Here is a 55867-nt window from a genome sequence, read left to right on the forward strand (position 1 = left end):
CTGCCGCAACTGGGCTGGGAGCAGCGCTGCGCGGTGCTGATCGGCGGTGACACCCTGGCCGTGCGCAAGCCGCATCCCTTGCCGCTGGAGGTTGCCGCGCAACAGATCAATACCGCAGCCAGTGCCTGCGTCTATGTTGGCGACGACGAGCGCGACATCATCGCAGCACGCGCCGCCGGCATGCCGTCGGTGGCGGTGTTGTGGGGTTACCGTCTGCACGGTGATGACCCGAAGGCCTGGCAGGCCGACAGTATTTGTGAGCTACCGCAGGAACTTTGGCAGCCAGCCGCCTGGCCAGCTACCCAACCGGCTTCGGCCTGATTCAACAACGAGGTTTGATGTGAGCAGTGCGCTGGACAGCTTCCTGGACAAGTGGCGTGAGCGTTGGCCGGAATGGGCCTTCGTGGAGCGTTTTGTCGACGAGGCCGATCGTGAGCGCAGCGTGGCCTGGTTCGCGCTGCTGCAGGAATTTGATGACATCTTGAACGCCAGCGGTGACACCACGCCGCAGGACGCCAAGCTGGCCTGGTGGGGCGAGGAGCTGCGCAGCTGGGAAGTGCAGCGCTCGCGCCATCCGCTGGGCCGTTTGCTGGAGCCGGTGCGCGCGCCGTGGGCACAGCTGGCCGATGCCTTGCCGGGCTTGATCGATGCGCGTGATCGCGTGGCCGATGCCGCGCAGGCGCGCAAGGTGTTGGCGCAGTACGCGGCAGCGGCGGTGGCGGTGGAAGCGGCGGTGTTCGGCAGCAAGCCGTCGCCGGCGGCTGCCGAGGCGCTGACCACGCAGATGCTGGCGCTGCGCCTGCAGGAGCAGGCGGCTTCGGTGCCGCAGGCCTTCAGCAATGAAATGGAATGGGACAAGGTCCTGCAGGCAGCCTGGCCGTCACGCGTTGCCGGCCCACGCCCACGTCGCATCTATGCCGTGCTGGCGCGTGGCCGGCAGCAGGCGCGCATTCGCGGCGGTGAGTACCGGCCGAGCCCGGCGGGGTTGCTGTGGCGTAGTTGGTGGGCTGCGCGGGGGTAAACCTCGCGGAACTCAATGGAGCTGCTCCCTTCTCCCGTTTACGGGAGAAGGTGCCCGAAGGGCGGATGAGGGGGCTCTGCGCTGTTGGTTTGCCAGCTTCGCGGCTGACGCCGCTCCCACAAACGCTGATGGATTTGCTAGCAGGCTTCTGCCGAGCATGGCTCGGCACTACAGATCTTCGGCTTTATTTGCCGCGTTCCAGCACCAGCAGCGGGTCGATGCGGGTGTCGAACCAGTTCATGCCCCAGTGCAGGTGAGGGCCGGTCGCTCGACCGGTTGCGCCAACCGCGGCGATGTTCTGTCCTTGCTCGATCCTGTCGCCGACCTTCACGTCGATCCGCGACAGGTGCAGGAAGTTGGAGCTGATGCCGAAGCCGTGGTCCAGCACCAAAGTCCCGCCAGTCAGGTACAGGTCCGGGCCCACAAATGTCACCACGCCGGCCGCTGGCGCCTTCACCGGCGTACCCGTGGGCACGGCGATGTCCATGCCCGAATGGCCGCTACCCGGCTGCCCGTTGTAGACGCGGGCATTGCCGAAGCGGCCGCTGATGCGGCCCTGCACCGGCCAGATGAAGGTCTGGGTGAAGTCGGTGCGGTTGTCGTCGCGCTTGCGCGATTCGGTTACCTGCGCCTGCTCACGGGCAATGCGCTCGGCGATTGCCGGCGGCGGATTCACCGTCTTTGGCGGTACGCCGTTGACCCGTTCCACCGGCCAGTCGCGCGCAGTCACCGCAATCGAAATGGTCTCGCTGCCGCCATCCGGGCGCTGCACCTGTACCTGCAGCGGGCCTTTCTCGTCGCGACCGATGCCGAACACCACGCTGCCGTAGCTGCTGACCCGCAGTTCACGGCCGGCATAGCGGACCGTACTACCGGCCGGTACCTTGCCGATCACCATCGCGCCCTGCGAGGCGCTGACCGGGAACACAACCCGGTTGTCGAGCAGGTTGCCGATGCCATCCTGGGCCTGCGCGGGAAGGGCGGTGAGCAGAGGCGCGGCAAGCAGCGCGCCCATCATCAGGACCGAACGCATCAACGGTCGTAGGTCATGCGCTGGCCGGCCGGTGCGCCCACCAGCTTGCTGCCATCCCATACCTGCTGGCCATTGACCCAGGTGGAGGCGATGCGCGAGCGGAAGGTGGTGCCCTCGAACGGCGACCAGCCACACTTGGACAGCACGTCCTCGCGCTTGACCGTGAACGGCACGTCCTCGACCAGGACCAGATCGGCGAAGTAGCCTTCGCGCAGGAAGCCACGTTCTTCCACGTCGAACAGCTGCGCCGGGGCATGGGCGAACTTCTGCACCACCTGCTCGCGGCTCAACTTGCCTTCGTGCACGCGCTCCAGTGCGGCGACGAGGGCGTACTGGACCAGCGGCAGGCCGGACGGTGCCTGTGCGTAGGGCTTCTGCTTCTCTTCCCAGGTGTGTGGGGCGTGGTCGGTGGCCAGTACGTCGAGCACGTCATCGGCCAGCGCGGCGGTGATCGCCTCGCGGTCGGCCACTTCCTTGATCGCCGGGTTGCACTTGATCAGGTTGCCCTTGGTGGCATAGTCCGGGCGCGCGAAATGCAGGAAATGCACGCAGGTCTCGGCAGTGATCTGTTTGCGGCTGCCGTCGGCACGGATCAGCGGGCCCTTTTCGAACAGTGCCAATTCATCAGCGGTGGAGATATGCAGCACGTGCAGGCGGGTACCGTGCTTGCGGGCCAGCGACATCGCCAGCCGGGTGGACTTGATGCAGGCCTCGCGCGAGCGGATATCCGGGTGCATGTCCGGGGTCAGTGCATCGCCGTATTTTTCCTGGAACGCCTTCATGTTGGCATCGATCATCGGCGTGTCTTCACAGTGCGTGATGATCGGGGTCGGGCACTCGCGGAAGATCGCGTCCAGGGTCTCCGGGTTGTCGACCAGCATGTTGCCGGTGGAGGCCCCCATGAACACCTTCACGCCCGGTGCCTTCTTCGGGTCGAGTACGCGGATCGCTTCCAGGTTGTCGTTGCTGGCGCCGTGGTAGAAGCCGTAATTGGCCCAGGCGCGGCCCTTGGCCAGCTCGTACTTGGCTTCGAGGATGGTCGAATCCAGGGTCGGCGGGTTGGTGTTGGGCATGTCCATGAAGCTGGTCAGGCCGCCGGCCACCGCGGCAGCCGATTCGCTGGCGATGTCGCCCTTGTGGGTCAGGCCGGGCTCGCGGAAGTGGACCTGGTCATCGATCATGCCGGGCAGCAGCCAGCGCCCTCCCGCGTCCACCACCTGCTCGCCATCGCGCGGAGTCAGGCCGCTGCCGATCTGCGCGATACGGTCGTTCTCGATGCGCAGGTCGCCGTCGAAGGTACGGCCTTCGTTGACCATGCGGGCATTGCGGATAAGCGTGGAGGACATGTCAGTGTTTTCCTGTGCAGCGGCAAGAGGGGGAATCGGCGCGCTCCGGGACCGGATCCAGTCCGCCCGGGTGGAACGGATGGCAGCGCCCCAGCCGGCGCAGGGTAAGCCAACACCCCCGTAGCGGACCGTGTATACGGATCGCGTCCATGGAGTATTCCGAGCAGCTGGGATAGAAACGACAGCGCGGCCCGAGCAGGGGGCTGATGAAGCGCTTGTAGGAGCGCAGTACGGCAATGAGGAGTCGGCCGATCACGGTTAAATGATAAGCCACTTGGCAAGCGAGCAGTATTTGTCGCAGGATGCGGGATGGCGCCGGTAAACACTACGTGCTTTCCGCTGCCAGCCAGGGGCGATGGCGCACCTGGTTACGTTCCGAACTGCGCGAAACGGTCCGGTGACGCCACCGGACCTGTACTGCACGGGTCGGGCATCCGTTCACATACGGTGCCCGGCGCGGTTGCTGCTGCTGGTCGGGTAGGCTATAAAGGCCCGCTTTCCCGGGCCCCGGGGGAAACAAGGAAGAGCGTTTCGTGGCTGCTAAAAAACCTGCAAAAAAGGCCGTCAAGGTCGCCAAGAAAACCGCCAAACCTGTAGTCAAGAAGGCGGCGTCCAAGCCGGTTGCAAGCAAGCCGGTGGCCAAGGCTGCCAAGCCGGCCGCGAAGAAAGCGCCCGCCACCAAGGCGGTTGCAAAGAAAACGCCGGTCAAGCCCGCAGCTCCTGCCAGCAAGCCCGCCGCCAAGAAGGCTGCGGTTAAGACGGTAGTCGCTAAAAAGGCGGCCCCTGCCAAGAAGGCAGCGGTCAAAAAGGTGACCACGCCGGTTGCCGCGCCAGTTGCCAAGAAAGCAGCTGCGCCGGTTGCCAAGGCCACCAAGCCCGTTGCCAAACCCGTAGTCAAGAAGGTGGCCGAACCAGTGGCCGCCAAAACGCTCAAGACTCCTGTCAAACCCGTGGTCAAGTCCGTACCGAAGCCAGCTGCAAAGCCGGCGGCGGCCAAGTCTGTCCCGGTCGAAGTCGCCAAGACGGCCCCAGCTCCGGCACCTGCGCCGGTCGCTGCCAAGCCGGCTCCAGCGGCCAAGACCCCGCAATCCAAGAATCCCGTGCCTGTTTCGAAATCCAACGTCAAAACTCCCGTCAAATCCACCGCTCCTGTTGCTGTCCGTCCGGTCGGCAAGGTAGCAGTCGCTGTCACCGCGCGTTCGACCGCTCCGGCACCGCGCAGCAAGTACAAGGTTGTCGAATACAACATCGACGAGACCACTGGCCGTCCGATCCTGCCGGCTGGCTACAAGCCGTCCGCAGATGAGGAGTACATGAGCACGCTGCAGCAGGAGTACTTCCGCCAGCGCCTGTTGAACTGGCGTGCGGACCTGGTCGAGGAATCGAAGCAGACCATCGAGAACCTGCGCGAGGAAGTGCGTGACATCGGCGATGAAGCCGAGCGTGCAACCCGCGAAACGGAAAATTCGCTGGAACTGCGTACCCGCGACCGCTACCGCAAGCTGATCGGCAAGATCGACAGCACGCTGAAGCGTCTGGAAGCCGGTGACTATGGTTTCTGCGTCGACACCGGCGAAGACATCGGTCTGGATCGCCTGGAAGCCCGTCTCACCGCCGAGCGCACGATTGATGCGCAGGAGCGTTGGGAGCACCTGCAGAAGCAGCAGGGCGACTGATCCTGGCGTAGCGTTTGCTATACGAAGACCCCGCTATGGCGGGGTTTTCCTTTTCTGGAGGGCTGCATGTCCACGCAAGAAGAATTCATGCGCCGCGCTGTTGCGCTGGCGCGGGCCAATATTGCCAATGGCGGACGCCCATTCGGCGCGGTGCTGGTCAAGGATGGCAAGGTGTTGGCGGAGGCGGCCAACAGCATCCACGCGAGTCATGACCCTACCGACCATGCGGAGATGCGCGCCATCCGTCAGGCCAGCGCGCTGCTGGCGTCGCCGCGCCTGGATGGGTGCGAGGTCTACGCCAGCGGCCATCCCTGCCCGATGTGCCTGGCTGCGATGTATCTGTGCGGCATCGAGCAGGCCTGGTTCGCCTATTCGAACGACGATGGAGCGGTATTCGGCTTGTCAACGGCAGCAATCTACGCGCGCCTGGCATCTGGGCCGCAGGCGCCTGGTTCGGGTCTTCAACGGTTGCTGCCGGAAGGTGAGCAGGGCTTGTATGCCGAGTGGCAAGCGGCGCGCTGAAGACCGTACAGCTCGGCCGATCAGCTGAGCTGTACGGTCTGCTGCAGGCGTTGCAGATAGTTCTCAAAGCAGCTGCCGAGCTCGACCTTGTCGGGATGGCGCAGCCATAGCAATTGCAAGCCATCCATCATTGCGATCAGTTCGGCAGCGACCTGGTCCGGATCAATCGCTGCATTTATTTCCCCGGCTTCCTGGCCATGGCGCAGGCTGTGCGCGATGTATTGGAGCATGAGTCCTGAGCGCTGGTGAAACCATTCCTGCGCAGGGTGATCCTTGCCAAGGCTTTCGGCGTTGAGCAGCGAAAAAGCCCGGATTACGCCGGGAATCTCGGCATTGGCCCGATTGACCAGACGCAGTTGTTCCACCACCTGCGACCACGGAAGCGGTGGTCCTGCGGCAGCGTCTTCAAGCGTGTAGTCCCGCGGATAGTCCGGCAGGCGCGGACTGCGCTGATCGCGAACTTCCAGAACCGCCAACAACATGTCGGTCTTGCTGGGAAAGTAATGCAGCAGGCCGGGTAGGGTGAGGCCAACATTGCTTGCAACCTCGGCGATGGAGGCATTGCTGTAACCGTCGCGTGCGAACACGCGCATTGCCGCATCCAGAATCTGTTGGCGCCGCTTGTCGCCCTTGGGAGAGCGTCTGCGTGTGCGGGTGATGGGCGAGGTCTGTGTTGAGGTTGGCAACGTTCGGCCCGATGCGGGAGGAGTGCGCAGTGTATCGGTATAGCCCGCGTGCGCTATCGGCCCAAAAACTGTACCCATATCACAGTTTTTGACAAACCTACTTGCAGGTAGGTTTACTGCCGCGGCGTCGGCGTGACGGACAACAGACGTATCGCCGCAACAACATCCCGGACGGGGATTGCACTCAACTGGTCCGCGCCATCGCAGTGACTGCTGCTGCGACGGCATGACCAGTCCCGCCTGATGAGGAGCGTGCCGAGAGGCCGACGCCGGAACGCCAGGGTTGGACGGACGCGTCCGCTCAGTGCTCGCCGAGCTGCTGTATCTGCGCGGGCGGTCGACGTTGTGGCACAGGCCGCTCTTGATCAATCTGGGAGAGAAGTAATGAGCACGTACTGTTGTAACCGGAACGGCAGCATCTTCAACAGAATGATGTTGGCCGTTTTCCTTGGGCTTTGCGCGACGATGGCCCATGCGCAACCCGGCGCCGATTCCGCCGCGGCACAACAGCTGGACGCGTTGTCTTCAACCGAACAGCAAGCTGATTCTTCAACTGCATCGGTATCAACGCCAACTTGTCGCGACTACGACAGCTTCGTCAGTCGCGGTTCGGAAGCACCCATCATCACCACCTGCGAGACGCTGTCACCTGACCTGTTGGGCCTGCGGCCGAAGCTGTACGAAAACGGTTGGATGTTCATGGGCTTCTACAGCGCAGCAGAAACCTATGATCTGCGCGGCCAGGAAGCCCGCCCGCAGACCTACAACGGGCAGCGGCCGAGTTTCAGCGGCACCTTGTCGACCATCACCACCTACGACCTGTCGCGGCTGGGTTGGTGGGGCAAGCGATCCCAACTGACTTTTGAAGCCAATAGCTGGCGGACCGTGTATCGCGATGCGGGGCTGAATGATGATGCAGCGGTGGCCCAGCTGTCGGTGCAGCAGGAGTTCGCTGATGGCCGTGTACGTATCCAATACGGCTACTACGGAATGCTGGGTCAGTTCATTGGTTTGTTCCTGGGGGCCAGCACCGCTTCCTCCGCACTCGGTCCGACCAGCATCATTCCCAACATGGTTGGCATGGCGGGCTTCAAGCCCGTGCCCGGCATGGATATCCGCCTGTACTCGAAGAGCGGCCGCTTCTATGACCACTTTGGTGTGGCGCGCTCACAGAGCCCCGACGGTTTCCTTGCTGACAGCAAGGCCAATCCCACTGGCCTGAAGTGGAGCGTGGAGAACACCAAGCCCATTTACGTCAACGAAATCGGCTATCGGGTCGCGTCCAGTGCGAATACCCGGATGACATGGATCCGCCAGGGCACGATCTACAACCGCACGCTTTACACCGACTACCGCAATCCGGAGCGCAAGGGCACCAACCGTGGATTCTACCTGGTGGCCGACCATCAGTTCACCCAGCCGGATGCGTCGGTTCCCTACCGTGGTTGGTACGTCAATCTGAAAGGAAACTATGCGCCGGCCGAGCACAATATCTTCAGTTCCGATTACGCGTTCACGCTCTATAGCCTGGCGCCGTTCGCCACGCGCCCCGGTGACATGGTGTCGTTCGGTTACACCCGCACGGAGGTGAGTGATGATGCGCGTCGCTATCTTGAGGCGGGCGGCATGGATCCGGTGCGTTTCAGCTCCACTGGCTCGGTTTCGTATGCCTTGCGCGCGTTCCGCGGCATCTACTGGGTCAATACGCTGAGCTATACGCGTAACCCGGTGGTCACTACCCAGCATCCGGACGCGGTGAATCTGCAGAGTCAGTTGACGTTCTCGTTCTGAACCATGCCCGGCCAGTTCCGCTGGACGGACCTTCGTACCGCAACAGGGCAGGCGGCGCAAAGAGGGCGCTGACGGTGAGGTGTTGCCTGTGGTTTCAGTTGAATGATCGCGCGCTGCCTGTTTGTTGGCGCGTCACTTCCATAACTCAGCACCCGGCACAAAGGGCCGGGTGAGAACCGGAGCAGGTGAAATGACAACAATGCAGAAAAAACCTGGATTCAAGCCGCTGCTGATCAGCATCGCGGCAACCGCCTTGGTGATGGGCACTGCACAGGCCAAGGATGTTCCGCAATTGGGCAAAGCGCCGTTGGCGCAGGTGATAGCGGCATTGACCTTGCAGGAGAAAGTCGAGCTGGTAACCGGGCAGGGGATGAACTTCCCAGGCCTGCCTGAGGATATGCAGGCGCCGGTAGTGGGGGCGATCGAGGACAAGGTGGCGGGGGCTGCGGGTGCGACCGTGGCGGTGCCGCGGCTTGGCATTCCTTCGTTGGTGCTGGCCGATGGTCCGGCGGGGGTGCGTATCGAGCCTAGCCGCAAGGACGCGCCCGGCAGAACCTTCCATGCCACCGCGTTCCCGATCGGCAGCGCGCTGGCCAGTTCCTGGGACCCGGCTCTGGTGCGTAGTGTAGGTGCAGCTATTGGTGATGAAGCAGCGGCCTATGGCATCGACGTGATGCTGACGCCGGCGCAGAACATCCATCGCTTCCCCTTGGGGGGGCGCAATTTCGAGTACTACTCCGAAGACCCGGTAGTCAGCGGCGAGACGGCGGCGGCCTTGGTGAAAGGATTGCAGGATCGCGGCGTGGGCGCATCGGTGAAGCACTTCGCGGTCAATAACCATGAGTGGAATCGCAATACCATCAATGCAAAGGTGGATGAGCGCACATTGCGCGAGATCTACCTGAAAGGCTTCGAGATCTCCACGCGCAAAGGCCAGCCATGGACGGTGATGTCCAGCTATAACAAGCTCAACGGCACCTATACCTCGGAGAGCCCCTGGCTGCTGACTGATGTGTTGCGCGCGCAATGGGGTTACCAGGGTGTGGTGATGACCGATTGGTTTGGCGGGACGAATGCGGTCGCGCAGATGCAGGCGGGCAACGAGATGCTGATGCCAGGTACCGGCAAGCAGCGTGAGGCGATCCTGGCAGCGGTGGGCAGCGGTGCGCTGGATGAAGCGGTGCTGGATCGCAATGTGCAGCGTGTGTTGGAGCTGGTATTGCGCAGTCGGGCATTCAAGCAGTTGCCGCATTCGGATCAACCCGACCTGCTCGGCAATGCGCGGATTTCGCGCAGCGCAGCCACGCAAGGCATGGTGCTGCTGAAGAACGAAGCGGGGGCGTTGCCGTTGCCTGTCAACGCCAGCGTGGCGTTGTTGGGCCATGGCAGCTACGAAGTGAACATCGGCGGAACCGGGAGTGGTGACGTCAACGAGGCATATGCCATCACTCTGGTCCGTGGATTGGAAAACGCGGGTTTCAGCAATGCGGACGGGCTGGAGCAGGTCTATACACGCTACATCGGTGAAGAGACCGCCAAGCAGCCGAAGACCGAGTGGTACCTGAGCAAGCCGCGTATCGCGGAGCGGATGATGAGTGACGACGAGCTGCAAGACCTGGCGCGGCGTCAGGATGTGGCAGTGGTGACCATCGGTCGTGGCTCGGGCGAGTTCGTTGATCGCAAGGCAGAGGGTGATTTCAACCTGACCGCGGCCGAGCTCAGGCTGCTGGAGCGTACCGCCACGGCCTTCCATGCCCAAGGCAAGAAGTTGGTGGTGGTGCTCAACATCGGCGGTGTGATCGAGACGGCCAGTTGGCGCCGCTTCGCCGACGCTATCCTGTTGGCCTGGCAACCGGGACAGGAGGCGGGCAATGCCATTGCCGATGTGCTGTCTGGCGCGGTGAATCCTTCCGGCAAGCTTGTCGATACGTTTGCGGTGCAGTTGGGTGATTATCCTGCCAGCAAGGGCTTTCCGGGCAAGGAACTACTGGGCCCGGATCCGAATGCACGTTCGATTTTCGGCCAGACCGCACGTGCTGCCGAAGTAGAGTACAGCGACGGCATCTGGGTCGGCTATCGCCACTTCAATACGCACAAGGTGGAGGTGGCCTATCCATTTGGTTTCGGCCTGTCCTACACCACGTTTGGCTATAGCGACCTGAAAGTCGACGCCAGCGACACCGGTCCGGTGCGGGCCAGCGTGAGAGTCACCAACACCGGCAAGGTGGCAGGCAGCGAAGTGGCGCAGGTTTATGTAAGTGCACCGAAGGGAGCGCTGGAGAAGCCCAGCCAGGAGCTGCGTGCCTTCGGCAAGACCGGCGTACTGCAGCCAGGTCAATCGCAGGTGCTGCAGTTTGAGATCGAAGGCAAGGATCTGGCCTCGTTCGACACCGAGCGGGGCCGTTGGGTGGCTGATGCGGGGACCTATAGTCTGCGTGTAGGCGCTTCATCGCGCGATATCCGTGCGCAGCAGGCGTTCGAGAAGCGCCAAGCCAGCGACTACGCGCCGTGATGGGTGTTGTTGCTTGAGATGGACGCGCCGGGGCAAGCGTGTTGCTTGCCCCGGCATTGATCTGGCTAGAGATCCTGCAGGTTGTCCAGCTTGCGCAGCTGCGGCGCTTTCCATGCGGTGACCGCGGCCACGCCGAGTACCGCGCAACCGCCGATCACCACTGCCGTCACCAGACCCAGCAGGCGCGCCATGCTGCCGCCGTAGAACGCACCAAGTTCATTCGACGAACTGATGAAAATGCCGTTGATCGACGATACCCGGCCGCGCATTTCATCCGGTGTCACCAACTGCATGATGGTCGAGCGCACCACCACCGACACGCCATCGCAGGCGCCGTAGAGCACGAGAATCGCCGCCGACAACCAGAAGCTCCTGGACAGGCCGAAGGCGATCACGCACAGGCCGAAACCTGCCACTGCAAACAGCAGTACGCGGCCGGCATTGCGTCGCAGTGGATGCCGGGCAAGCCACAGGCCGACTGCGATCGAGCCCAGTGCCGGTGCCGCGCGCAGGATGCCCAGGCCTTCAGGGCCGTAATGCAGGATGTCCTGGATGAAGGCTGGCAGCATCGCGACCACGCCGCCAAGCAGCACCGAGAACATGTCCAGCGCCATCGCACCAAGCATGATCTGATTGGACAGGACGAAGCGTGCGCCTTCGGCGATGCTGGCGAAGATCGGTGCGCGGGTCTGCGGCGGTGCGGGTTCGCTGACTTTGAGCGAGGCCAGTGCAATCAGCGCCAGCACTGCCATCGTCGCTGCCACGCCATAGGACAGGCCCTTGCCGCCGACGGCGACCAGTACGCCGCCCAGCGCAGGACCAATCACCATGCCCATCTGGAACACCACCGTTCCGAAACCGGCACCACGCGCGAACTGCTCACGCTTTAGCACGCGTGCGAACAGTGCGTTGTAGACCGGCGACAGGAAGGCGCGGACCATGCCGGTCAATGCCACCGCCAGATAGATCGGCCACACGCCTTTGACCGGCAGCCAGCCGGTGGCGACTGCGACCAGCATCAAGGCGGTGGCTATCAATCCTAGGCAGGCGGTCATGCCCAGCTTGCGGCGTGGCAGGTGATCGACCAGGTAGCCGGCGAACGGTGCCACGCAGAAGTAGGGCAGCACTTCCGCCAGGCCGATCAGGCCCAGCGAGAATGGATTGCGGGTGACTTCATAGATATGCCAGCCAACCGTGACCGCGACGATCTGGTAGGACAGCATGCCTGCGATGCGGTACAGCAGCAGTTGGGTGAAGCCGGGCTGGCGCAGCAGTTCGGAGATGGAGCCGGTGTTGTTCACTGCTTGGCTTGGGCGGTGTCGCGGATGAAAGCGAGCATCGCGGCCAGGCCATTGCTGCGGGTCGGCGACAGGTGCTTGGCCAGGCCAATGGCGGACACGTAGTCCGGATCGGTGGCGAGAATCTCAGCGGCCGAGCGGCCCGAGTACACGCGCAGCGCCAGATAGATCAGGCCCGAGACGATCGCTGAATCGCTGATCGCATGGAACACCAGCTTGTCGGCATCGCCTTCGGGCACGATCCAGACCATGGACTGGCAGCCGAGCAGGCGGTGTTCTTCGGTCTTCCATTCTTCGGGGAAGGTGGGCAGCTTGCGGCCGAGGTCGATCAGGTACTGGTAGCGCTCGGACCAGTCACCGAAGAAGGAGAACTCTTCGGCAATGGCGGCCTGGGCTTCGGCGGGGCTGGGTTCGAGCGGGAAGGGGGAGTTGATCATTGTTGGTCCTGTGCTTGGCCGGTCGCCTTGGCGGCGAGAGGCTTTGGAGTGGGCTGGGGCGCTGCTGCCCTCACCCCAACCCCTCTCCCGCACGCGGGAGAGGGGCTCAGTGCGCCGCGAGCCGGCGCTATATGTGCAATTGCAGCTTTCGCTCAAGCCCCTCTCCCGCCTGCGGGAGAGGGGTTGGGGTGAGGGCAAGCCTTACCCGCGCTTCCAGCGCACACCCTGCGGCGTGTCTTCCAGCACGATGTTCTCCGCAGCCAGCTGGTCGCGAATGGCATCGGCACGGGCAAAGTCGCGCGCCTGCTTGGCGGCGATGCGTTCGTCGATCAGGGCCTGGATACGTGCATCGTCGCCGGCTTCAGCACCACGCCCGAACCATTCGGCCGGCGCCTGCTGCAGCAGGCCCAGGGCCAGGCCTGCGCCGAGCAACTCGCGCTTCAGGCTCAGCTTGTCTTCGGCGGACTCGGCTTTGCGCGCTTCGCTGGCGATACGGGCCACTTCGGCCAGTGCCAGCGGCGTGTTGAGGTCATCGTCCAGCGCTGCCTCGACGGCGGTCGGAATCGCGCCCTCAATACTGACATCAGCCAGATCACGCAAGGTGCCGTACAAACGGTCCAGGGTGCGCACCGATTGCTCGATCAGCGCATCAGACCACTCCAGCGGCTGCCGGTAATGGGCCGACAGCAGCGCATAGCGCAGCGCTTCCGGCGGGTGCTGGCGCACCAGGTCGTGCACGCGCTCGATATTGCCGATCGACTTGCTCATCTTGGTGCCGCCGAAGTTGAGCATGCCGTTGTGCAGCCAGAAGCGGGCGAAGGTCTGCCCGCCGTGCGCGCAGACGCTCTGCGCGATCTCGTTCTCGTGGTGCGGGAACTGCAGGTCGACGCCGCCGGCATGGATGTCGATGGTCGGGCCAAGATGCGCGGCAGCCATCGCCGAGCACTCGATATGCCAGCCAGGGCGGCCGCGGCCCCAGGGTGATTCCCAGCCCGGCAGGTCGTTGCTGGAGGGCTTCCATAGCACGAAGTCACCGGCATCACGCTTGTACGGGGCCACTTCAACGCGGGCGCCGGCCAGCATTTCGTCCGGGTCGCGGCGCGAGAGCTTGCCGTAATCGGCGAAGCTGCTGACCGAGAACAGCACATGGCCTTCGGCGGCATAGGCATGATCGGTGCTGATCAGCTGCTCGATCATGGCGATGATCTGCGGGATATGTGCGGTGGCCTCCGGCTCGATCTCCGGCGGGACCACGCCGAGTGCGGCCATGTCCTCGCGGTAGGCGGCGGCAAAACGGTCGGTGATGGCCGAAATCGGCACGCCCTGGTCCTTGGCCGCGGCGTTGATCTTGTCGTCAACGTCGGTGATGTTGCGCGCGTAGCGCAGTTTTCCGTAACGGCGGCGCAGCAGGTCGGCCAGCACCCCGAATACCACCGGGCCGCGCGCATTGCCGATATGTACATAGTTGTAGACCGTGGGGCCGCACACATACATGGTGGGGGCGGCGGGGTCGAGCGGAGCAAACGGCTCCAGCTGCCGCGTCAGGTTGTTGTGCAGGCGCAGGGTCATGGCAATCCGGGGGTAAGCGAACCTGCCAATTCTAGCGGTCCGGGCCGGGTCGGGCATCCCCGGGCTGGGCAATACGCGTACGGATGGGTAATGTTCAGGCCCGGGGCAGCTGTGCTGCCTACACTAGTACCCGTCACCCGCGCCCAGCTCAAAGCCCAACCTTTTGATGAAACCTGCTCCATTGCTGTCGATGATCTGCCTGTTGGCTGGTGCCGCCGTGCCCGCGTTCGCGCAGGAACCGGAGCAGCGCAATCGCGTGGTGATCATGGAAAACGTGCGCTACGACTATGCGCAGGTGCTCAATGTCGAGCCGGTCTTCCAGACCCTGCGCGCAAGCCGTACCGAGGAGCACTGCGAGCCGGTGTCGACCCGCACGCTGGCGCCGGTGCAGGTCAAGGGCGAGGAAGACAAGGGCGGTTTCCGCCGTTTCTGGGACTCGGTGCGTGGCATGTTCAGCCAGCACGAAGGGCAGGCGCAGGAAGAAGAAATGGCGCTTGCTCCGCAGGGTGCTGGCAGTTCTCCGGCGCTGTTGACCCCGGAATGCAAGATCGTCGAGGTTGGGCGTGAGTTCCGCCGGCCCATCGCCTATGACGTGGATTACGTCTACAAGGGCATCAAGTTCCGCTCGCGGCTGCCGGAAGACCCCGGTAACCGGCTCAAGCTGCGGGTGTCGATCACCCCGGATATCGGCCAGGCGCCGCCGGCCGCGAACAGCGTTCCGTGATGTTGCAGCGCGCCACTTGCGCCGGCCTGACCTGCGTGCGAGTATGCTCGACGATGAAAGCCACCAGCTTCCAGCACGAAACCAGCACCGCCCGGATGGCCACCGGCATGACGTCGCGTGCCCGCCGACCGGAATCCCACATATTCGCTGGGTGACCGGAGCTTCGTGCTGTCTGTTCGGAAAACCCAGCCCAGGCTGGGTTTTTTCGTTTCTGGTTCGGCAAAAGTTACAAACGCAATGAGCCGCGCGCATGCGCATCCGCCCACCGGCGACGGTGGATCTCCGCAATAAAGGATGGATCGATGTCTCTGAAGCACTTTTTGAACACCCAGGACTGGAGCCGCGCCGAGTTGGATGCGCTGCTCACCCAAGCGTCGTTGTTCAAACAGAACAAGCTGGGTGATGACCTGAAGGGCAAGTCGATCGCCCTGGTGTTCTTCAACCCGTCCATGCGTACCCGCACCAGTTTCGAGCTGGGCGCGTTCCAGCTGGGCGGCCACGCGGTGGTGCTGCAGCCGGGGAAGGATGCATGGCCGATCGAGTTCAATCTCGGCACGGTGATGGACGGCGATACCGAAGAACACATTGCCGAAGTGGCCAAGGTGCTGGGCCGTTACGTCGATCTGATCGGCGTGCGTGCCTTCCCGAAGTTCGTGGACTGGAGCAAGGACCGCGAGGACCAGGTGCTCAAGAGCTTCGCCAAGTACTCGCCGGTGCCGGTCATCAACATGGAGACCATCACCCATCCGTGCCAGGAGCTGGCGCACATCCTGGCGCTGCAGGAGCACTTCGGCACCAGTGACCTGCGCGGCAAGAAGTACGTGCTGACCTGGACCTACCATCCCATGCCGCTGAACACCGCCGTGGCCAACTCGGCGCTGACCATCGCAACCCGCATGGGCATGGACGTGACCCTGCTGTGCCCGACTCCGGATTACATCCTGGACGAGCGCTACATGGGCTGGGCCGAGCAGAATGTCATCGAAAGCGGTGGCTCGCTGCAGGTCAGCCACGACATCCAGAGCGCCTATGCCGGCGCCGATGTCGTCTACGCCAAGAGCTGGGGCGCGCTGCCGTTCTTCGGCAACTGGGAACCGGAAAAGCCGATCCGCGACCAGTACCAGCACTTCATCGTCGACGAAGCCAAGATGGCGCTGACCAACAATGGTGTGTTCAGCCACTGCCTGCCGCTGCGCCGCAACGTCAAGGCCACCGACGGCGTGATGGATTCGCCGCAATGTATTGCAATCAACGAAGCCGAGAATCGCCTGCACGTGCAGAAGGCGATCATGGCAGCAGTGATCGGCAAGTAATGCTCGAAGCCCCTCTCCCGCGTGCGGGAGAGGGGTTGGGGTGAGGGCAACGCTCCTCGCTCCAGGCAACACCTCCATTTCATTACCCCCTCCCCAACCCCTCCTTCGGCGGGCGAGGGGCTCAAAGATCAAAAGCAGAGATTCCTTCCCCATGAGCAAAGACATCGTCCTCGCCTTCTCCGGCGGCCTCGACACCAGCTTCTGCGTGCCTTACCTGCAGGAGCGCGGTTACAACGTGCACACCGTGTTCGCCGACACCGGCGGCGTGGATGCCGACGAGCGTGATTTCATCGAAAAGCGTGCGGCCGAGCTGGGCGTCACCAGCCACGTCACCGTCGATGGCGGCCCGGCCATCTGGAATGGCTTCGTCAAGCCTTTCGTGTGGGCTGGCGAGGGCTACCAGGGCCAGTACCCGCTGCTGGTCTCGGACCGTTATCTGATCGTCGATGCCGCGCTCAAGCGCGCCGCCGAGCTGGGCACCAACATCATCGCCCACGGCTGCACCGGCATGGGCAACGACCAGGTGCGTTTCGACCTGGCGGTGAAGGCGCTTGGCGACTACCAGATCGTCGCGCCGATCCGTGAAATCCAGAAGGAACACACCCAGACCCGCGCTTATGAGCAGAAGTACCTGGAAGCGCGTGGCTTCGGCGTGCGCGCCAAGCAGCAGGCCTACACCATCAACGAGAATCTGTTGGGCCTGACCATGTCCGGCGGCGAGATCGACAAGTGGGAAGCCCCGGGTGAAGGCGCACGTGGCTGGTGCGCACCGCGCAGCGCTTGGCCGATCGAGCCGCTGACCGTGACCCTGAAGTTCGTCGAAGGCGAAGCGGTCGCGCTGGACGGCAAGGAACTGCCGGGTGAGCAGATCCTGGCCAAGCTCAACAAGCTGTTCGCGCAGTACGGCGTCGGCCGTGGCGTTTACACCGGCGACACCGTGATCGGCCTGAAGGGCCGCATCGTGTTCGAAGCCCCGGGCCTGGTCTCGCTGCTGGCCGCGCACCGCGCGCTGGAAGACACCGTGCTGACCAAGCAGCAGAACCGCTTCAAGCCGGAAGTCGCGCGCAAGTGGGTGGAGCTGGTGTACGAAGGCTTCTACCACGACCCGCTCAAGACCGATATCGAAGCCTTCCTGAAGGCTTCGCAGGCCAAGGTGACCGGCGAAGTGGTGCTGGAAACCCGCGGCGGCCGCGTGGATGCGGTGGCGGTGCGTTCGGAGCACATCCTCAATGCCAAGGGCGCGACCTATGCGCAGTCGGCCGATTGGGGTGTGGAAGAAGCCGAAGGCTTCATCAAGCTGTTCGGCATGAGCTCCACGCTGTATGCGCAGGTAAATCGCTAAGGCGAGATGCGTGATGCTCAAAGCCCCTCTCCCGCCTGCGGGAGAGGGGTTGGGGTGAGGGGAGCTTCTGCTTCTGTCGTTGTTCGCTCTCAAGGCTGACAAGGCAAATCAAAAGCGCCCCCATCCGCCCCCCGCCTCCGCGGGGGCAAGCTCTTCGGGCCCCTTCCCCCGCACGCGGGAGAAGGGGCGCCTTTCGATCATTGATCTGCCGACCTGCCGCCCACCATGACCAACCTGCTCCAATCCACCCTCGATCATCTGGAAAAGCTGGTGTCCTACGACACCCGCAATCCGCCGCGTGCCATCACCACTGGTGGCATCTTTGATTACCTGCGCGACAACCTGCCGGGCTTCAATGTCGAGGTGATCGACCACGGTGCCGGTGCGGTCAGCTTCTACGCGGTGCGTGGCACGCCGAAATACCTGTTCAACGTGCATCTGGACACCGTGCCGGATTCGCCGCACTGGTCGGCCGATCCGCACGTGATGCGCCGTCTCGATGACCGCGTTGTCGGCCTTGGCGTCTGCGACATCAAGGGCGCCGCCGCAGCGCTGGTGGCCGCCGCCAACCTGAGCGATGGCGATGCTGCCTTCCTGTTCTCCAGTGATGAAGAAGCCAATGATCCGCGTTGCATCGCTGCCTTCCTGGCGCGTGGCATCGCCTATGAAGCGGTGATCGTCGCCGAGCCGACCATGAGTGAAGCGGTGCTCGCGCACCGTGGCATCAGCTCGGTGCTGATGAAGTTCCAGGGCCGCGCCGGCCACGCCTCGGGCAAGCAGGACCCGTCCGCCAGTGCCTTGCACCAGGCGATGCGCTGGGGCGGCAAGGCGCTGGAGCATGTCGAGTCGCTGGCGCATGCGCGCTTTGGCGGCCTGACCGGCCTACGCTTCAACATTGGCCGCGTCGAAGGCGGCATCAAGGCCAACATGATCGCGCCCGAAGCCGAGCTGCGTTTTGGCTTCCGGCCGCTGCCGTCGATGGACATCGACGCGCTGCTGGGCACCTTCGCCGGCTTTGCCGAGCCGCAGGCCGCGCATTTCGAAGAAACCTTCCGTGGCCCCAGCCTGCCATCCGGTGATATCGCCCGTGCCGAGGAACGTCGCCTGGCCGCGCGTGACATCGCTGATGAACTTGGCCTGCCAATCGGCAATGCGGTGGATTTCTGGACCGAGGCTTCGCTGTTCTCGGCCGGTGGCTACACAACCATGGTGTACGGCCCTGGCGATATCGCCCAGGCCCACACCGCCGATGAGTTCGTGACGCTGGAGCAGTTGCAGCGCTACGCCGAATCGGTGCTGCAGATCCTGCAACGCGGCGCCTGAGCCGCTCGTGGCCCGGCGGCTTGCCGCCGGCTCCTTCCCGCGACCTTCAAGGTCGCCATGTAGATACAAGTAATGTCCCCAGCCATGCAGCCGCACCGCCAGACCCGCCAGACCATCGTTCGCCTGCTCTCGAGCATGGCCAGCGCGAAGGAAATCAGCCAGTACCTCAAGCGCTTCTCGCAGCTTGATGCCAAGCGCTTTGCCGTGGTCAAGGTCGGTGGCGCCGTGCTGCGCGACGATCTGGAAGCGCTGACCTCGTCGCTGTCGTTCCTGCAGGAAGTCGGCCTGACTCCGATCGTGCTGCACGGTGCTGGTCCGCAGCTGGATGCCGAGCTGTCTGCCGCTGGCATCGAGAAGAAGACCATTGACGGCCTGCGCGTGACCTCGCCGGAAGCACTGGCGATCGTGCGCAAGGTGTTCCAGCAATCCAACCTCAAGCTGGTCGAAGCGCTGCAGCAGAACGGTGCGCGCGCTACCTCGATCACCGGTGGCGTGTTCGAGGCCGAGTACCTGGACGTGGACACCTACGGCCTGGTCGGCGAAGTGAAGAAGGTCAACCTGGCACCGATCGAAGCCAGCCTGCGTGCCGGCTCGATTCCGGTGATCACCAGCCTGGGCGAAACCCCGAGCGGGCAGATCCTCAACGTCAACGCCGACTTTGCCGCCAACGAGCTGGTGCAGGAACTGCAGCCGTACAAGATCATCTTCCTGACCGGTACCGGCGGCCTGCTCGATGAAGAAGGCAAGCTGATCGATTCGATCAACCTGTCCACCGAATACGACCAGCTGATGCAGCAGCCGTGGATCCATGGCGGCATGCGGGTCAAGATCGAGCAGATCAAGGACCTGCTCGATCGTTTGCCGGAAGAATCCTCGGTGTCGATCACGCGCCCGGCCGACCTGGCCAAGGAGCTGTTCACGCACAAGGGTTCAGGCACGCTGGTGCGCCGCGGTGAAAAGGTGCTGAAGGCGACGTCGTGGGACCAGCTGGATACCGCGCGGCTGAAGTCGCTGATCGAGTCGAGCTTCGGCCGCACCCTGGTGCCTGATTACTTCGAGAAAACCAAACTGCTGCGTGCCTACGTCAGCGAGAACTATCGCACTGCGGTAGTGCTGACCGATGAAGCCGAGGGCGTGTACCTGGACAAGTTCGCGGTGCTTGATGACGCGCAGGGTGAAGGTCTGGGCCGGGCGGTGTGGAACGTGATGCTGGAAGAAACTCCGCAGCTGTTCTGGCGTTCGCGCAACGGTAATCCGGTCAACCATTTCTACTATTCCGAGTCGGATGGCTGTTACAAGCTCGATCACTGGAAAGTGTTCTGGTTCGGTGCCAATGATTTCGACAGCATCAAGGGCTACGTCGCGCATTGCGGTGAGCGCAAGCCGAGCCTGCAGGGGTGAACATGGACCTTGCCACCGCCGGGCACTGGAGTCAGGTGCCGACCCTGAAGGGCCGGCATGTGACGCTGGAGCCGCTGCAGCTTGAGCACGTGCCTGCGTTGCAGCGTGCCTTGGGCGAGGGCGAGTTGGCGCGCTGCTGGTATACCAACGTACCCGCGCCGGAACGCGCAGGCCATTACATCGTCGCCGCGCTGGAAGCACAGGCACAGGGCAGGGTGCTTGCGTTCGTGGTCAAGGATGCCAGTGGCGAGGTTGTTGGCAGCACGCGCTACTACGCGCTTGAAGCCGACGTGCCGCGCTTGAACATCGGCTACACCTGGTACCACCCGCGCGTGCAACGCAGCGGGCTCAATACCGAGGCCAAGCTGCTGTTGCTGCGGCATGCATTTGAAACCCTGGGCTGCATCAGCGTGGGCTTCGAGACCAGCTGGTTCAACCATGCCTCGCGTACCGCCATTGCCCGCCTTGGTGCGAAGCAGGATGGCGTATTGCGCAGCCACAAGCGTCACGCCGACGGATCGCGTCGCGATACCGTGGTGTTCTCCATCATCGATACGGAATGGCCGGCGGTGAAAACCCACCTGCAATTCCTTCTGGATTCGCATTCATGACTGACAAGAAATTCTCGGTAGGCATCGTTGGCGCGCGCGGTTACACCGGCGCCGAATTGATCCGCCTGCTGGCCGCACACCCGCGCATCGAACTGGCCTTCGTGTCCTCGCGTGAATTGGCCGGACAGCGTGTGGCTGACCACAACGATACCTACAACGGCGAGCTGTGTTACGAAAGTCTGGACCCGGAGGCGGTCGCCGCCAAGGGTGTGGACGCGGTGGTGCTGGCATTGCCGAACGGCAAGGGCGAGCCTTTTGTGGCCGCACTGGATGCAGCCGCGCCGGATACGGTGATCGTTGATCTGTCGGCGGACTATCGTTTCGACAATAGCTGGTACTACGGTCTGCCGGAGCTGACCCGCGCCCGCTATGCCGGGCAGAAGCGGATCAGCAACCCGGGCTGCTACGCCACCGCGATGCAGCTGGCGATCGCTCCGCTGCTGAGCCAGCTAGCTGGCCCGCCGACCTGTTTCGGCGTCTCCGGTTGGTCCGGTGCCGGTACCACGCCGTCGGACAAGAACAACCCCGAGCTGCTGCGTGACAACCTGATGCCGTATGCGCTGACGAATCATGTGCATGAGCGCGAGGTTGCGACACAACTCGGCGTGCCGGTGGAGTTCATGCCGCATGTGGCTGCGCATTTCCGTGGCATCACCATGACCGTCAACCTGTGGTTGCAGCAGCCGCGCAGTCGCGAAGAAGTGATGGCGCTGTACCAGCAGCGTTACGCCAACGAGCCGCTGGTTGAAGTGGTGGATGAGGCGCCGTGGGTCAGCCGCATTGCCGGCAAGCACGGTGTGCAGATTGGCGGCTTCACCATGGCGCCCGGCAACAAGCGCGTGGTGGTGGTGGCGACCATCGACAACCTGCTCAAGGGTGCCGCCACGCAGGCATTGCAGAACCTCAACCGGGCGTTGGGGCTGGATGAGCTGATGGCGGTTCCTTATTGATTTTGTGGAGTGCTGGTGGCCGCAGGGTCACCGGCTTCGCGGCTTACGCCGCTCCCACAGGTTCCACAACGCTGCACCTAGAGAGATCGACATGACTAATTTGCTTTGGCAGAAACCCGGCGTTGCGGTTGACGCGAAGATCCAGACCTTCCTGGCCGGTGACGACGTCATCCTGGACCGCGAGTTCTTCCTGCACGACATCCAGGCCAGCACCGCGCATGCCGAAGGCCTGCAGCACATCGGCATCCTCAGTGCCGACGAGTTGGTTGCGTTGAAGCGTGAGCTGGCGATTCTGGCCGAGGATTTCCGCAATGGTGCGTTCGTGCTGGATGAGCAGTACGAGGATTGCCACTCGGCCATCGAGGCGCGCTTGACCGAGCGCCTGGGCGATGCCGGCCGCAAGATCCACACCGGCCGCAGCCGCAACGATCAGATCCTGGTCGCTACCCGGCTGTGGTTGAAGGACAAGCTGGAGCGTGTTGCGCAGATCAGCACCGAAGTTGCGAAGGTCGCGCTGGACCGCGCCGCTGCCGAACAACTGCAGCCCTTGCCGGGTTACACGCATATCCAGCGCGCCGTGGTTTCCTCTGCTGGCATGTGGTGGGCCGGCTGGGCCGAGGCGTTCATTGACAATGCCATCCGTGCCCGTGACACGCGTGCGCTGATCGACACCAATCCGCTGGGCACCGCTGCCGGTTATGGCGTCAACCTGCCGCTGGACCGCGAGCACACCACGACAGCACTGGGCTTCTCGCGCATGCAGATCAGCCCGATCTACGCGCAGCTCTCGCGTGGCAAGTTCGAGTTGGCTGCGTTGGAGGCCTTGGGTAGCGCGACCCTGGACCTGCGTCGCATTGCCTGGGACCTGTCGCTGTTCACCACCGGTGAGTTCGCCTTCGTGGCGCTGCCGGCGCAATACACCACCGGCAGCTCGATCATGCCGAACAAGCGTAACCCGGACGTGATCGAGCTTATGCGCGCCATCCATGCCAGTGTTGCTGCTGCACGTACCGAGATCGAACAGCTGCTGTCGCTGCCGTCCGGTTACCAGCGTGACCTGCAGAATTCCAAGGGCGCGATCGTGCACGGTTTCGGTCGTGGCTTGGCGGCACTGGAGCTGCTGCCGGCCTTGTTGTCGAATCTGGATTGGCGCGATGACAACATCCGCGCTGCGATCGATTCGGGCATGTATGCAACCGATGTGGCGGTGGAGGCTGCGGTGGCGGGTGTGCCGTTCCGTGATGCCTACAAGGCTGCAGCAGAGGCGGCGGATACGGCTGGGCAGGGGCGTACGCCCGAGGGCAGCCTGGCGGCGCGTGTGTCGCCTGGTGCTGCGGCGGACCTTCGTCTGGAAGAGCTCAGTGCGCGTTGGAGCGCGTTGCGGGACTGATGGTTTGATGCGGGCGCCGAAAGGCGCCCGTATTGGTTTAGGTTTTTGGCTTTGCTTTGCTTTGGCTTTGGCTTTGGCTTTGGTGTTGGCCGTTGCCGTTGCCGTTGCTGTTGCTGTTGCTGTCGCTGTCGCTGCTGCCGTGGCCCTGGCTGTTGCTTTGGCTTTGGCTCTGGCTCTGGCTCCGGCTGTCCCTTCTCCCGCTTGCGGGAGAAGGTGCCCGAAGGGCGGATGAGGGGGCTTTTGATTTTCTGCCTAGCTAGAAGCTTGCCCTCACCCCAACCCCTCTCCCGCAGGCGGGAGAGGGGCTTAAGCAACAGCCAAGGCAACAGCCAAATCCAAGGCCAAAGCCACAGCAAGTTCCAAGCGAAAGCAATCGCACCAACTTCGGCTTCGGCGTGGTGTCATACGCAGCTAAAGGAGAATTCAATGAAGCTCTACCTGGTACTGGCAATGCGCAAGCCGTCATTCGACGATGCAGTGATTGCCCCACACATCGCTTTCCTCAACGTACTTGTTGCGAAAGATCAGCTGCACCTGACCGGCGGTTTCAGCGACGGCACCGGTGGCGCCTATGTCTTGAAGAACATCGACACTCTGGAAGCTGCCAAAGCCATCGTCGCCAGCGACCCGCTGGCCATCCAGGGCAGCTCCGAGCTGACCATCCATGAGTGGAATACCCGCTGATCCCATGATCCAGACTTCGTTCTCGCCGTTCACCGAACAAACACTGCCGCAGTGGCGCCGCGCCGTACTCAAGGTTGGCAGCAGCCTGCTGGCGGCCGATGGTGGTGGTTTGACTCCGCGTTTTGCGCTGGGGCTGGCGCAGTTCGTATCGGCCAATGTGCTGGCCGGGCGCGAAGTGGTGATCGTCTCTTCCGGCGCAGTGGCCGCTGGCCGCGCCATCGTGCCCAAGGCCGCCGAAGCCGGCGCGGCCATGGCGGCAAGACAGGCCTTGGCTGCACTGGGCCAGGCGCAGTTGATTGGGCTGTGGCAGCGTTTCTTCGAGCGCCCGGTTGCGCAGGTGCTGCTTACCCACGACGACTTGCGCAACCGCCGCCGCTACCTCAATGCGCGCGCAACGCTCAACGAACTGCTGGCGCTGGGCGCGCTGCCGGTCATCAACGAGAACGACACCGTATCGGTGGATGAGCTCAAACTCGGTGACAATGACAACCTCGCCGCCATCGTTGCGGCGCTGGTCGATGCCGATGCATTGTTCATCGCCACCGACATCGATGGTCTCTACACCGCTGATCCACGCAGCAATCCCGATGCGCAACCGATCAACGAAGTTACCGAGCTGACGCCGGATGTCCTGGCCATGGCGGGCGGCAGCGGCAGCGCGGTCGGTACTGGCGGGATGCATACCAAGCTGCAGGCCGCCGCCAAAGCCGGTGCCGCGGGTATCGACACCTTCCTGTTCAATGGCCGCAGCGGCGATGTCGTGCGCGGGCTGGCGCAGGGGAAGTTGCATGGCACGCGTCTGCATGCCGGGCAGTCACGCATCGCCGCGCGCAAGTATTGGCTGAAGCACGCACCGCTTGAGCCGGGCGCGATCCTGATCGATGCCGGCGCGGCGCGCGCATTGCGCGACAAAGGCGCCTCACTGCTGCCCGGTGGCGTGGTGGGCGCGGAAGGCGAGTTCCGTCGCGGCGACATGGTGGAAGTGCGGTTGTTCGATCCGCAGGGGCAACAGCGCGTGGCGCGCGGCGTCAGTCAGTACTCCGCCGTCGATATCCGCCGCATCAGCCAACATCACACCAGCGAAATCGAATCCATCCTTGGCTACAACTACGGCGACAACGTGGTCCATCGTGACGACCTGGTGTTGCTGTGAGTTTTCCTTTGATCATTGGCAGGACAGAACATGAGTGATATCCGCACCCTTGCATTGAAGTGCCGCGATGCCGCGCAGCAGCTGGGCCTGCTTTCCAGCGATGCCCGCAGCACGCTGCTGAAGTCCATGGCCGCTGCGCTGGAAGCCGATGCAGGCAGCATCCTCGCCGCGAATGCGCGTGACCTGCAGGCGGCGCGGGACAAGGGTGTGGGCTCGGCAATGCTGGATCGTCTCGCCCTGAACCCGGAGCGTCTGCGAGGCGTGGCTGATGCATTGCTTGAAGTCGCCGCCTTGCCGGATCCCGTGGGCGAGGTGACCCGCGACTACGACCGTCCCAATGGCATCCGTGTGCAGAAGGTGAGGGTGCCGCTGGGTGTGATCGCGATGATCTACGAGGCACGGCCCAATGTGACGGCCGACGCCGCAGCGCTGTGCATCAAGGCCGGCAATGGTGTGATCCTGCGCGGTGGCTCTGAAGCCATCCATTCCAATACGGCGATTGCTGCCAGTCTCAAGCGCGCATTGCGCGAAGCAGGTTTGCCGGATGCGGCTTTGACACTGGTTGAAGATCTGCGCCGTGAAACCATGCTGGAGCTGCTGCAGCTCAATGACATCATCGATCTGGCGATTCCGCGCGGTGGCGAAGGTCTGATCCGCTTCGTCGCCGAGCATGCGCGGGTGCCGGTGATCAAGCACTACAAGGGCGTCTGTCATCTATTCGTCGATGACAGTGCCGATCTGCAGTTGGCAGTGGACCTGTTGATCGATGGCAAGACCTCGCGTCCGTCAGCCTGCAATTCGCTGGAGACCTTGCTGGTGCATGAGGCTGTTGCCGCGCTATTCCTGCCTCTGGCTGCCGCAGCGCTACGTGAGCGCGGGGTCGAGCTGCGTGGTGATGCAGCAACCCAAGCGTTGGTTGCAGACATCGTGCCGGTTACGGACGACGACTATGCTGCCGAGTACCTGGATCTGATTCTCGCAATCCGGGTTGTACCGGACATGGCTGCGGCCATCGCCCATATCCAGGCTTACACCTCGGATCACACCGAAGTCATTGCTACCGGCAACTCAGCTCATGGCGAAGCGTTCGTGCGCGCACTGCGCTCGGCGGTGGTGATGGTCAATGCCTCTTCGCGCTTCTCTGATGGCGGCGAGCTCGGCCTGGGGGCGGAGATCGGCATTTCCACGACTCGCCTGCATTCCTACGGCCCGATGGGTCTGGAGGCGCTGACGGTGGAGCGCTTCGTTGTGCGCGGCGAAGGCCAGGTGAGGCATCCGTTGAAGTAGTCGCGGCAAGCAACCGTTGTAGCCCGGGTAAGCCGCGAAGCACCCGCAGCTTTGGTGTGCACAATGCTCCAGGACTTCCAACACTCTCAGCTTCGCGGCTTACGTCGCTCCGACAAGAGGCGGTCAGCCGCAGGTGCGTCGCGCTTACCGGGGCTGGGTTGCTTCCGCGAATAAAAAAGCCGCCGATTCATATCGGCGGCTTTCATGTTTCAACGGCGGTTTACTTCCAGTGATCTTCCAACTGCTGCGGTTTGCATGCAAACCACGCACCGGTCAGCAATACACCGGAACAGAAGGCGAGGAAGCCAAACGACCACGCCCAGCCGTCGCTCATGCCATGCAGCCAGCCGAACAGCAGCGGGCCCAGACTGGCCAGGCTGTAACCCACGCCCTGCATGAAGCCCGACAACGCTGCCGAGCCAGCCTGGCTGCGGGTGCGCAGGTTGATCAGGGTTAGGCCGAGCGGGAAGGTTGATGGGCCAAGGCCGGCGATGACCGCCCACAGCAGCGGTGCGCTCATCGGTGCCCATAGCAGGCCGGCGAAGGCAATCATGTTCAACACGAACACCATCACCGCGATCGGGAACGGGTTGCGCATGCGCACCGCCAATGCGGGCACCAACAGCGACGGCAACAGGCCGATGGCCGAATAAACCGCCACCATCACGCCGCCGAAGGATTCGCTGGCGCCGGCTTCCACCATTACCTTCGGCAACCAGGTGAACAGGGAGTAGGTGCCCAGCGAGGTCATGCCGAACATCAACGCCATGCCCCAGCCCAACTGCGTCTTCCAGACGCGGCCTGCAGCATGTTCGGGATTGGTGCTGGTGCCTGCATCGGTGCGGGGTGCACTGCGTGCCAGCAATATCCACGGCAACACGGCGGCCGCTGACAGCAACGACCACATGCCAAGTGAAATACGCCAGTCGAACTGATCAGCCACTGGCACTGCCAGCAAGGCAGGCACCATCGTGCCGGCCTGCAGTACCGAGATGTAGACCGTACTCAGGGTGCCCACGCGGTCGGCGAAGTAGCGTTTGACCAGCGGCGGCACAACCACATTGCCCATGCCCATGCCGGCCAGTGCGATCGCCGAGCCCAGCATCAGCATGCCGACATTGCCGGAGAATGCACGCAGCAGCAGTCCAGCGGTAGCCAGCACCATGGCCAGCACGGCAGTGCGCTCCAGGCCGATGGCGCGGGTGATGCGTGGCGTCGCCAGGCCGAACACGGCGAAGGCGGCGGTCGGCATCATGCCGAGCACGCCGGTCATGGTGCTGCCGAAATCGAAGACATTGCCAAGCCGGTCCAGCAACGGGGTCAGCGAAGTGACCGCGCTGCGCAGGTTGGCCGAGACCAGGACGATGGCGACAAACGCCAGCAGGCGGCCCTTGAACAGGGGGTGCCGGATGAGGGACTGGGCGGGCGTGGACATTGCTTACTCCGACGCGGTGGGTGGCGTCGTTTGAAACCCACCAATAACAAAAGCCGACCAGAGGCCGGCTTTTGTCAAATTGGTCGGGGAGACAGGATTCGAACCTGCGACCTCTACGTCCCGAACGTAGCGCTCTACCAGACTGAGCTACACCCCGAAGGAGCCGCCTATGATAGCGGTGAACCTCGTGCCTTGCAAGTTCTTTTGTTCAGCCAACGCTGCCTGCAAGGCGTGGTGCGTTGACTGCCAGCAACTGTGTACTGGCGAATAAAAAACCTGGAAAACGTTGCCGTTATTCCAGGCTTTTTTACCGACCCTTTGGTCGGGGAGACAGGATTCGAACCTGCGACCTCTACGTCCCGAACGTAGCGCTCTACCAGACTGAGCTACACCCCGCGAAGGGAGCCGGAAAGATACGCTCAGTCCGGCGTTTTGGCAATACCTTCACGCAGTTTTTCAGCGCTTTGCATCGATCTTGTTTGCTTCGCGCGCTTCAAACCACATGCCGTTGAGGATGGCGACCGTCGCAGCGAGGCCAGCACCCAGAATCCAAGCGAAATACCACATGAGTTGTCTCCTTAGTGTTGTCGGTGCGGATCAGTAGGCGTTCGGGTTTTCACCCATCTCTTCCAGCGTGGTCTTGCCCTTCATCACGCGATATACCCAGGTGGTGTAGGCGATGATGATCGGCAGGAAGATCACGGTGGCCAGCAGCATCACCCACAGTGTCAGGTGGCTGGAGGAGCCGTCCCATACGGTCAGGCTGGAGCCCGGGCTGGTGGAGGAGGGCAGCAGGAACGGGAAGATCGCAAAGCCGACGGTGAGGATGATGCCGGCGATGGACGCACCCGAGGCGAGGAAGGCCAGGCCACCACGACGCTTGCGCAGCAGGACTGCACTGGCCAGAGCACCCAGCAGGCCCACCACCGGCGCCAGGATCGTGGCCGGCATGCTGCTGTAGTTGTGCAGCCAGCCGCCAGCGGCGGAGAATTCAGCGGTCTTCAGCAGCGGATTGCTGGCACCGTCGGTCACCACCTGCGAGGTGATCTGGTAGCCCGGCAGGCCGAAGGCAACCCAGGCGCCGGCAAGTGCGAACAGCACGAACGAGGCAATGGCGGCGATGCTGCCGATCTTTGCCGAACGCTCAGCGACCGGGCCGCTGGTCTTGAGCACCAGCATGGCAGCACCGTGCGAGACCAGCATCGCTACGCTGACCAGACCAGCCAGCAGCGCGAACGGGGTCAGCAGGCCGAGCAGGTTGCCGGTGTAGAACACGCGCTGGGTGTCATCGAAGTGGTACGGCACGCCGAGCAATACGTTGCCAACTGCCACGCCCATGATCAGTGCCGGGATGAAGCCGCCAACAAACAGCGCCTTGTCCCAGTTGTTGCGCCAGCGCTGGGTCGGCATCTTGCTGCGGTACTTGAAGCCGACCGGACGCAGGATCAGTGCGAACAGGATCAGGAACATCGCCAGATAGAAGCCGGAGAAGCTCACCGCATACAGGGGTGGCCAGGCGGCGAAGATCGCGCCGCCACCGAGCACCAGCCACACCTGGTTGCCTTCCCATACCGGGCCGATGGTGTTGATCACCAGCCTGCGCTCTTCATCGGTCTTGGCAACGAAAGGCAGCAGAGTGCCAACGCCAAGGTCGAAGCCGTCCATTACCGCAAAGCCGATCAGCAGGATGCCAAGTAGCAACCACCAGATCACGCGTAGTGTCGTGTAGTCCAGAAGAATGAATTCCATGAGTGTTCTCCTGCCTTATGCCTGGCCGTTGCCGGAGGCATTGGCGTGGTTGGTTGCGACGGCCGACTGCTGCAGCGAGGGCAGGATTTCGTCCGGGCCCTTGCGGATGGCCTTGAGCATCAGCTTGACTTCGATCACCAGCAGCACCGTGTACAGCGCGGTGAAGCCGACCAGCGTCGCCAGGATTTCGTAGACGGCCAGACCGGAAGCTGCATAGAAGGTCGGCAGCACGCCATCGACCGCCCACGGCTGACGGCCGTACTCAGCGATGAACCAGCCGCATTCGATCGCGATCCACGGTGCCGGCAGCGACCACAGGGCAACCCGCAGGAAGGTGCGCTTGTGCTCGAAGTTGTTGCGGCAGGAGTAGTAGAAGGCCAGGGCGAAGAAGCCAATCATGTAGATGCCCAGGCCGACCATGACGCGGAAGGTCCAGAACAGCGGTGCGACCGTGGGCACCGTATCCAGCGCAGCCTGTGCAATCTGCTCGGGGGTGGCGTTCTCGATGTCGTCGCGGTAACGCTTCAGCAGCAGGCCGTGACCCAGATCCTGCCAATGACGGTCAAAGACCTCGCGGGCTTCAACATCGTTCTTGTCGGCGCGGATGCGTTCCAGTGCGGCGTAGGCGATCTGACCACCCTTGACGCGACCCTCGGCCTGCTTGACCAGGTCCAGGATGCCCGGGATCTCCTCATCCAGCGAACGGGTGGCGATCAGGCCCATCACGTATGGGATCTGCACTTCGAAGTCATTGCGCTGTTCCTGCTGGTTCGGGATGCCGAATGCAGTGAACGGTGCCGGAGCCGGATGGGTATGCCACATGCCTTCGATGGCAGCCAGCTTCATCTTCTGGTTTTCGGCCGTGGCGTAACCGGACTCATCACCCAGCACGGCAACCGAGATGGACGCCAGCAGGCCGAACGCCGAAGCCACTGCGAACGAGCGGCGGGCAATGTCACGGTGCTTGCCGCGCAGCATGAAGAAGGCCGAGATCGACATCACGAACATCGCGCCAGCCACATAACCGGCCGAGACGGTATGCACGAACTTGGCCTGGGCTACCGGGTTCAGCAGCACGGCGGCGAAGTCCACCACTTCCATGCGCATCGTTTCCGGGTTGAACACCGCACCCACCGGGTACTGCATCCAGCCGTTGGCGATCAGGATCCACAGTGCCGACAGGTTGGTGCCCAGTGCCATCAACCAGGTCACGGTCAGATGCTGCACCTTGGACAGGCGGCCCCAGCCGAAGAAGAACAGACCGATGAAGGTCGCCTCCAGGAAGAACGCCATCAGGCCTTCAATGGCCAGCGGTGCGCCGAAGATGTCACCCACGTAGTGGCTGTAATAGGACCAGTTCATGCCGAACTGGAACTCCATCACGATGCCGGTACCCACACCCATGGCGAAGTTGATGCCGAACAGCACGCCCCAGAACAGGGTCATCCGGCGCCAGACATCCTTGCCGGTCATCACATAGACGCTCTCCATGATCGCGATCATGAAAGAGAGCCCCAGCGTGAGCGGGACGAAAATGAAGTGGTACATCGCGGTCAGCGCGAACTGTAGACGTGACAGTTCTACGACTGTTGAGTCGATCATGGCCTGGCTACCTCGTGGGAATTGGGCGTCATGGAGTGGCTGGGAGGGGTTCTATGGCAGCGATACTCCCCGTTCAGGCCTGCCAATGCCTTGATCTGGATCAATGTGTGCTGGCTGTCCAACGCCGATCGTGCAGGGCCGGCAGGCTGGGTACGGCTTGCTTACAATCACCTGGTTCTCCTTCACCTGAGTTGTCAGTCTTGAGCGAAGTTCCACATTCCAACGCGGTGCAACAGCAACGCCGCGTACAGCAGCAGTGGCTGGCGGCTCTGGCGTCCGGGGCCCGGTCGCAGCAGCGTTTGGCGGCCATGGCCGTCTGTACTTCAGGTGCGCTGCTGATCGTGCAGGCTGGCGCCATTGCCTGGTTGATCCAGAGCATAGTCGTGGAACGACTGGATTGGGTACAGGTAATTCACGGTTTCTGGATATTGGCGGCCGTGCTGGTGCTGCGCAGCCTGCTGGGCGGGGTCGCCCAGACCGCCGCCGGCAAGGTCGCCGACAGCGCCAAACTGGCGTTGCGCGAGCAGGTTTACCGGCGTTTGCTGGCACGCGGACCGTTGTGGCTGCGCCGTCAGCGCACGGGTGAGTTGGGCGAGCTGCTGCTGTCTCATGGCGATGCCATCGAGGGCTATTACGCCGGTTTCCAGCCGGTGCGGGTGGAAGTGGTGGTGGTGCCGCTGCTGATTGCCGCCGCCGTGGCCTATGTGGACTGGGTGGTGGCGCTGATCTTCATCTTCACCGCGCCGCTGGTGCCGTTCTTCATGATGCTGGTGGGCTGGGGCGCCGAGGCCGCCGGTCGGGCACAGCTGGGCGAGCTGGCGCGCATGAGCGGCCACTTTGCCGACCGCATCAAGGGCTTGGGCCTGTTGCGCCTGTACGGGCGCGGTGAAGCCGAGCTGGAAGGCGTTGCTGCCGCTGCCGATGGCGTGCGCGAGCGCACCATGAAGGTGCTGCGCATCGCTTTCCTGTCCTCCACTGTGTTGGAATTCTTCGCCTCGGTCAGCGTGGCGATGGTGGCCTTGTACCTGGGCCTGAGCTATCTGGGCCTGATGTCCCTGCACTCGGTGGTGCCGACCTTGGGCACCGGCATGTTCTGCCTGCTGCTGGCGCCGGAGTTCTACGCGCCGCTGCGGCGGCTGGCCGCGCATTACCACGACCGTGCCAATGCGTTGGCGGCAGCGGCTGAAGTCGAGCGCCTGCTGGCTGACGATCAGGATGCTGCTGCGGCAACTTCCGCCGCTGCGTCCCTGGTAGCGCCGGAGCCGGCGCAGTTGCACGCGCCGCTGGTGTCGGTACGCAATGTCGTGCTGCGCCCGCAAGGCGCTGTCCACGATGTGTTGAAGGGCTTTTCGCTGGAGATCGGCGACGGTCAGCGTCTGGCCCTGATCGGCCCCAGTGGCAGCGGCAAGAGCACCTTGCTGGAAGCCTTGGTCGGTTGGCTGCCGCCGCGCGAAGGCCGCATCGTGGTCCGCGAGGGCGCGCGCATCGGGTATGCCGGCCAGCGCCCCTACCTGTTCCATGGCTCGATTGCCGACAACCTGCGCATGGCCGACCCGGCAGTAAGCGCCGCGCGGTTGCAGGCGGTGGCTGAGGTCGCACAGGTGATGCGCTTTGCCCAGCATCTGCCCTTGGGTTTGAACACAGTGATCGGCGAGCGTGGCTTCGGCCTGTCCGGCGGCGAGGCGCGGCGGATTGGACTGGCGCGGCTATTGCTGCTGGAGCCGGATCTTTTCCTGCTCGACGAACCCACTGCTTTCCTTGATCCGCAGACCGAAGCGGATCTGCTACAGGCACTGGCCGCACATACGCGTGGCCGCACGGTGCTGATGGCCACCCATAGCGAGGCGGCGATGCGCTGGGCCGACAAGGTCATCGATCTGCAGGATTGCGTGCATGCAGAAGTACAGGGAGAGCGCGCATGAGCCCGCAGACGATGCGCGATGTATTCAAGCGCCACCGCTGGCGGCTGGCGCTGGCGACGCTGCTGCTGTTCACCACGATGGTTGCCGGTGTTGGCTTGTTGGGCTTGTCCGGTGGATTCCTTACCGCCGCAGCGCTGGCCGGTGCCTTGGGCATGGGCAGCACCTTCAATTTCTTCTCCCCCTCGGCCGGCATCCGCGGCTTGACGATGGCGCGCATCGCGTCGCGCTATTTCGAAAAGCTGGTCGGCCACGACGCAACCTTGCGGATCGCCCGTGACCTGCGCGTGTGGTTCTTCCAGCGTGCACTGCCGTTGGCGCCGGCGCGGCTGGGCAGCAGCCGTACCGGCGAGCTGTTGGCGCGGTTGATCACCGATATCGGTGAAGTCGACGGGTTGATGGTGCGTGCCATCAGTCCTTTGTTGGCCTTGGCGGGCATCGCACTGGCAACGGTGGGAGCGGCGGCATTGATCTACTGGCCGGCAGCGCTGCTGTTGCTGGTGCTCGCCGTATTGGTGGGCATTGGCGTGCCGGTGTTCGCGGTGCGCCGCGGCGATACGGTCGAGGCCGAGCGTGCGCAGCAACGTGCCAGCCTGCGCACCTTGGCGTTTGAAGGCTTGGAAGGTGCGGCTGATCTCACCGCCTTGGATGCTCGCGATGATTGGGCGTTGCGTGTGGATGAAGCGGCGCAGCAGTTGGCGCGCAGCGATCAACGGCGTCGCGGCCGCCTGATCGGTGGCAACGTGCTGCATTCGGCGCTGGCCGGGCTTGGCCTGTTGGCGATGCTGTGGTTGGCGTTGACGGCATTCCAAGCTGGCAAGGTGGAAGCGCCATTTGCCGCAACCCTGGTATTTCTGACCGTTGCACTGTTGGAAGTCGCAGCAGGCAGTGGCATCGCCTGGCAGGCCTTGCAGTCGGCGCGGGTGGCCGGCAAGCGTCTGCGGCAGATTGTCGATCAAGCGACGGCCGTGCAAGAGCCTGCGCAGCCGCGTGCGGTGCCAGCGGGCGCGGCAACGGTAGCGTTCGAGCAGGTAGTGTTTGCCTGGCCGGGCGAGACGCGGCGTCTTCTGGATGGCGTGGATCTGCAACTGGCGCCGGGTGAGCGCATCGCCATTCGTGGCGACAGCGGCTGCGGCAAGACAACCTTGTCGGCCTTGCTGCTGCGGCTATGGGACCCGCAGCAAGGGGCCGTGCGCTTTGCTGGTGTCGATCTGCGAGAGTTCGCCCAGGACGATTGGTATCGGCAGATAGCCTGGTTGCCGCAGGGCGCGCCGGTGTTCGCCGGCAGCATTGCGGAGAATCTGCGGTTGGGTGATCCACAAGCCGGCGATGACGCGTTGTGGGCGGTGCTGGCGCAGGTGCGCTTGAGCGATTGGGCGCAGCAACAAGGCGGGCTGGGCGCGTGGGTAGGCGAGAACGGTGCCACCATGTCGGCGGGTCAGGCGCGGCGTTTGGCCTTGGCGCGCGCCTTGCTGCGCAACGCGCCGATCATGGTGCTGGACGAGCCGACCGAAGGTCTGGACGTGGATACCGCGCATGCCTTGTTGATCGATCTGGCGGCAGCGTTGGGCCAACGCAGCCTGTTGATGATCACCCATGATCGACTGCCGGAAGGTGTGGTGCAGCGCGAGTATCGTCTGCATCAAGGGCGGTTGAGGCTGCAGTAGCGAGCGTGGAGCCGGGTTGTGCCCGGCTTTGTAGACCTACGGGTTGCGACGCGCAGGCGTGCGTCGTTAGCTGCGTTTGTTTCTACGCAAGCGTTTGAAAGCGTAGGCAACAATGCTGGCTGTCGGTACGGTAACCATCGGCCCGAACAGGAAGGCCAGGCCATCCTGGGCATCGCGATGGCCGGTTACATCCCATACAAAGCGCAGGCCAAGATAGGGCGCGAGCAGGCCGCCGAGCAGGGCGGCAAGCAGCACCGCAAGCCAGGTGCGGTGGCATATGGCGCCCGCTGCCAAACCAAAGCCGACGCTGACTGCTATTGCGATCAACCAGAAGGTCATGATGGGTTCCTGCTATTTTGGCTGAGGGCGGGCTTGGTCATCATTACGACTCACTGCATGGGCTGGCGGATGATGGTTTTCCACTTCTCCGGCGCAGCCCTTCGGATGTCGCTCAAGTAGATCTCATGGTGCTTGCCACGCAATGCGGATCGTTCACCGATGAAGGCATGCACGCGCTCGATCGTTGGGCCTTCTTCGGTGAAGGGGCCGATATGCAAGAGCTGCGCGCAGCGTCCTTCATGATGATTTTCAAAACGCAGCTTTGACAGGGCGGCAAGCGACTTCTTCTGCAAGCTGGTGATCGCAGATTCCATGTCCTTCTCACACACTTCCGGCGGCTGCATGATCATCATGGTCCACTGCCAAAGCTGCTTTTCATCACGTTGGAAGGTCGTCATGTCATCGGCCCACCACAGTCCTTCCAGCGGCATGACGGCGTAGTCCAGCCGCCCGGCCTTCTTGAGTGCGAACTTGATGGTGTATGCAGCCGAGAACAGCGCTTCCACAGCGTCCTTGTAGTCCTGCGAGGTATTCGGATTGCCAGAGCCGTCAATCATCAAAAAGTTGAAGGCGGGCACATCGACCTCGGCGACGGCCTTGGCCGATGGCTGGTAGAGCTGCTTCCACTGGCGCTTGAGATCGATCTTGTCCATGAATCCTTCCGGCTCGGCTGTTACAACGAGGTGGAGATGGTGAGCATTGGGCTGACTATCAGCGAGCGCTTCCATCCACGTAGGGCCGCGATTGCAGGATGAGTATGTCATCGCCAACCACCGCCCATTCGATGTCCTGATCGACTCCCCAAAGTGCCTGTTTGGTACGGCTGCCAACGGCTGCCAGCCTCGCGATCAAGGCATCGGTCAATACCTGGCGGGAGCCGGTCAGCGCCACCTCGCGGACACCGCCGCTGGCATTGGCGACCAGCTGGGTGTCTTCCGCGGAGCGGCTGAGCACCTGCACGGCCTTGGACCAGTTCGAATACATCACCTGCTCGGCCTGCCGCTTGCCTTCCACCACGCGAATGCCGAGGCCGCGTTTGGCAGAGATGTAGGTGATATGGCGTCGACCTGCGTCGAATGGGTCACGGGTGATCATCACCCCGGAGCTGTCCGACGGCGCGGCCTGTTGTACCAGTACCGCCATCGCTACAGCGTCCTGGCCAAGGCCGGCGGCGCTGCGTGCTTCGTAGGCCTCGAAGTTGTACACCGACGCCCACACCGTCTGCACTGCTTGCACCAGCGCCTCGGCAGCGGTCACGTTGGGCACGGTCGTATACAGGCCGGCGCCGCTGAAATTCGGCAGGTCTTCCGAGTTGGAAGAGCTGCGCACGAATACCCCGCGGCCCCGTAACTGGCTCTGCCACTGCGATTGCAGGCTGCGGACAAGGGCCAGGTCCGGGGGGGCGCCGCTGATCTCCGCTCGCAGCGCGGCAAGCGCCTCACGGCGGACCTTTGCGTCGTTGGCAAAGCCGGGCCGCTGCTGGAGTGCGGCCAGTCGCTCGCTGATGCGCAGTTTCTGCATTGCAGACTGGTAATGCGAGAAAGGTACGCAGAATCCATCCGGAACCCGCGCAGACGGCGGCAGTGCGGACTTCAAAGTGCCCAGATTGGCAGCCTTGACCCCGCAATGACTGCTATCCCTGGCACGAAGTGCCGAAAGCGGCTTCAGTGCGGTTATCGATACGTCGGGCCGCGGCAGATTGCGCACGGCTGTTTGCCTGGTTCTGGAGGGTGTGTTGGTTGGGCGAAGGGCTGGCCGTACCTTGTAATTGTTGTTTGTGACTTCCAGCTCGATCCACTGTCCGTCGTAGACGCGCAATGCGGCCTGCGCATCGCGGACATAGACGTTGGGGATACGCCATCCCTTGGCCAGTAAATTGACGTGCGACAGCAGTGTCGATGGGCGCTGGGTGACAAGGCCAGCCACCGGTGGCAGCGAGATCGGCACTTCATCCAGCACCACGATGTCCTGTGGTGATAGATCGCCTGCCTGCTCGACCGAGCGGATGACGCGCAGACGGCCTTGCGCAGTACCCGTGTTCAACGGCAGGAGGGACTGCTCACGCAGCAACGCCTCCTGGGTGACGAAGGCCAGGCCAGCAGCACGCGCGGTTTGTTCGTGCAGCGTGGAGTTGGTCTTGAAGCGGATTGGCTCGTAGAACGATCCGCGCACCAACTGGTCGGTCTGTCTGAGCAGCGCGGGTGTCAGCTGGTCGCCTTCCCAGAATTCATAGGTGTATCCGGGCAGATCGCGTTGCCAGCTTACTGTGCCGAACAGGAAACGCCGTTGCGGGTCCTTGTACTGTGCGTTGAGCGTGGCCTTGTCCAACTGCGGCAGAAGCCGTTCGCGCCGCACGAAGTTCTCGTGCAGCTCGTAGCGCGGCGTATTGATGTAGTAGGTGCGGGTAGGCTCGCGCCGATCGATGGTGAAGATCAGATGGGGCATTTCCAGCGGGGTGCCGGGGTTGTAAACCCGCGCCAGACGCATGAAATCGTCACGGCTGGCTATGCGCGGTAGCTGCGCCGGAGTTTGCGCGCTGTCGGTGGCAGCTGCAGTTGTGCCTTGCCGGGCCTCGTAAGGCGACGGCTTGCGGGCTGTTTGCGCCAGCGCGGTCGGCATCGCAGCGAGCAGGACGGCACTGAAGGCGACAAGATGCAGGCAAACAAGGCGGAGTGCGGACTTCATACGGGCTCGATCCATGATGCCGTGTTGGAGCTTGGGGAGCGCAGATGATAAGCGACCGGCATCTGCTCAGTCGTGTGCCGGCTAGCCGTAGCGCAGAAAGCCGCGCAATCCCGATAGTGTGGTTTGCAGCAGCGCAACCCGGTAAGCGTTGTGCCTCCAGGATCTGAGTTTCACGTGATTTCCAGGTTGCTCGACAACAAGCCCGGGCGCGCTGCACTTCCCCGGGCTACGCTGAGGTCAAGGCGCCCGGTCTATTGGGCAGGGCCCAGCTTTCCGCTGGCAAGCAAGCAGATTGCGGCGATATTGAGCACAACCGTCAGCCAGAACATGAGCTGGAAACTGGACTTGCTGGTCTTGTGCCGGAATAGGCCTTGGCCGATCAGCGCGCCCGGCCAGCCGCCGAGCAGGGAGATCAGGTGCAAAGTGTTTTCAGGCGTGCGCTGCTCGCCGCGGGCGGCTGCGCCCTTGTCGTAGAGATAGAAGCCCAGCGCAACGACGCTCATTCCGCCGATCACCGGCAAGGTCCAGTCAGGTACCAGCTTGGCAATCCATAGTCCCAGCACGCAGAGCAGGGCGCATACGCCCAGCAGGACATGCGGCAGGCGGGCGGTAAAAGGAGGACGCTTTGGTTTGGAAGTGACGGTTTTGGTGGCGCTGGCCGAACGCACCGCGATGGCATTGAGACGGCCGCGTTCGTCCTTGCGTAGCGCATAGTTGATCAGCATGCCGTTGGTGGGACGTTGCGTGCGCTGCTCGAAGGCTTTGATATGGACGAAGGCGCGCTCGCCGCCGCCGTTCGGGACCGCGAATCCGAAGCCCTTGTCATCGTTCCAATCCTGCAGCCGGCCTTGATAGCGCATTGAGCTTGCCCCTGTTTGTCGCCGCTATTGCAGCGCAAACGTGGCGGGCTGTGAAGCCCTGCTCCTGCATAGGGGCAGTTTATGTGGGAGCGGTGTAAGCCGCGAAGCTGGCAATGCTGAGGGTCTTGGCATGTTTGCCATCTGATGAAGTCTCTGCTTCGCGGCTTACGCAGCTCCCACAAAAAACCGGCTGCATCGTTCATTTTCTTGCGTGTAGCACTACGGATGAATCGCGCCCGTTCAAGGCTCGTCGCGCACCCGCAGGAAGCGCGGGAAACGCGGCAACCCGTGCACGGTCAGGCCGTTGTAGCGATAGGTCACCTGGCTGCCGATTGCGGGTGGATCGGCACGCTGCGCATCAGTCAGGCCGCTGCCGATGCGGAACTGCGCGCCGCTGTCAGCGCGCATCAACAGCGCGCCAACCATGCCGACGTATTTCCCTTTGCCGGGGACATAGCCGATCACACGGGCTTCGGCGTCGTCATGCAGCTTGAGTTTGAACAGACCGGTGCTGCGGCCGTCGCTATAGCGATTGTCCTGATGATGCAGCATCAGGCCTTCGCCGCCGGCCTGGACGACACTGCGTAGGTGTCGGTGCAGGCTTTCTGTATCGGGCAGGCGGCGTTGTTCTATGGCAAAGAGATGGGGATTTGGCTGGTTGGCGACTATCCGGCTCAGCTGGTCATGGCGCTGGGCAAAGCCGCCTGTTGCGCTTGGTAGATCGAAAGCCATGAAGCGCAGTTCGCGCCACTGCGCCTCGTCGGCCGGACTGCTGCGGATGAGTGCACTGGTGGCTTCAAACTGGCTGCGTGCCATCCACAATTCGCCGTCGATCAGCTGCTTGGGCCAGTCTCTGGTAAACCAAACGGGTGCCACGATGCGGTGGCCGGCACGGGTCCAGAGCGCATGCCCATCCCAGCGTGCGCGCACACCATCAAGCTTCTCGCTGACCAGATACTGCGATACATCCGGCCCGTCCTGCCAGCGGCTGGCCAGCATCAACGGTGGCGCGGAAGCGAGCGCTGCGTTGAGCGAGCTTGACAGGAAGAGCAGCAGAAGCAGGAGCAGGCGCGGCATGACCAGCCTCCGGTTGTTGGAGGCCCCAGCGTGCTGTGCGGCGCGTACAGGCAGCCATCAGCGGCTACCTGCATTCGAGGTCGGTGCGGTGTTTACGCGGCTGTCGGCAGTGTCTGCAAGAACTGCGCTACGGCCGGGCCGAAGCGGTCGTAGTCGACCAGGAAGGCGTCGTGGCCCTGTGGCGAATCCATGCCGATGAACTGGGTGTCCGCGCCGCCTGCCCGCAAACCATCGGCGACCTGTTGCTGCTGTTCTACCGGAAACAGGATGTCGGTATTGGCGCCGATGGCAAGTGCCCGTTCAATCCGTATCTTCGCCAGCCCGGCCAGTACGTCGCCGTCGGCGTATTCGGCCAGGTCGAACCAATCCATGGAGCGACCGAGGTAGAGATAGCAGTTCGGATCGAAGTGGCGCACGAAGCGACGCGCGTGGCCTTCCAGATAGCTCTCCACCTGGAATTCCAGGCCGAATGGGTCTTCGTCGGTCTGGTCCGAATCCAGCCGAACGCGGCCGAAGCGGCCGTCCCATTCCAACGCCGAGCGATAGGTGATGACACCGAGTTTGCGCGCCATGCGCATGCCCGATTCCGGGTAGTGGACTTCGTCGTAATCGCCGTTGTTCCATGCCGGATCGAGGCGGATTGCTTCACGCTGCAGTGAGCGGATGGCGATCGAGAACGGCAGGGCGCGGGCGCTGCCGGAGATGTTGATATGGCTGCGGGCGATGCCGGGATGTTGCAGCAACACTGCCAGTGCGGTCATGCCGCCCATCGAGTTGCCGATCAGGCAGGCCAGCTGGGTGATGCCGAGCGCGCGCACGACTTCGGCGGCGGCATTGGCCACGTCTTCAATCGACAACTCGGGGAAGGACAGGCGGTAGGCCTTGCCGGTGGCCGGGTCCAACGAGGCCGGGCCGGTAGAGCCCTTGCAGCTGCCCAGCGAGTTGACGCAGATGACGAACCAGCGGTTGGTATCGATCGGCTTGCCGGGGCCAAGCATCGGCTCCCACCAGCCGTTGGCCGGGTTGTCGGCGTTGCTGGCAGCGTGTGCATCCGGCGACAGGCCGGTGACTATCAGGATGGCGTTGCTGGCATCGGCGGCCAGCTTGCCCCAGGTTTCGTAAGCGACATGGGCGCCGATCAGGCTGCCACCGCGCTTCATCGGGAACGGCGAGGACAGCGCGTGGAAACGGCTGCCATCAGGAATGAATTCAGTCATCTGCCAATTTTAACGGGGATGCCGGGCGCATCTTCGCATGGATGATAACCAGTGGTTATTTGGGTATTGCTGGGCGGACGCGAAGCGCATCCGGGAGGCGGTGATCTGATGGTGGTTCCCGCTGTACGTGAACGGCCACGGTTGGCCGCTGTGATGTAGATACCGGCCAGAGTGGGCTGTTTGTAGGAGCGGCGTAAGCCGCGAAGCTGACGTTGCTGAAGCACATGGCATCTCTGCCATCTGCTGGATGTGCTTGCTTCGCGGCTTACGCCGCTCCTACAAAGAAGCCGGTTGCGTCATTGACCCAGCGTGATGGTCAAGGGCTTGTCAGTTGGCAGTTTGACCTTGAACGGCACCGACTCGACGTCGCCTTCGCCGCGCATCGCATTGCCACTGGCGGACAGCCGGGCGAATACCTCCACTTCCTGCAGCGCCGACAGCTTCTGCGTGGGCATCGGGCTGTCGCCGTCGTCGAGGGTGACGGTCAGCGGCGCTACCTGTGCAGGGTGGCGCTCGACGGCGACAGGCATTGGCGGGCCGCCGGGGATGCGGGCGATGACGAACACGGTTTCCTTGCCGGAGGCGGCGCGTTCAGCCAAGGCCGGGGCCAGGGTTACCGTTATGGTGATGCCAGCACCAGCACCAGCACCAGCACCAGCACCAGCACCAGCACCAGCACCAGCACCGCTTGCTGGCGGCGTTGTTGCTGCAGTGCCAGCCGGCGCGGTGGCCGGTGCCTTGCCACGGGCGATATCGATCTGCGCCTGCAGCGCGTTTGCGGCGGCTGGCTCGAGCCTCGGCAGCAGGCTTTCCCAGGTCCGCGCAGCTTCATCGTTCTGGCCTTGCTGGCGTTGCACGATGCCGGTGAGCCAGATCGCCCGCTCGTTGTCCGGTGCGATCTGGCGGGCGCGGGCAAGCCACTGCTGGGCGGTGCCGTCGAACAGAAATTTGGGGTCAGCCTGGGCGCGGGTCTGTGCGGCTTCGAGCAGCAGGCCGGGTTCGTCCGGTGCCAGTTGTACGGCGCGCTGGTAGGCCGCAGCGGCATCGGCGACCTTGCCGATCTCCAACTGCGAGCGGGCCAGCAGCACCCAGCCGTCAACGCGCTCGGGGTTTTGCTTCAAGGCGTCCTGCAGCTGGGCGATGCCTTCTTCGATGGTCTGCGGCGCGGCAGCGGCTTCGGATTGCGGCTGCAGCGCCGCCGGGGTTCCCAACAACTGGTACAGGCCCAGCGTGGCGACCAGCGCCATCGCTACCAGGCTGCCCCAGATCCGCCGCTTGCCGGCGCGCCACAGCGGCCACAAGGTGATGCCGGTTGCCACCACCGCGAGCACTGCAGCGCCTGCCATGAACCCGGTATTCACCATTCGCGTTCTTCCTGACTGGCATCGTCATTGGTGGCGACAGGAACGGCGCGGCCACGCCGCCGGACATAGACGATCAACAGCACCGCGCCGGCAAGTAGCAACAGGCCGGGACCGAACCAGAGCAGGGCGGTCCCGGCTTCCAGTTGCGGGCGGTACAGCACGAACTCGCCGTAACGGTCGACCAGAAATTGCTTGATCTCGGCATCACTGCGGCCTTCGTGCATGAGCTTCAGCACTTCACGGCGCAGGTCATGGGCGATCTGCGCGTTGGAATCGGCCAGCGATTGGTTCTGGCATTGTACGCAGCGCAGCTCGGCGGTCAGCGCGTGGAAACGCACTTCCTCGGCGCGGTCGCGGTATTGCAGTGGGCTGGGGTCTCCGGCTGGCTGCGCGCTGGCGGCAAACGCCAGGCACAGCCATAGCAGGACCACAGCCCAGGCTTTCATCGGGCGGCCCCGAGATCCGGCGCACCGTGCTTGCCGCCGGCAGCGGCTTCGACTTTTTCCAGTGCCGGAATCAGCTGCTCGTCCATGACCTGCTGGGTGATGGCGCCGCTGTACTTCCAGCGCACGATGCCGCTGCCGTCGACCAGGAAGGTTTCCGGTGCGGCGGCGATGCCCCAGTCCAGCGCGGTGCGGCCTTCCTGGTCGGCCAGCACCACCATGTAGGGGTTGCCCAGCTGCTCAAGCCAGCGCAGTGCTTCGCTGGGCTCGTCCTTCCAGTTGTAGCCGATCACGCGCACGCGCTTGGTCTCGGCGAAGCGGGTAAGGATGGGGTGTTCATCGCGGCAGGTCGGGCACCAGCTGCCCCAGACGTTGAGCAGATAGGGCGCGCCGCGCAGTTGCTTGTCGGTGACATGCACGCTGGGGTCGTGGAGCACGGGTAAGGAAAACGCTGGCGCAGGTTTGTTGATCAGCGCCGAGGGCAGGCTGTCGCGGTCGGGCTTCCCGGAGCGGCTGACGCCGTACAGCATCAAGCCCATCAGGCCGAGGAAGAACAGCGCGCCGAGCACGATGGCGACTGGCGGCAGGCGATGCTTGGTTTTGGATTCGGATGCAGGGTTGTTCATTTCGATTTCTCAGGCAGCCGGCGGAAACGGCGGTCGACGGCGGTAATGAAACCGCCCAGCGCCATCAGCGCCGCGCCCAGCCAGATCCAGCGGACAAAAGGTTTGATCTGTACACGCACGGCCCAGGAACCGTTGCCCAGTGATTCTCCCAGTGCGACGTAGATATCGCCACCCAGCGCGGGGTGGATGCCGGCTTCGGTCATCGGCTGGCCGCCGCTGGCGTACATGCGCTTTTCCGGGTGCAGGCGGGTAATCAGCGTGTCGCCGCGCAATACCTGCAGGTGCCCGCGGTCGGAGTGATAGTTCGGTCCATCGCTGGCATCCACGCCTTCGAACAGCAGCGTATAACCGCCGGCGTCGATGGATTTGCCGGGTGCCAGCGCGACTTCATGCTGTACATGCAGCGCCTCCACCAACAAGGCGCCGACCAGGAACACGGCGACGCCGAAGTGTGCGATCAGCATGCCCCAGGTTTCGGCATTGAGCCGGCCGCTCTTGCGCAGCCGTGTCCACAGGTAATAGCCAGTGCCGCCGGCCACCCATGTAGCGCCAGCAATACCGATGCCGGTCTTGAACTTGCCCTGCGGTGCCATCCACCAGCCAATGATGCCCAGCACAATGGCCAGCCCGGCCCACGGTGCCAACAGTGCCAACGTGCGCAGGCCCTGCTCGCGCTGCCAGCGGCTGAGCGGGCCAAATGGCAGCAGCACGATCATCGGCGCCATCAACAGCACGAACAGCGTGCCGAAGTAGGGCGGGCCTACCGAGACCTTGCCCATATCCAGGGCGTCGGCCAGCAACGGATACAAGGTGCCGAGCAGCACCATCGCGCAGGCACAGCTGAGCAGCAGGTTGTTGGCCAGCAGCAGGCTTTCGCGCGAGTTGAGCGCGAACGCACGGCGCGGATCGTTGCTGTTGCCACCCATGCCGGGTGCGCGTATTGCATAGAGCAGCAGCGAGCCGCCCACCACGATGCCGAGGAAAATGAGGATGAACAGGCCGCGCGAGGGATCGGCGGCAAACGAGTGCACGCTGGTCAGCACGCCGGAGCGCACCAGGAAGGTGCCAAGCAGGGACAGCGCAAACGCAGCGATTGCCAGCAGCAGGGTCCAACCGACAAACACGCCGCGCTTTTCAGTGGCCGCCTGCGAGTGCAGCAGGGCCGCGCCAACCAGCCACGGCATGAAGCTGGCGTTCTCCACCGGGTCCCAGAACCACCAGCCGCCCCAGCCCAGCTCGTAGTACGCCCACCAGCTGCCCAGCGCGATGCCGATGGTCAGGAAGCCCCAGGCCGCGTTGGTCCACGGCCGGGTCCAGCGCAGCCAACGCACGTCGATGCGGCCGTCGATCAAGGCTGCGATGGCGAAGGCGAACGGCACCGCGAAACCGACGTAGCCCAGATACAGCAGGGGCGGGTGGATGATCAGTCCGGGGTCCTGCAGTAGCGGATTGAGATCGTGGCCTTCGCTTGGTGCCGGCAGCAGGCGTGCGAACGGGTTGGAGGTGAACAGCAGGAAGGCGAGGAAACCGACGCTGATCATGCCCATCACCGACAGCACCCGTGCCATCACCTCGGGCGGCAGCTGCCGCGAGAACGCAGCAACCGCGGCGGTCCACAGCGCCAGTACCAAGGACCACATCAGCAACGAACCTTCGTGCGCGCCCCATACCGCCGAGTAGCGGTAGATCATCGGCAGCAGGGTATTGGAGTTGTCGGCGACGTAGCGCAGCGAGAAGTCCTGGCGCACGAAGGCAATCGTCAGCACCACGAAGGCAGCCAGCACCATGGTCAGTTGCAGCATCGCTGCTGGGCGGGCAATCGCGGTGAGTGCGGGTATGCCGCGTTGGGCGCCGACAAGTGGCATGACGCTTTGCAGCAGGGCTGCCAGCAGGGCGAGGATCAGTAGTACCTGTCCAATTTCACCGAGCACTCAGGGCGTTTCCGTCGTTGGGGTGGTGGCCGGGACCTGGTGCTTGTCGTGTGCCACGCCCATCTTGTCGGCCAGCTCCTTGGGCATATAGGTCTCGTCGTGTTTGGCCAGCACGTCTTCGGCGACGAATACGCCGTTGACCATGCGCCCGGTGGCGACCACCGCCTGTCCTTCGCGGAACAGGTCGGGCAGGATTCGGTCGTAGGTGACGGGCAGCATCGCGTCACCGTCGGTGACCTCGAAGCGCGCCAGCAGTGCACCGGGTTCGCGTTTGAACGAGCCTTTGGCAACCATCCCGCCCAGCCGGAAACGTGCGTCCGGTGCAACCTGGCCGGCCTTGACCTCGGCTGGCGTGTACAGATAGGCGATGTTGCGCTGCAAGGCAGTGCTGACCAAGGCGACGGCAGCGGCAGCTACCAGCAGCACCAGCACTACCCACAACAGGCGACGGCGCTGGGTCGGGCTCATCGGCTCAGTTCCTCGTCAACCGGCGCTGCGCTGCTGCGGCTGGCGCGGTTGATGCGTGCGCGTGCTTCGCGCAACTGCTGGCGGATCTGCAGGCGCGGCACGATGAAGTCCCAGGCCAATACGATGAAGAACACGGCGTAGGCCAGTGCCACGTATTTGAAATAGCTCATGCCGATTTCTCCAGCCTCTCGCGCAGCCAGGCCTTGCCGACTTCGCGGCGCAGGTTGTCGGCGCGGGCACGCGACAGCAGCGAGCCGACGAACCAGAACTTGGTAGCCAACACCATGATCCACAGCGGCAGGATCATGCTGCTGTCCATGCTGGAGTCGCCGAACACGCGGATGGTCTGGCCCTGGTGCAGCGAGTTCCACCACACCACCGAGTAGCGGATGATCGGCAACATCACCACGCCGACGATGGCCAGCAGGCCGGCGGCGCGGGCGGCGGCGCGGCGGTCATCGATGGCCCCGTACAGGCCGATCACGCCGAGGTACATGAATAACAGGATCAGCTCTGTGGTCAGGCGCGGGTCCCAATCCCACCAGGTGCCCCACATCGGCTTGCCCCAGATGCTGCCGGTGAGCAGGGTGATCAGGGTGAAAGCGGCGCCGATGGGCGCGCAGGCCATGGCCAGGATTTCGCAGAGTTTGATCCGCCAGATCAGTGCAATGGCGCTGTAGAAGGCCATCAACCCGAATACGAACAGGCTCATCCACGCTGACGGCACATGGATATAGAGAATGCGGAAGCTGTCGCCCTGCTGGTAGTCAGCCGGGACTACCGCCAAGGCCTGCCAGAGGCCGAAGCCAAACAGTGGCAGCGCGGCGATATAACACCAGGTGGACCAACGGGCGGCGAAGGTGTCGAAGTAGGGCGGTGAGCCCAGCTTGTGAAACCAACCAACTAAACCTTTGAACATCCGCTCGCTCGCTGAGGAAGACGATGACCAGGCCGCGATCAGCGGCCCGACCGGCTGGGCGGTGCGGGCTGCACCACCGTTGCTGTTTTCAGACTAGCGCAAGATACCGCAAATTCAGAAAACCGGCGGGGAGGAAGCAGGTCCACTTGAGGGCGGCGTTTTTTGGAGGGGCGTGGCCGATTCGCGCCCTGCTGACCCGCTCAGCTTCGGGGCAGGGCGCCGGCCATGAACAGGCGTACGGCTGCACGTGCCTGCTCCTGCGCGCGGGGCAGGTCACTGGCAACCACACGGCCATTGACCGAGCGCAGGATCAGGCCGCCGATCACAACCATGTAGAAGAAATGCGCGGCTTGTTCGGGGTTCTCGATGTACATACGCCCGGCGGCGGTTTCGCGGGCGAAGTACTGGCTGAGCAGCACTTCCATTGGTGCCACACCATGGGCATGGAACCAATCGCGCAGCCCGGGTTGGTTCATGCCTTCGGAAATGACCACCCGATGGCAGGCCAGGCGCGCGGGCGAGAGGACCTCCTCGGCCATCTGGCTTGCAGCTTCTTCCAGGGCCTCGGTAGGCGGCAACGGCGATTGCAGCAAGGTGTCCAGGCTGCGGCCGAAGTCGTTGATGCTTTGCTCCATCAAGGCATGGATCAGGCCTTCCTTGTCGCCAAAGGCGCGGTACAAGGTGGCCATCGAGCCGCCGGCGCGTTTGACGATGTCGGCAAGTCGCGCGGCTTGATAACCTTTTTCGTTGAAGACTTCGGTGGCGGCTGCCAGAAACTTCTCTACGCGCAGCTCGCCACGGCGTTGCAGCTCGACCACAGGACGGGGCGGCAAGGTAGGTTTGTCTACGCTCGGGACTTCCGTGTGGGGCCGCTCAGCCATGTGCTTGGTTCAGTTTGTGAAGTCAGTGTCAAGGATAGCGCTGTTTTGCGTTCAGGAGTTGGCGATACGGATTGCCGCTGCCGCGGTCAGTGGGGCAAGCACCGCACTGACCAGCAAGCCGGCCGCCAACATCAGCAGCGCACCGCTGGGATCAAAGCCCTGCGCCGCGGCCGCCACCGCGCCGGCGCCGAACACCAGTACCGGCACGTACAACGGTAGCACCAGTAGCGCCAGCAGGATGCCGGCGCGGCGCATGCCCACGGTCAAGGCCGCGACCACCGCGCCGAGCAGGCTCAGAAGCGGCGTACCCAGCGCCAGCGCGGTGATCAGCACCGGCAGCTGCTCGCGTGGCAGGTGCATCAGTTCGGCCAGCAGGGGGCTGACCAGCACCAGCGGGAACGCGGTGGTCAACCAATGCGAGAACACCCGCACCGCGACCAGCCAGGCCAGCGGCACCGGCGACAGCAGCCACTGCTCCAGCGAGCCATCCTCGGCATCGCTGCGGAACAAAGTGTCCAGCGACAGCAGGCCTGCCAGCAGAATCGACAGCCACAGCACCGCCGAGGCAACGCTCTGCAGCAGCTTGGGTGCGCCGCCCAAGGCCAGCGCGAACAAGGCGACCACCAGCAGGGCAAACAGGATCGGCTGAGCGGCATCGCCGCGGCGACGCCACAACAACTTCAAGTCGCGCGCCAGCAAGGCGCGGGCGGCGGAGAGCAGGGTCGGTTGCGGACCTGGCAGACTCATGTCGCGTCCTCCTGTGCTGCCTGGCTGACCAAGGTGAGGGTGCGATTGCGTACTGGTGGTGCCGCGTAGGCGCCGTGGGTGGTCACCAGCGCGCCGCCGCCGCCGCGCAGGTGCGCGGAAATCATCCGGTTGACCAGATTTATCCCATCCAGATCAAGATTGGCGTAGGGCTCGTCGAGCAGCCAGATCGGTGCCGGTGACAACCAGATGCGGGCCAGTGACAGACGCTTTTTCTGGCCGGCCGACAACTGCCGCACCAAGGTGTCCTCATGGCCGGCCAGGCCGACAATGGCCAAGGCGTTGCCCGGCATCTGCCGCGCGCGGCGGCCCTGCAGCCCGCACAGGAAATGCAGGTTTTCCAGGCAGCCGAGGTCCTGTTTGAGTGCGGTGAGGTGACTCAGGTAGGCGATATAGCGGGAGCGATCAGTCCTGTTGGCTGGCCGACCGTCGATCTCGATCCGGCCTTCGTCCGGACGCAGCAGTCCGGCCAATACGCGCAACAGCGTGGTCTTGCCTGCGCCATTGTTCCCTTGCACCAACAGCGCTTCACCTGCATCTACGTGCAGGTCCAGCGGGCCGAATACCGGATCGTCATTACGGGTGAAACGCAGGCCGCGTGCGTCGAGCAGCGGCGGGATGTTTGCAGTTTCAATCATCGGATCGGGCGCTTCCGTCCTTGGGAGGTGGCGCCGGCTGGGCAGCGCATCGGGGCGCGCAGTATAGCGCCGGGATGCTGCTGTCCCGGGGCCTTTGGGCACGGTTTGGGAAGCTTGGCGTGCCAGCTTTGCGTACACTCGGGGTTTTCTCCCCCGGCGTGTACCTATCCATGCATCCGCAGACCAAGTTGCCCAAGGTGGGCACCACCATTTTTACCGTGATGTCACAGCTGGCCGCCGAGCATGGTGCGGTCAATCTTGGCCAGGGTTTTCCAGACTTTTCTGCCCCGCAGCGTTTGATCGATGAGACCGCAAAGGCCATGCGTGAGGGCCTGAACCAGTACGCGCCGATGACAGGCGTAGCGCCGCTGCGCCAGGCCATCGCTCAGAAGGCGCTGGATTGCTACGGCGCACAGGTCGATCCGGACAGCGAGATCACCGTCACCTCCGGCGGCACTGAGGCCATCTTCAATGCCATCCACGCCGTGGTGCGGGCCGGCGAGGAAGTCATCGTGCTGGACCCGGCCTATGATTGCTATGAGCCGGCGATCGACCTGGCCGGCGCGCGCGCTGTGCATGTGCCGCTAGACCCGCAGACCTTTGCGGTGGATTGGGATCGCGTGCGCGCGGCCATCACCCCGAAGACACGCATGTTGATGGTCAACACGCCGCACAACCCGTCCGGCGCGATGCTGACTGCCGATGACATGCAGGCGTTGGCCGATGTGCTGCGTGGCACCGACATCTACCTGATCTCCGATGAAGTGTACGAACACATCATCTATGACGGTGCGCGTCACGAGTCGGCGCTGCGCTACCCGGAACTGCGCGAACGTGCGTTCGTGATATCGAGCTTTGGCAAGACCTACCACTGCACCGGCTGGAAGATCGGCTATGCCATCGCACCGCCGGCAATGACGGCCGAGTTCCGCAAGGTGCACCAGTACAACACCTTCACCACCTACAGCCCGGCGCAGTACGGTTTTGCTGCGATGATCCGTGATGAGCCCGAACATCATCTGGAGCTGGGTGCGTTCTACCAGAGCAAGCGCGACCGCTTCCGCGAGCAGTTGCTGGGCACGCGCTTGAAGCCGTTGCCGGTGCCAGGCGGTTACTTCCAGCTGGTCGACTACTCGGCGATCAGCGACCTGCCGGACCATGAATTCGTGCGTTGGTTGACCATCGAGAAGGGCGTTACCGCGATTCCGCTGTCGCCGTTCTATGAAACCCCGCCGGCTGGGCAGCGTCTGGTGCGGCTGTGCTTCGCCAAGAACGACGCGACGCTGGACGCTGCGATCGAGCGCTTGGCACGGCTATGACAGAGTCTGACCTCAACGAAGATTGGAGAGCGCAGCTGCGCGATGGTCGTATCAGTACGCCGTTCCAGCACTACCTGATTGTTGCTGCCGGCATTGCCGGGCAATTGGTGGATGGCTTGGAGTGTCCTCCTGGCCCAGCGGTGATGGCGATGAAGGGATGGGCCACGGATGCGGACGAGGCGGTAGCCATGATTCGCTTCGTCAGCGAGGAGGTCGGTTTTTCCATAACCGACGAAGTCCAGGTCCTCCCAGCCGAGCTGGAGCTGCCGCCACGCGAGCGGCCCTACGCTTACTGCATTACGTTCTTGCCTTACTCGGATGGCAATGATTCTGATGAATGATCTTCGTATTTCTCTCGTGCAAGGCGACACTCGCTGGCACGACCCGGCGGGTAATCGTGACTACTACGCTGCTCTGCTGGCGCCGTTGGCTGGCAATACCGATCTGGTGATCCTGCCGGAGACTTTTACCAGTGGTTTTTCCAATGACGCGATTGACCAGGCTGAAGACATGGACGGGCCGACCGTCGCCTGGATCGCCGAACAGGCGCGCACGCTGGGTGCGGTAGTAACGGGCAGCGTGCAGCTGAGGGTTGATGGTAGCGTCTACAACCGCCTGCTGTGGGCCACGCCCGAAGGCGAGTTGCACTATTACGACAAGCGCCACCTGTTCCGCTATGGCGGCGAGCACAAGCGATACGCCGCTGGCAACGAGCGGCTCTGCGTGGAATGGAAGGGGTGGCGGATCAATCCGCAGATTTGCTACGACCTGCGTTTCCCGGTGTTCTGCCGCAACCGCTTCGATGTGGATCGGGCGGGGCAGATGGATTTCGATCTGCAGATCTTCGTCGCCAACTGGCCGTCGGCGCGTGCGTACGCGTGGCAGACCCTGGCGCGTGCACGCGCGATCGAGAACCTGTGTTACGTCGCGGTGGTGAACCGCATCGGTGTGGATGGCAATGGCCTGCACTATTCCGGCGACAGCGCAGTGATCGATTTCCTCGGTCAGCCGCAACTGGAGATCCGCGAGCGCGAACAGGTGGTCACCACCACCATCTCGGCGCAGGCGCTGGCGGCGCATCGCGAGCGCTTCCCGGCGATGTTGGATGCCGATGCATTTACCTTGGGCGGGCCTGTGGTGGTTCGCTGAACGCCGGCCGCGTGCTGCGCCTGTCAGCCCTTTGCAAGGTGCAGGGCGGCTGTCAGGCTCAGTGGTAGTTCCAATCAAGCAGAGGATGCACGATGAAGAAGATGATGGCAGTGGCTGCTGTGCTGGCGCTGGGTATTGCACCGGCAGCACAGGCAGCGGGCAATATCGACTGCGAACTGCATTACAACCTGTCGGGTTGGTCGGCGTTCTACAAGACCTCCAGCGGCACCGGCACGATTACCTGTGACAACGGTGCCAGCATCCCGGTCAAGATCACTGCCAAGGGCGGTGGCCTGACGGTGGGGCGGACCACCATCACCGATGGCCGCGGCAAGTTTACCGGCGCGTATTCGCTCAACGACTTGTTGGGTACGTACGCGGCGGCTGAGGTGCATGCCAGTGCCTCGCGCGCTACTGATGCTCAGGCGATGACCAAGGGCGATATTTCGCTTGCATTGGCAGGTACCGGGCGTGGTTGGAGTATCGGTGTTGGGTTTGGCAAATTTGTGATCGAGCGTCGCTGATTTTGTGGTGGTGAGTCGTAGAGCAAGAGCTCGCCCTCATCCGCCCTCCGGGCACCTTCTCCCGCTTGCGGGAGAAGGGAATGCGGAAGCAACGGCCAGAGCCGAAGCAACGGCCAGAGCCGAAGCAGCGACCAGAGCCGAAGCAACGACCAGAGCCGAAGCAACGACCAGAGCCGAAGCAACGACCAGAGCCGAAGCAACGGCCAGAGCCGAAGCAACGGCCAGAGCCGAAGCAACGGCCAGAGCCGAAGCAACGGCCAGAGCCGAAGCAACGGCCAGAGCCGAAGCATTCGCCGGAGCCGAAGCATCCGCCGGAGCCGAAGCAACGGGCAGAGCCGAAGCAACGGCCAGTGCCGAAGCAACGGCCAGAGCCGAAGCGATGGAGAGCGCAGTAGCAACAAGTGGAACAATGTTTGGGGACTGCTCCCTTCTCCCGCTTGCGGGAGAAGGTGCCCCGCAGGGGCGGATGAGGGGGGCTTTTCGCGTAACTGCAGGCGTTCGATCAGCAAGCAGTGCACCTGTCGGCTTCGCTATCGCTGAGTCTTCAAACCGGCCTGAGCGCTCAAGTCCAAGGCAGAGCAGGGCGGTGCAGGTCAACCGCTGGTGGAGACGTGTTCCTGGCGTTGCGGCTCAGTTTTCATTGGCAGCCGCAAAGGCCTTGAGCGCCGCCCACACCACGGGCTTGGCCCACTCCGGCACCTGCGCAAACTCTTCCTGGCTGGCCGGGCAGAGAATCCGCCCTCTATTTACTTCCAACACCACCAGCGGCTCGACGCGGCCGTCGCTATCCGGTGGGCGGCTATTGTCATAGACGTGCAGCGTTGTCAGGTGTGGTAGTAGTTCGATCAGATTGAGGCGCGAGCTGTCAAAGCGCTCACGGATCTTGTCTTCGGGAATATCGTGGCCGCCAGCTGCAACCCGTTCGGCCACACGTTGCAGATGCAGCTCGATACTCTCCAGGCCGCAGAACCACACCGTTACCTCATGTTGCTCGCAGGCTTCGCGCAACAGCTTGGGAATGGTATTGGCGCCAAGTGTCGTTTCGAACGCGTAGTCGCGATTGGACTGGATCGCTTCGCGCAGGCGGCGGGTACCTTCCTGCCATGCGGTCGCATTGGCTTCTGTCAACGGCCAGTCCTGCTCCACCAGTTGCCGGGTGAAGGCATCGGGGTTGAACCAGGTAGCGCCATCATGCTCCAGCATCCTGCCTAGCAGGGAGCTCTTGCCGGCGCCATTGACGCCAGCCAATACCAGAATGCTCGCCATCGGTCAGCGTGATTTGCCCGGGGTGATCTTCAGGTCTCGACGGGCGCGGCGGTTCAATGCCTTGTTGAGCGTGTTGCCATCATCAAGCACGGCAAGGTGCGCATCGAACTCAGTCTGCAGCTGCCTGAGCGACTGTGCGCGCTGCGCTGCGACCGAGGCGCCGGAGGCCTGCGCAACCAGGCGCTGGTACTCCTCGGCAGAAACCACCACCGCCTGCGGATGGTTGTGGTTGGTAACCACCACAGCGCCAAGCTTGGCGACCTTGCGCATCAGATCTGGCCAGCCTTTGGCCTTGACGTCACTGGCAGGCGTCTTCTCCAGATCCAGCAGGTTCAGGGAAAGATCCATGGCGATCTCCGGGTGCGTATAGGCAAAATATACCAAATTGTCCATTTTGAGTATTTTTACCTTTATTGGTTCATCCATCGTTTGTAGACGGGGCCCAAAAACGCAAACGCCCGGTGCAAGGTGCACCGGGCGTTTGCTTGCAGTGTTGCGCGGTGTTGCGCGTCAGCTGCGTCGTGGATCAGGCGCCGCGCGGGCCGCGGTTGCCGCCGCCACCTGGACGACCGCCGCCACCCGGGCGACCAGCGCCGCCAGGACGGTTGCCGCCCGGACGCGGGCCACCTGACGGACGACCACCCGGGCCGCCTGGGCCGCGGTTGCCGCCGCTCGGGCGGCCGCCAGCCGGACGTGCGCCGTAGGGGCTGTAGCTCGGGGTGGCGTGATCGGAGGGGAAGCTCGGAGCATTGCCCGGGTGGCCGTAAGGGTGCTTGCTGCGCTGACCTTGGCCAGCGCCCTGGCTGCCTGTGCCCTGCGGACGACCCTGGCCGGGACCGCCGCGGCTTGCGCCCGGGGCGCCGCCCGGACGCGGCTTGCCGTAGGGGCGTGCCTGGCCATCAGCGGCCGGACCGCGGCCCGGACCACGATTACCGCCCGGGCCGCGTGCTGCGCCCGGACCTGCATTGCGGTGGCCGCTCGGGCCGGTGCTGACGCCGTCCGGCACATACCAGGTGCGGAACGCGGCCGGGTTGCCGTCGGGGAGGCTGCGGTCGCCGGCGGGCTTGCGCTGCTTGAACGGCTTCTGCGACTGCTTGGCTGCGGCTTCGCCGCTGACCGTCAGGCCGCCCTTGTAGCCGCCGCTGTTGCCACGGCCACGGCCGCCACGGTCTTCGCGCACGTTGTCGAAGCGACGCAGTTCGCGGCCTTCGTCGGCAGTGTTGTGGCCGTTGACGTAGGCATTGCCGCGGCCACCATCGCGCGACACGCGCAGGGTGGTCTTGACCGCCTTGCGCTGGCCGATCACCGGCTGCAGGGTCAGTGCCGACGGGGTGCCTTCTTCCAGCTTCAGCTGGGCGCGCAGTGCGTCGACCTGCTGGGTGGTCAGTTCCACCGACTTGCCGCGCATCAGGTCACGCGGCAGCTCGATCTTGCCGTAGCGGGTGCGCTTCAGGCGGCTGACCTGGCAGCCCTGCGATTCCCACAGGCGGCGCACTTCGCGGTTGCGGCCTTCCTTGACGACCACGCGGAACCAGTCGTGCGAATCGGTGCCGCCAATGCGCTCGACTTCGTCGAACTTGGCGCCGCCGTCTTCCAGCAGCACGCCGCGGCCAAGGCGTTCGACGATTTCGTCGGAGACCTTCTCTTCGCCTTCCGGAGCGCGCACGCGCACCACGTACTCGCGCTCGACTTCGAACGACGGGTGCATCATCGCGTTGGCGAGTTCACCGTCGGTGGTAGCCAGCAGCAAGCCGGTGGTGTTGATGTCGAGGCGGCCGATGGCGATCCAGCGTGCGCCCTTCAACGGCGGCAGCGCTTCGAATACGGTCGGGCGGCCTTCGGGATCGTCACGGGTGGTGACTTCGCCTTCGGGCTTGTTGTAGATCAGCACGCGCGACGGGTCGGTCAGCGCGCTGGCGACAAAGCTGCGACCGTCGAGGTCGATCTTGTCGCCGCTCTTGATCGACATGCCGGTCTTGGCGACTTCGCCGTTGACCTTGACCAGGCCGTCGGCGATACGCTGTTCCAGCGCACGGCGCGAGCCCAGGCCGGCTTGCGCCAGGACCTTGTGCAGGCGCTCTTCGAGTTTGGGCTGCTGTTCGGTGTCGGCTTCGCGCTTGAGCGAGAGCTTGTTCAACGAAGATTTACGCGGGGTGTCACTCATCTGTTTGGCTCCGGCCGGCGTTTTCCGCGTCGGCCTCTGGTTCGGAATCGGCTACATCAACAGCCACGGTCGTCGTCGCGACGGCGTTGTTTTCAGTTTGTTCCACTTCCGCCGCGCGCTCTCCCGGCGCGGCGTCGGGTTCGCCGGTGAAGGCGGTGTTGGATGTGGCTGCGTTCGAATCCGGGGATTCTGGCGTAGCCGCGGGTATTGGGTCGCTGTCGTTGGCGGCATCCAGGCCTTGCGACGAGGCGGCACCAGCGGCAAGCGGGGCAGCTGGTTGGCCGTCGCCATCCAGCGGTAGTTGCGGTTCCAGCTCGCCGATGTCGCGTAGTTCGGACAGCGGCGGTAGTTCGTCCAGGCGCTTGAGCCCGAAGTAATCCAGAAAGCCCTTGGTGGTGCCAAACAAGGCTGGCTTGCCGGGCACGTCACGGTGGCCGATCACCCGGATCCACTCGCGCTCTTCCAAGGCTTGAATGATGTTGCTGCTCACTGCCACGCCGCGTACCTGTTCAATCTCGCCGCGGGTGATGGGCTGCCGGTAGGCGATCAAGGCCAGGGTTTCCAGCGTGGCACGGGTGTAACGGGTCTTGCGTTCGGTCCATAGCCTGGATACCCAGCCGTGCACTTCGCTGGTGATCTGGTAGCGGTAGCCGGAGGCTACTTCCGTCAGCTCCACGCCGCGCCCTGCACAGCTCTCGCGCAGCAGTTCAAGTGCGCGCTCGATGCTGCCCGGCGGTGCCGGCGCATCCTCGGGGAACAGGCCCTGCAGCTGTGCCAAGGTGACCGGCTGG

At 63.6% G+C, this 55867-nt stretch carries 54 protein-coding genes and 2 tRNA genes (2 of these 56 only partly in view); 23 read left to right on the forward strand and 33 right to left on the reverse strand.

Annotated elements, in window-relative coordinates:
• Together ACVOLL_RS06025 and ACVOLL_RS06030 are read left to right on the forward strand one after the other, a co-directional pair.
• Positions 1-321, forward strand: partial view of a phosphoglycolate phosphatase gene (locus ACVOLL_RS06025; RefSeq protein ID WP_481512073.1) — the end only. Its footprint begins 369 nt before the window's first position; 321 of the gene's 690 nt are visible here — the last part of the coding sequence; its start codon lies off the left edge, out of view; it ends in the stop codon at positions 319-321.
• A gap of 19 nt (positions 322-340) precedes the next feature.
• Positions 341-1021, forward strand: a complete 681-nt coding sequence (locus ACVOLL_RS06030; RefSeq protein ID WP_481512074.1) for a phytoene/squalene synthase family protein — start codon at positions 341-343, stop codon at positions 1019-1021.
• 184 nt (positions 1022-1205) lie between these two features.
• Here ACVOLL_RS06030 and ACVOLL_RS06035 read toward each other — a convergent pair whose 3' ends face one another.
• From ACVOLL_RS06035 to yidD, 3 genes are read right to left on the reverse strand one after another with little or no spacing between them, the layout of a single operon-like run.
• Positions 1206-2054 carry a M23 family metallopeptidase gene (locus ACVOLL_RS06035; RefSeq protein ID WP_481512075.1) on the reverse strand — a complete coding sequence of 283 codons (849 nt, stop codon included), beginning with the start codon at positions 2052-2054 and terminating at the stop codon, positions 1206-1208.
• A complete protein-coding gene (locus tag ACVOLL_RS06040; protein ID WP_481512076.1) occupies positions 2054-3400 on the reverse strand; it encodes a dihydroorotase in 1347 nt (448 codons plus the stop codon). The genes ACVOLL_RS06035 and ACVOLL_RS06040 overlap by 1 nt, the downstream gene beginning before the upstream one ends.
• 1 nt (position 3401) lies before the next feature.
• Entirely contained in the window at positions 3402-3674 is a 273-nt protein-coding gene (gene yidD, locus ACVOLL_RS06045) for a membrane protein insertion efficiency factor YidD (RefSeq protein ID WP_481512077.1), read from the reverse strand.
• A gap of 259 nt (positions 3675-3933) precedes the next feature.
• Between yidD and dksA the strand changes: the two genes are divergently transcribed.
• Positions 3934-5076, forward strand: coding sequence for an RNA polymerase-binding protein DksA (gene dksA / locus ACVOLL_RS06050; RefSeq protein ID WP_481512078.1), 1143 nt, complete (start codon positions 3934-3936; stop codon positions 5074-5076).
• A gap of 66 nt (positions 5077-5142) precedes the next feature.
• Positions 5143-5598 carry a nucleoside deaminase gene (locus ACVOLL_RS06055; RefSeq protein WP_481512079.1) on the forward strand — a complete coding sequence of 152 codons (456 nt, stop codon included), beginning with the start codon at positions 5143-5145 and terminating at the stop codon, positions 5596-5598.
• A 20-nt stretch (positions 5599-5618) separates the two neighbouring features.
• Here ACVOLL_RS06055 and ACVOLL_RS06060 read toward each other — a convergent pair whose 3' ends face one another.
• Positions 5619-6758 carry a TetR/AcrR family transcriptional regulator gene (locus ACVOLL_RS06060; RefSeq protein ID WP_481512080.1) on the reverse strand — a complete coding sequence of 380 codons (1140 nt, stop codon included), beginning with the start codon at positions 6756-6758 and terminating at the stop codon, positions 5619-5621.
• On the opposite strand from ACVOLL_RS06060, the gene ACVOLL_RS06065 reads away from it, so the two are divergent.
• Both ACVOLL_RS06065 and ACVOLL_RS06070 read left to right on the forward strand, forming a co-directional pair.
• The gene (locus tag ACVOLL_RS06065; protein ID WP_481512081.1) at positions 6714-8075 is read left to right on the forward strand and encodes a carbohydrate porin; all 1362 of its coding nucleotides are present in this window, start codon (positions 6714-6716) and stop codon (positions 8073-8075) included. The genes ACVOLL_RS06060 and ACVOLL_RS06065 overlap by 45 nt on opposite strands.
• A gap of 190 nt (positions 8076-8265) precedes the next feature.
• The gene (locus tag ACVOLL_RS06070) at positions 8266-10587 is read left to right on the forward strand and encodes a beta-glucosidase (protein ID WP_481512082.1); all 2322 of its coding nucleotides are present in this window, start codon (positions 8266-8268) and stop codon (positions 10585-10587) included.
• 65 nt (positions 10588-10652) lie between these two features.
• On the opposite strand, the gene ACVOLL_RS06075 is transcribed toward ACVOLL_RS06070, so the two are convergent.
• The 3 genes from ACVOLL_RS06075 to cysS all read right to left on the reverse strand — a co-directional run bounded on the left by ACVOLL_RS06075 (position 10653) and on the right by cysS (position 13891).
• Complete coding sequence (locus ACVOLL_RS06075; protein ID WP_481512083.1) at positions 10653-11888, reverse strand: MFS transporter; 1236 nt, start codon at positions 11886-11888, stop codon at positions 10653-10655.
• Positions 11885-12322: a SufE family protein gene (locus tag ACVOLL_RS06080; protein WP_481512084.1), complete on the reverse strand. Its 438-nt coding sequence runs from the start codon at positions 12320-12322 to the stop codon at positions 11885-11887. The genes ACVOLL_RS06075 and ACVOLL_RS06080 overlap by 4 nt, the downstream gene beginning before the upstream one ends.
• A gap of 201 nt (positions 12323-12523) precedes the next feature.
• Complete coding sequence (gene cysS / locus ACVOLL_RS06085) at positions 12524-13891, reverse strand: cysteine--tRNA ligase (RefSeq protein WP_481512085.1); 1368 nt, start codon at positions 13889-13891, stop codon at positions 12524-12526.
• Positions 13892-14057: 166 nt separating this feature from the next.
• On the opposite strand from cysS, the gene ACVOLL_RS06090 reads away from it, so the two are divergent.
• The 11 genes from ACVOLL_RS06090 to ACVOLL_RS06140 all read left to right on the forward strand — a co-directional run bounded on the left by ACVOLL_RS06090 (position 14058) and on the right by ACVOLL_RS06140 (position 26069).
• On the forward strand, positions 14058-14615 hold the full coding sequence (locus ACVOLL_RS06090; protein ID WP_481512086.1) for a hypothetical protein: 558 nt from the start codon (positions 14058-14060) through the stop codon (positions 14613-14615).
• Positions 14616-14917: 302 nt separating this feature from the next.
• Positions 14918-15928 (forward strand): N-acetylornithine carbamoyltransferase, encoded by a 1011-nt coding sequence (locus ACVOLL_RS06095; RefSeq protein WP_481512087.1) that lies wholly within the window; start codon positions 14918-14920, stop codon positions 15926-15928.
• 151 nt (positions 15929-16079) lie between these two features.
• Positions 16080-17270, forward strand: a complete 1191-nt coding sequence (locus tag ACVOLL_RS06100; RefSeq protein WP_282269815.1) for an argininosuccinate synthase — start codon at positions 16080-16082, stop codon at positions 17268-17270.
• Between the two features lie 225 nt (positions 17271-17495).
• Positions 17496-18593 (forward strand): acetylornithine deacetylase, encoded by a 1098-nt coding sequence (locus ACVOLL_RS06105; RefSeq protein ID WP_481512088.1) that lies wholly within the window; start codon positions 17496-17498, stop codon positions 18591-18593.
• 72 nt (positions 18594-18665) lie between these two features.
• On the forward strand, positions 18666-19994 hold the full coding sequence (locus ACVOLL_RS06110; RefSeq protein WP_481508072.1) for an acetylglutamate kinase: 1329 nt from the start codon (positions 18666-18668) through the stop codon (positions 19992-19994).
• Between the two features lie 2 nt (positions 19995-19996).
• Positions 19997-20605, forward strand: a complete 609-nt coding sequence (locus ACVOLL_RS06115) for a GNAT family N-acetyltransferase (RefSeq protein ID WP_481512089.1) — start codon at positions 19997-19999, stop codon at positions 20603-20605.
• The gene (gene argC / locus ACVOLL_RS06120) at positions 20602-21555 is read left to right on the forward strand and encodes an N-acetyl-gamma-glutamyl-phosphate reductase (protein ID WP_481512090.1); all 954 of its coding nucleotides are present in this window, start codon (positions 20602-20604) and stop codon (positions 21553-21555) included. The genes ACVOLL_RS06115 and argC overlap by 4 nt, the downstream gene beginning before the upstream one ends.
• Positions 21556-21646: 91 nt before the next feature.
• Entirely contained in the window at positions 21647-22945 is a 1299-nt protein-coding gene (locus tag ACVOLL_RS06125; protein WP_481512091.1) for an argininosuccinate lyase, read from the forward strand.
• A gap of 426 nt (positions 22946-23371) precedes the next feature.
• Complete coding sequence (locus tag ACVOLL_RS06130) at positions 23372-23629, forward strand: YciI family protein (RefSeq protein ID WP_481512092.1); 258 nt, start codon at positions 23372-23374, stop codon at positions 23627-23629.
• A 4-nt stretch (positions 23630-23633) separates the two neighbouring features.
• Positions 23634-24782, forward strand: a complete 1149-nt coding sequence (proB, locus tag ACVOLL_RS06135; protein ID WP_481512093.1) for a glutamate 5-kinase — start codon at positions 23634-23636, stop codon at positions 24780-24782.
• A gap of 30 nt (positions 24783-24812) precedes the next feature.
• On the forward strand, positions 24813-26069 hold the full coding sequence (locus tag ACVOLL_RS06140) for a glutamate-5-semialdehyde dehydrogenase (protein WP_481512094.1): 1257 nt from the start codon (positions 24813-24815) through the stop codon (positions 26067-26069).
• A 220-nt stretch (positions 26070-26289) separates the two neighbouring features.
• Here ACVOLL_RS06140 and ACVOLL_RS06145 read toward each other — a convergent pair whose 3' ends face one another.
• The 6 genes from ACVOLL_RS06145 to ACVOLL_RS06170 all read right to left on the reverse strand — a co-directional run bounded on the left by ACVOLL_RS06145 (position 26290) and on the right by ACVOLL_RS06170 (position 30855).
• On the reverse strand, positions 26290-27504 hold the full coding sequence (locus ACVOLL_RS06145; RefSeq protein ID WP_481512095.1) for a CynX/NimT family MFS transporter: 1215 nt from the start codon (positions 27502-27504) through the stop codon (positions 26290-26292).
• 80 nt (positions 27505-27584) lie between these two features.
• Positions 27585-27661: transfer RNA gene (locus ACVOLL_RS06150), tRNA-Pro, on the reverse strand.
• Between the two features lie 162 nt (positions 27662-27823).
• A tRNA-Pro gene (locus ACVOLL_RS06155) sits at positions 27824-27900 on the reverse strand.
• Positions 27901-27960: 60 nt separating this feature from the next.
• Positions 27961-28071, reverse strand: coding sequence for a cytochrome bd-I oxidase subunit CydX (cydX, locus tag ACVOLL_RS06160; RefSeq protein WP_282269734.1), 111 nt, complete (start codon positions 28069-28071; stop codon positions 27961-27963).
• A 30-nt stretch (positions 28072-28101) separates the two neighbouring features.
• On the reverse strand, positions 28102-29253 hold the full coding sequence (cydB, locus tag ACVOLL_RS06165; RefSeq protein ID WP_481512096.1) for a cytochrome d ubiquinol oxidase subunit II: 1152 nt from the start codon (positions 29251-29253) through the stop codon (positions 28102-28104).
• 15 nt (positions 29254-29268) lie between these two features.
• Entirely contained in the window at positions 29269-30855 is a 1587-nt protein-coding gene (locus ACVOLL_RS06170) for a cytochrome ubiquinol oxidase subunit I (protein ID WP_481512097.1), read from the reverse strand.
• A 146-nt stretch (positions 30856-31001) separates the two neighbouring features.
• On the opposite strand from ACVOLL_RS06170, the gene cydD reads away from it, so the two are divergent.
• Together cydD and cydC are read left to right on the forward strand one after the other, a co-directional pair.
• Entirely contained in the window at positions 31002-32777 is a 1776-nt protein-coding gene (gene cydD / locus ACVOLL_RS06175) for a thiol reductant ABC exporter subunit CydD (protein ID WP_481512144.1), read from the forward strand.
• Complete coding sequence (cydC, locus tag ACVOLL_RS06180) at positions 32774-34441, forward strand: thiol reductant ABC exporter subunit CydC (protein ID WP_481512098.1); 1668 nt, start codon at positions 32774-32776, stop codon at positions 34439-34441. Before cydD ends, cydC begins: the two co-directional genes overlap by 4 nt.
• 66 nt (positions 34442-34507) lie before the next feature.
• On the opposite strand, the gene ACVOLL_RS06185 is transcribed toward cydC, so the two are convergent.
• From ACVOLL_RS06185 to ccmA, 16 genes are all read right to left on the reverse strand, one after another.
• Positions 34508-34780: a hypothetical protein gene (locus ACVOLL_RS06185; protein WP_481512099.1), complete on the reverse strand. Its 273-nt coding sequence runs from the start codon at positions 34778-34780 to the stop codon at positions 34508-34510.
• A gap of 50 nt (positions 34781-34830) precedes the next feature.
• A complete protein-coding gene (locus ACVOLL_RS06190) occupies positions 34831-35508 on the reverse strand; it encodes a GyrI-like domain-containing protein (protein WP_481512100.1) in 678 nt (225 codons plus the stop codon).
• Positions 35492-37465 carry a PEP/pyruvate-binding domain-containing protein gene (locus ACVOLL_RS06195; RefSeq protein WP_481512101.1) on the reverse strand — a complete coding sequence of 658 codons (1974 nt, stop codon included), beginning with the start codon at positions 37463-37465 and terminating at the stop codon, positions 35492-35494. The genes ACVOLL_RS06190 and ACVOLL_RS06195 overlap by 17 nt, the downstream gene beginning before the upstream one ends.
• A gap of 251 nt (positions 37466-37716) precedes the next feature.
• Positions 37717-38325 (reverse strand): DUF1294 domain-containing protein, encoded by a 609-nt coding sequence (locus tag ACVOLL_RS06200; protein ID WP_481512102.1) that lies wholly within the window; start codon positions 38323-38325, stop codon positions 37717-37719.
• A gap of 240 nt (positions 38326-38565) precedes the next feature.
• Entirely contained in the window at positions 38566-39402 is an 837-nt protein-coding gene (locus ACVOLL_RS06205; RefSeq protein WP_481512103.1) for a DNA ligase, read from the reverse strand.
• 92 nt (positions 39403-39494) lie between these two features.
• Complete coding sequence (gene metX, locus ACVOLL_RS06210) at positions 39495-40619, reverse strand: homoserine O-acetyltransferase MetX (RefSeq protein ID WP_481512104.1); 1125 nt, start codon at positions 40617-40619, stop codon at positions 39495-39497.
• A gap of 296 nt (positions 40620-40915) precedes the next feature.
• Entirely contained in the window at positions 40916-41983 is a 1068-nt protein-coding gene (locus ACVOLL_RS06215) for a tetratricopeptide repeat protein (RefSeq protein WP_481512105.1), read from the reverse strand.
• Positions 41977-42429 (reverse strand): cytochrome c-type biogenesis protein, encoded by a 453-nt coding sequence (locus tag ACVOLL_RS06220; RefSeq protein WP_481512106.1) that lies wholly within the window; start codon positions 42427-42429, stop codon positions 41977-41979. The genes ACVOLL_RS06215 and ACVOLL_RS06220 overlap by 7 nt, the downstream gene beginning before the upstream one ends.
• Positions 42426-43052, reverse strand: a complete 627-nt coding sequence (locus ACVOLL_RS06225) for a DsbE family thiol:disulfide interchange protein (RefSeq protein ID WP_481512107.1) — start codon at positions 43050-43052, stop codon at positions 42426-42428. The genes ACVOLL_RS06220 and ACVOLL_RS06225 overlap by 4 nt, the downstream gene beginning before the upstream one ends.
• Entirely contained in the window at positions 43049-44983 is a 1935-nt protein-coding gene (locus ACVOLL_RS06230) for a heme lyase CcmF/NrfE family subunit (RefSeq protein WP_481512108.1), read from the reverse strand. The genes ACVOLL_RS06225 and ACVOLL_RS06230 overlap by 4 nt, the downstream gene beginning before the upstream one ends.
• Positions 44984-45451, reverse strand: coding sequence for a cytochrome c maturation protein CcmE (gene ccmE, locus ACVOLL_RS06235; RefSeq protein WP_481512109.1), 468 nt, complete (start codon positions 45449-45451; stop codon positions 44984-44986).
• The gene (gene ccmD / locus ACVOLL_RS06240; RefSeq protein WP_481512110.1) at positions 45448-45621 is read right to left on the reverse strand and encodes a heme exporter protein CcmD; all 174 of its coding nucleotides are present in this window, start codon (positions 45619-45621) and stop codon (positions 45448-45450) included. Before ccmD ends, ccmE begins: the two co-directional genes overlap by 4 nt.
• The gene (ccmC, locus tag ACVOLL_RS06245; protein ID WP_481512111.1) at positions 45618-46370 is read right to left on the reverse strand and encodes a heme ABC transporter permease CcmC; all 753 of its coding nucleotides are present in this window, start codon (positions 46368-46370) and stop codon (positions 45618-45620) included. Before ccmC ends, ccmD begins: the two co-directional genes overlap by 4 nt.
• Positions 46371-46570: 200 nt before the next feature.
• Positions 46571-47203, reverse strand: coding sequence for a TetR/AcrR family transcriptional regulator (locus tag ACVOLL_RS06250; protein ID WP_481512112.1), 633 nt, complete (start codon positions 47201-47203; stop codon positions 46571-46573).
• A gap of 99 nt (positions 47204-47302) precedes the next feature.
• A complete protein-coding gene (gene ccmB, locus ACVOLL_RS06255) occupies positions 47303-47998 on the reverse strand; it encodes a heme exporter protein CcmB (RefSeq protein ID WP_481512113.1) in 696 nt (231 codons plus the stop codon).
• Positions 47995-48654, reverse strand: coding sequence for a heme ABC exporter ATP-binding protein CcmA (ccmA, locus tag ACVOLL_RS06260; RefSeq protein ID WP_481512114.1), 660 nt, complete (start codon positions 48652-48654; stop codon positions 47995-47997). Before ccmA ends, ccmB begins: the two co-directional genes overlap by 4 nt.
• Positions 48655-48824: 170 nt before the next feature.
• On the opposite strand from ccmA, the gene ACVOLL_RS06265 reads away from it, so the two are divergent.
• The 4 genes from ACVOLL_RS06265 to ACVOLL_RS06280 all read left to right on the forward strand — a co-directional run bounded on the left by ACVOLL_RS06265 (position 48825) and on the right by ACVOLL_RS06280 (position 51646).
• Entirely contained in the window at positions 48825-49973 is a 1149-nt protein-coding gene (locus ACVOLL_RS06265; RefSeq protein ID WP_481512115.1) for a pyridoxal phosphate-dependent aminotransferase, read from the forward strand.
• Positions 49970-50314: a hypothetical protein gene (locus tag ACVOLL_RS06270; protein WP_481512116.1), complete on the forward strand. Its 345-nt coding sequence runs from the start codon at positions 49970-49972 to the stop codon at positions 50312-50314. Before ACVOLL_RS06265 ends, ACVOLL_RS06270 begins: the two co-directional genes overlap by 4 nt.
• Positions 50307-51122, forward strand: coding sequence for an amidohydrolase (locus ACVOLL_RS06275; RefSeq protein WP_481512117.1), 816 nt, complete (start codon positions 50307-50309; stop codon positions 51120-51122). The genes ACVOLL_RS06270 and ACVOLL_RS06275 overlap by 8 nt, the downstream gene beginning before the upstream one ends.
• 92 nt (positions 51123-51214) lie before the next feature.
• On the forward strand, positions 51215-51646 hold the full coding sequence (locus ACVOLL_RS06280) for a hypothetical protein (protein ID WP_481512118.1): 432 nt from the start codon (positions 51215-51217) through the stop codon (positions 51644-51646).
• A 630-nt stretch (positions 51647-52276) separates the two neighbouring features.
• On the opposite strand, the gene ACVOLL_RS06285 is transcribed toward ACVOLL_RS06280, so the two are convergent.
• The 4 genes from ACVOLL_RS06285 to scpB all read right to left on the reverse strand — a co-directional run.
• The gene (locus tag ACVOLL_RS06285) at positions 52277-52912 is read right to left on the reverse strand and encodes an ATPase (protein WP_481512119.1); all 636 of its coding nucleotides are present in this window, start codon (positions 52910-52912) and stop codon (positions 52277-52279) included.
• Between the two features lie 3 nt (positions 52913-52915).
• Positions 52916-53260, reverse strand: coding sequence for a type II toxin-antitoxin system prevent-host-death family antitoxin (locus ACVOLL_RS06290; RefSeq protein WP_481512120.1), 345 nt, complete (start codon positions 53258-53260; stop codon positions 52916-52918).
• 178 nt (positions 53261-53438) lie between these two features.
• Positions 53439-55076 carry a pseudouridine synthase gene (locus ACVOLL_RS06295; protein ID WP_481512121.1) on the reverse strand — a complete coding sequence of 546 codons (1638 nt, stop codon included), beginning with the start codon at positions 55074-55076 and terminating at the stop codon, positions 53439-53441.
• Positions 55069-55867, reverse strand: the 3' portion of a protein-coding gene (scpB, locus tag ACVOLL_RS06300; protein ID WP_481512122.1) for an SMC-Scp complex subunit ScpB. 53 nt of this gene lie beyond the right edge of the window; only the last 799 of its 852 coding nucleotides appear in the window; the start codon falls outside the window, past its right edge; the stop codon is at positions 55069-55071. Before scpB ends, ACVOLL_RS06295 begins: the two co-directional genes overlap by 8 nt.

It is taken from the genome of Stenotrophomonas sp. STEN035, assembly GCF_056759935.1.

What these genes read in the sequence shown, in the direction of transcription:
- ACVOLL_RS06035 (WP_481512075.1), bottom strand. Translation starts at nt 2,054, where the DNA reads ATGCGTTCGGTCCTGATGATGGGCGCGCTGCTTGCCGCGCCTCTGCTC.
- ACVOLL_RS06040 (WP_481512076.1), bottom strand. Translation starts at nt 3,400, where the DNA reads ATGTCCTCCACGCTTATCCGCAATGCCCGCATGGTCAACGAAGGCCGT.
- ACVOLL_RS06055 (WP_481512079.1), top strand. Translation starts at nt 5,143, where the DNA reads ATGTCCACGCAAGAAGAATTCATGCGCCGCGCTGTTGCGCTGGCGCGG.
- ACVOLL_RS06065 (WP_481512081.1), top strand. Translation starts at nt 6,714, where the DNA reads ATGATGTTGGCCGTTTTCCTTGGGCTTTGCGCGACGATGGCCCATGCG.
- ACVOLL_RS06060 (WP_481512080.1), bottom strand. Translation starts at nt 6,758, where the DNA reads ATGGGCCATCGTCGCGCAAAGCCCAAGGAAAACGGCCAACATCATTCT.
- ACVOLL_RS06070 (WP_481512082.1), top strand. Translation starts at nt 8,266, where the DNA reads ATGACAACAATGCAGAAAAAACCTGGATTCAAGCCGCTGCTGATCAGC.
- ACVOLL_RS06080 (WP_481512084.1), bottom strand. Translation starts at nt 12,322, where the DNA reads ATGATCAACTCCCCCTTCCCGCTCGAACCCAGCCCCGCCGAAGCCCAG.
- cysS (WP_481512085.1), bottom strand. Translation starts at nt 13,891, where the DNA reads ATGACCCTGCGCCTGCACAACAACCTGACGCGGCAGCTGGAGCCGTTT.
- ACVOLL_RS06090 (WP_481512086.1), top strand. Translation starts at nt 14,058, where the DNA reads ATGAAACCTGCTCCATTGCTGTCGATGATCTGCCTGTTGGCTGGTGCC.
- ACVOLL_RS06095 (WP_481512087.1), top strand. Translation starts at nt 14,918, where the DNA reads ATGTCTCTGAAGCACTTTTTGAACACCCAGGACTGGAGCCGCGCCGAG.
- ACVOLL_RS06100 (WP_282269815.1), top strand. Translation starts at nt 16,080, where the DNA reads ATGAGCAAAGACATCGTCCTCGCCTTCTCCGGCGGCCTCGACACCAGC.
- ACVOLL_RS06105 (WP_481512088.1), top strand. Translation starts at nt 17,496, where the DNA reads ATGACCAACCTGCTCCAATCCACCCTCGATCATCTGGAAAAGCTGGTG.
- ACVOLL_RS06110 (WP_481508072.1), top strand. Translation starts at nt 18,666, where the DNA reads ATGTCCCCAGCCATGCAGCCGCACCGCCAGACCCGCCAGACCATCGTT.
- ACVOLL_RS06115 (WP_481512089.1), top strand. Translation starts at nt 19,997, where the DNA reads ATGGACCTTGCCACCGCCGGGCACTGGAGTCAGGTGCCGACCCTGAAG.
- argC (WP_481512090.1), top strand. Translation starts at nt 20,602, where the DNA reads ATGACTGACAAGAAATTCTCGGTAGGCATCGTTGGCGCGCGCGGTTAC.
- ACVOLL_RS06125 (WP_481512091.1), top strand. Translation starts at nt 21,647, where the DNA reads ATGACTAATTTGCTTTGGCAGAAACCCGGCGTTGCGGTTGACGCGAAG.
- ACVOLL_RS06130 (WP_481512092.1), top strand. Translation starts at nt 23,372, where the DNA reads ATGAAGCTCTACCTGGTACTGGCAATGCGCAAGCCGTCATTCGACGAT.
- proB (WP_481512093.1), top strand. Translation starts at nt 23,634, where the DNA reads ATGATCCAGACTTCGTTCTCGCCGTTCACCGAACAAACACTGCCGCAG.
- ACVOLL_RS06140 (WP_481512094.1), top strand. Translation starts at nt 24,813, where the DNA reads ATGAGTGATATCCGCACCCTTGCATTGAAGTGCCGCGATGCCGCGCAG.
- ACVOLL_RS06145 (WP_481512095.1), bottom strand. Translation starts at nt 27,504, where the DNA reads ATGTCCACGCCCGCCCAGTCCCTCATCCGGCACCCCCTGTTCAAGGGC.
- cydX (WP_282269734.1), bottom strand. Translation starts at nt 28,071, where the DNA reads ATGTGGTATTTCGCTTGGATTCTGGGTGCTGGCCTCGCTGCGACGGTC.
- cydB (WP_481512096.1), bottom strand. Translation starts at nt 29,253, where the DNA reads ATGGAATTCATTCTTCTGGACTACACGACACTACGCGTGATCTGGTGG.
- ACVOLL_RS06170 (WP_481512097.1), bottom strand. Translation starts at nt 30,855, where the DNA reads ATGATCGACTCAACAGTCGTAGAACTGTCACGTCTACAGTTCGCGCTG.
- cydC (WP_481512098.1), top strand. Translation starts at nt 32,774, where the DNA reads ATGAGCCCGCAGACGATGCGCGATGTATTCAAGCGCCACCGCTGGCGG.
- ACVOLL_RS06185 (WP_481512099.1), bottom strand. Translation starts at nt 34,780, where the DNA reads ATGACCTTCTGGTTGATCGCAATAGCAGTCAGCGTCGGCTTTGGTTTG.
- ACVOLL_RS06190 (WP_481512100.1), bottom strand. Translation starts at nt 35,508, where the DNA reads ATGGAAGCGCTCGCTGATAGTCAGCCCAATGCTCACCATCTCCACCTC.
- ACVOLL_RS06195 (WP_481512101.1), bottom strand. Translation starts at nt 37,465, where the DNA reads ATGAAGTCCGCACTCCGCCTTGTTTGCCTGCATCTTGTCGCCTTCAGT.
- ACVOLL_RS06200 (WP_481512102.1), bottom strand. Translation starts at nt 38,325, where the DNA reads ATGCGCTATCAAGGCCGGCTGCAGGATTGGAACGATGACAAGGGCTTC.
- ACVOLL_RS06205 (WP_481512103.1), bottom strand. Translation starts at nt 39,402, where the DNA reads ATGCCGCGCCTGCTCCTGCTTCTGCTGCTCTTCCTGTCAAGCTCGCTC.
- metX (WP_481512104.1), bottom strand. Translation starts at nt 40,619, where the DNA reads ATGACTGAATTCATTCCTGATGGCAGCCGTTTCCACGCGCTGTCCTCG.
- ACVOLL_RS06215 (WP_481512105.1), bottom strand. Translation starts at nt 41,983, where the DNA reads ATGGTGAATACCGGGTTCATGGCAGGCGCTGCAGTGCTCGCGGTGGTG.
- ACVOLL_RS06220 (WP_481512106.1), bottom strand. Translation starts at nt 42,429, where the DNA reads ATGAAAGCCTGGGCTGTGGTCCTGCTATGGCTGTGCCTGGCGTTTGCC.
- ACVOLL_RS06225 (WP_481512107.1), bottom strand. Translation starts at nt 43,052, where the DNA reads ATGAACAACCCTGCATCCGAATCCAAAACCAAGCATCGCCTGCCGCCA.
- ccmE (WP_481512109.1), bottom strand. Translation starts at nt 45,451, where the DNA reads ATGAGCCCGACCCAGCGCCGTCGCCTGTTGTGGGTAGTGCTGGTGCTG.
- ccmD (WP_481512110.1), bottom strand. Translation starts at nt 45,621, where the DNA reads ATGAGCTATTTCAAATACGTGGCACTGGCCTACGCCGTGTTCTTCATC.
- ccmC (WP_481512111.1), bottom strand. Translation starts at nt 46,370, where the DNA reads ATGTTCAAAGGTTTAGTTGGTTGGTTTCACAAGCTGGGCTCACCGCCC.
- ccmB (WP_481512113.1), bottom strand. Translation starts at nt 47,998, where the DNA reads ATGAGTCTGCCAGGTCCGCAACCGACCCTGCTCTCCGCCGCCCGCGCC.
- ccmA (WP_481512114.1), bottom strand. Translation starts at nt 48,654, where the DNA reads ATGATTGAAACTGCAAACATCCCGCCGCTGCTCGACGCACGCGGCCTG.
- ACVOLL_RS06265 (WP_481512115.1), top strand. Translation starts at nt 48,825, where the DNA reads ATGCATCCGCAGACCAAGTTGCCCAAGGTGGGCACCACCATTTTTACC.
- ACVOLL_RS06270 (WP_481512116.1), top strand. Translation starts at nt 49,970, where the DNA reads ATGACAGAGTCTGACCTCAACGAAGATTGGAGAGCGCAGCTGCGCGAT.
- ACVOLL_RS06275 (WP_481512117.1), top strand. Translation starts at nt 50,307, where the DNA reads ATGAATGATCTTCGTATTTCTCTCGTGCAAGGCGACACTCGCTGGCAC.
- ACVOLL_RS06280 (WP_481512118.1), top strand. Translation starts at nt 51,215, where the DNA reads ATGAAGAAGATGATGGCAGTGGCTGCTGTGCTGGCGCTGGGTATTGCA.
- ACVOLL_RS06285 (WP_481512119.1), bottom strand. Translation starts at nt 52,912, where the DNA reads ATGGCGAGCATTCTGGTATTGGCTGGCGTCAATGGCGCCGGCAAGAGC.
- ACVOLL_RS06290 (WP_481512120.1), bottom strand. Translation starts at nt 53,260, where the DNA reads ATGGATCTTTCCCTGAACCTGCTGGATCTGGAGAAGACGCCTGCCAGT.
- ACVOLL_RS06295 (WP_481512121.1), bottom strand. Translation starts at nt 55,076, where the DNA reads ATGAGTGACACCCCGCGTAAATCTTCGTTGAACAAGCTCTCGCTCAAG.